The 57671-nt window shown below is 32.5% G+C and carries 39 protein-coding genes (2 of these 39 running past the window's edge); 8 read left to right on the plus strand and 31 right to left on the minus strand.

The features are described 5' to 3' along the window. Both ACN0TY_RS10630 and ACN0TY_RS10635 read right to left on the minus strand, forming a co-directional pair. Positions 1-2696, minus strand: partial view of a SusC/RagA family TonB-linked outer membrane protein gene (locus ACN0TY_RS10630; protein WP_417444469.1) — the 5' portion only. The gene continues 409 nt to the left of window position 1, outside the view; 2696 of the gene's 3105 nt are visible here — the first part of the coding sequence; its start codon is at positions 2694-2696; its stop codon lies beyond the left edge, outside the window. A 477-nt stretch (positions 2697-3173) separates the two neighbouring features. Further along, complete coding sequence (locus ACN0TY_RS10635) at positions 3174-5777, minus strand: alkaline phosphatase D family protein (protein ID WP_417444470.1); 2604 nt, start codon at positions 5775-5777, stop codon at positions 3174-3176. Positions 5778-6012: 235 nt separating this feature from the next. Here ACN0TY_RS10635 and agaR point away from each other — a divergent pair, with 235 nt between their 5' ends. Continuing rightward, on the plus strand, positions 6013-6777 hold the full coding sequence (gene agaR / locus ACN0TY_RS10640) for a transcriptional repressor AgaR (protein WP_236959594.1): 765 nt from the start codon (positions 6013-6015) through the stop codon (positions 6775-6777). Positions 6778-6925: 148 nt separating this feature from the next. On the opposite strand, the gene ACN0TY_RS10645 is transcribed toward agaR, so the two are convergent. From ACN0TY_RS10645 to ACN0TY_RS10660, 4 genes are all read right to left on the minus strand, one after another. Continuing rightward, positions 6926-8035: an MBL fold metallo-hydrolase gene (locus ACN0TY_RS10645; RefSeq protein ID WP_417444471.1), complete on the minus strand. Its 1110-nt coding sequence runs from the start codon at positions 8033-8035 to the stop codon at positions 6926-6928. Positions 8036-8268: 233 nt separating this feature from the next. Then, the gene (locus ACN0TY_RS10650; RefSeq protein ID WP_417444472.1) at positions 8269-8748 is read right to left on the minus strand and encodes a DUF4381 domain-containing protein; all 480 of its coding nucleotides are present in this window, start codon (positions 8746-8748) and stop codon (positions 8269-8271) included. A 211-nt stretch (positions 8749-8959) separates the two neighbouring features. Further along, positions 8960-9091 carry a hypothetical protein gene (locus ACN0TY_RS10655; RefSeq protein ID WP_417444473.1) on the minus strand — a complete coding sequence of 44 codons (132 nt, stop codon included), beginning with the start codon at positions 9089-9091 and terminating at the stop codon, positions 8960-8962. A 233-nt stretch (positions 9092-9324) separates the two neighbouring features. Then, the gene (locus tag ACN0TY_RS10660) at positions 9325-10560 is read right to left on the minus strand and encodes an ABC transporter permease (protein ID WP_417444474.1); all 1236 of its coding nucleotides are present in this window, start codon (positions 10558-10560) and stop codon (positions 9325-9327) included. Between the two features lie 3 nt (positions 10561-10563). On the opposite strand from ACN0TY_RS10660, the gene ACN0TY_RS10665 reads away from it, so the two are divergent. Next, positions 10564-11796, plus strand: coding sequence for an exo-beta-N-acetylmuramidase NamZ domain-containing protein (locus tag ACN0TY_RS10665; RefSeq protein WP_417444475.1), 1233 nt, complete (start codon positions 10564-10566; stop codon positions 11794-11796). Positions 11797-11846: 50 nt separating this feature from the next. Here the strand turns inward: ACN0TY_RS10665 and ACN0TY_RS10670 are convergent, their stop codons facing one another. Then, positions 11847-12341: a YkgJ family cysteine cluster protein gene (locus tag ACN0TY_RS10670; RefSeq protein WP_417444476.1), complete on the minus strand. Its 495-nt coding sequence runs from the start codon at positions 12339-12341 to the stop codon at positions 11847-11849. Between the two features lie 113 nt (positions 12342-12454). Between ACN0TY_RS10670 and ACN0TY_RS10675 the strand changes: the two genes are divergently transcribed. Next, on the plus strand, positions 12455-13162 hold the full coding sequence (locus tag ACN0TY_RS10675; protein ID WP_417444477.1) for a class I SAM-dependent methyltransferase: 708 nt from the start codon (positions 12455-12457) through the stop codon (positions 13160-13162). 39 nt (positions 13163-13201) lie between these two features. Here the strand turns inward: ACN0TY_RS10675 and ACN0TY_RS10680 are convergent, their stop codons facing one another. Continuing rightward, positions 13202-13834 (minus strand): 7-carboxy-7-deazaguanine synthase QueE, encoded by a 633-nt coding sequence (locus ACN0TY_RS10680; RefSeq protein WP_417444478.1) that lies wholly within the window; start codon positions 13832-13834, stop codon positions 13202-13204. Between the two features lie 214 nt (positions 13835-14048). Here ACN0TY_RS10680 and ACN0TY_RS10685 point away from each other — a divergent pair, with 214 nt between their 5' ends. Continuing rightward, positions 14049-15563, plus strand: coding sequence for a helicase HerA-like domain-containing protein (locus ACN0TY_RS10685; protein ID WP_417444479.1), 1515 nt, complete (start codon positions 14049-14051; stop codon positions 15561-15563). Between the two features lie 458 nt (positions 15564-16021). Here the strand turns inward: ACN0TY_RS10685 and ACN0TY_RS10690 are convergent, their stop codons facing one another. The 8 genes from ACN0TY_RS10690 to ACN0TY_RS10725 form a co-directional block, all read right to left on the minus strand. After that, positions 16022-16849, minus strand: a complete 828-nt coding sequence (locus ACN0TY_RS10690) for a mechanosensitive ion channel family protein (RefSeq protein ID WP_417444480.1) — start codon at positions 16847-16849, stop codon at positions 16022-16024. Further along, entirely contained in the window at positions 16842-17018 is a 177-nt protein-coding gene (locus tag ACN0TY_RS10695) for a hypothetical protein (RefSeq protein ID WP_417444481.1), read from the minus strand. The genes ACN0TY_RS10690 and ACN0TY_RS10695 overlap by 8 nt, the downstream gene beginning before the upstream one ends. A gap of 2 nt (positions 17019-17020) precedes the next feature. Next, the gene (locus tag ACN0TY_RS10700; protein WP_417444482.1) at positions 17021-17593 is read right to left on the minus strand and encodes an RNA polymerase sigma factor; all 573 of its coding nucleotides are present in this window, start codon (positions 17591-17593) and stop codon (positions 17021-17023) included. Positions 17594-17687: 94 nt separating this feature from the next. Continuing rightward, positions 17688-18173: an SRPBCC family protein gene (locus ACN0TY_RS10705; RefSeq protein WP_417444483.1), complete on the minus strand. Its 486-nt coding sequence runs from the start codon at positions 18171-18173 to the stop codon at positions 17688-17690. Beyond that, entirely contained in the window at positions 18163-18861 is a 699-nt protein-coding gene (locus tag ACN0TY_RS10710; RefSeq protein ID WP_417444484.1) for a lycopene cyclase domain-containing protein, read from the minus strand. Before ACN0TY_RS10710 ends, ACN0TY_RS10705 begins: the two co-directional genes overlap by 11 nt. Next, a complete protein-coding gene (locus tag ACN0TY_RS10715) occupies positions 18861-19310 on the minus strand; it encodes a sterol desaturase family protein (RefSeq protein WP_236959610.1) in 450 nt (149 codons plus the stop codon). The genes ACN0TY_RS10710 and ACN0TY_RS10715 overlap by 1 nt, the downstream gene beginning before the upstream one ends. Next, positions 19307-20158 carry a phytoene/squalene synthase family protein gene (locus tag ACN0TY_RS10720; protein ID WP_236959611.1) on the minus strand — a complete coding sequence of 284 codons (852 nt, stop codon included), beginning with the start codon at positions 20156-20158 and terminating at the stop codon, positions 19307-19309. Before ACN0TY_RS10720 ends, ACN0TY_RS10715 begins: the two co-directional genes overlap by 4 nt. Beyond that, positions 20155-21618 carry a phytoene desaturase family protein gene (locus ACN0TY_RS10725; RefSeq protein WP_417444485.1) on the minus strand — a complete coding sequence of 488 codons (1464 nt, stop codon included), beginning with the start codon at positions 21616-21618 and terminating at the stop codon, positions 20155-20157. The genes ACN0TY_RS10720 and ACN0TY_RS10725 overlap by 4 nt, the downstream gene beginning before the upstream one ends. 460 nt (positions 21619-22078) lie before the next feature. Between ACN0TY_RS10725 and ACN0TY_RS10730 the strand changes: the two genes are divergently transcribed. Both ACN0TY_RS10730 and ACN0TY_RS10735 read left to right on the plus strand, forming a co-directional pair. Beyond that, positions 22079-23062, plus strand: a complete 984-nt coding sequence (locus ACN0TY_RS10730; RefSeq protein ID WP_236959613.1) for a serine hydrolase — start codon at positions 22079-22081, stop codon at positions 23060-23062. Positions 23063-23074: 12 nt separating this feature from the next. Then, entirely contained in the window at positions 23075-25927 is a 2853-nt protein-coding gene (locus ACN0TY_RS10735) for an Npt1/Npt2 family nucleotide transporter (protein ID WP_417444486.1), read from the plus strand. A gap of 4 nt (positions 25928-25931) precedes the next feature. Here the strand turns inward: ACN0TY_RS10735 and ACN0TY_RS10740 are convergent, their stop codons facing one another. The 3 genes from ACN0TY_RS10740 to ACN0TY_RS10750 all read right to left on the minus strand — a co-directional run bounded on the left by ACN0TY_RS10740 (position 25932) and on the right by ACN0TY_RS10750 (position 31463). After that, positions 25932-27203: a serine hydrolase gene (locus ACN0TY_RS10740; RefSeq protein ID WP_417444487.1), complete on the minus strand. Its 1272-nt coding sequence runs from the start codon at positions 27201-27203 to the stop codon at positions 25932-25934. Positions 27204-27205: 2 nt separating this feature from the next. After that, positions 27206-30112 carry a PEP/pyruvate-binding domain-containing protein gene (locus tag ACN0TY_RS10745; protein ID WP_417444488.1) on the minus strand — a complete coding sequence of 969 codons (2907 nt, stop codon included), beginning with the start codon at positions 30110-30112 and terminating at the stop codon, positions 27206-27208. A 316-nt stretch (positions 30113-30428) separates the two neighbouring features. Continuing rightward, a complete protein-coding gene (locus tag ACN0TY_RS10750; protein WP_417444489.1) occupies positions 30429-31463 on the minus strand; it encodes a LacI family DNA-binding transcriptional regulator in 1035 nt (344 codons plus the stop codon). A 188-nt stretch (positions 31464-31651) separates the two neighbouring features. Here ACN0TY_RS10750 and ACN0TY_RS10755 point away from each other — a divergent pair, with 188 nt between their 5' ends. Continuing rightward, a complete protein-coding gene (locus tag ACN0TY_RS10755; RefSeq protein WP_417444490.1) occupies positions 31652-33250 on the plus strand; it encodes a sulfatase in 1599 nt (532 codons plus the stop codon). A 168-nt stretch (positions 33251-33418) separates the two neighbouring features. Here ACN0TY_RS10755 and ACN0TY_RS10760 read toward each other — a convergent pair whose 3' ends face one another. The 5 genes from ACN0TY_RS10760 to ACN0TY_RS10780 all read right to left on the minus strand — a co-directional run bounded on the left by ACN0TY_RS10760 (position 33419) and on the right by ACN0TY_RS10780 (position 44205). After that, complete coding sequence (locus ACN0TY_RS10760; RefSeq protein WP_417444491.1) at positions 33419-34867, minus strand: sulfatase-like hydrolase/transferase; 1449 nt, start codon at positions 34865-34867, stop codon at positions 33419-33421. 18 nt (positions 34868-34885) lie between these two features. Beyond that, positions 34886-36043, minus strand: coding sequence for a glycoside hydrolase family 43 protein (locus tag ACN0TY_RS10765; protein ID WP_417444492.1), 1158 nt, complete (start codon positions 36041-36043; stop codon positions 34886-34888). 17 nt (positions 36044-36060) lie between these two features. Then, a complete protein-coding gene (locus ACN0TY_RS10770; RefSeq protein ID WP_417444493.1) occupies positions 36061-39267 on the minus strand; it encodes a glycoside hydrolase family 2 TIM barrel-domain containing protein in 3207 nt (1068 codons plus the stop codon). A gap of 402 nt (positions 39268-39669) precedes the next feature. Beyond that, the gene (locus ACN0TY_RS10775; RefSeq protein WP_417444494.1) at positions 39670-41145 is read right to left on the minus strand and encodes a RagB/SusD family nutrient uptake outer membrane protein; all 1476 of its coding nucleotides are present in this window, start codon (positions 41143-41145) and stop codon (positions 39670-39672) included. 9 nt (positions 41146-41154) lie between these two features. Next, complete coding sequence (locus tag ACN0TY_RS10780) at positions 41155-44205, minus strand: SusC/RagA family TonB-linked outer membrane protein (protein ID WP_417444495.1); 3051 nt, start codon at positions 44203-44205, stop codon at positions 41155-41157. Between the two features lie 234 nt (positions 44206-44439). Here ACN0TY_RS10780 and ACN0TY_RS10785 point away from each other — a divergent pair, with 234 nt between their 5' ends. Beyond that, complete coding sequence (locus ACN0TY_RS10785) at positions 44440-48519, plus strand: hybrid sensor histidine kinase/response regulator transcription factor (RefSeq protein ID WP_417444496.1); 4080 nt, start codon at positions 44440-44442, stop codon at positions 48517-48519. Between the two features lie 291 nt (positions 48520-48810). Here ACN0TY_RS10785 and ACN0TY_RS10790 read toward each other — a convergent pair whose 3' ends face one another. The 7 genes from ACN0TY_RS10790 to ACN0TY_RS10820 all read right to left on the minus strand — a co-directional run. Next, on the minus strand, positions 48811-49224 hold the full coding sequence (locus tag ACN0TY_RS10790) for a GDSL-type esterase/lipase family protein (RefSeq protein WP_417444527.1): 414 nt from the start codon (positions 49222-49224) through the stop codon (positions 48811-48813). Positions 49225-49489: 265 nt separating this feature from the next. Next, complete coding sequence (locus tag ACN0TY_RS10795; protein WP_417444497.1) at positions 49490-49648, minus strand: hypothetical protein; 159 nt, start codon at positions 49646-49648, stop codon at positions 49490-49492. Position 49649: 1 nt separating this feature from the next. Beyond that, complete coding sequence (locus ACN0TY_RS10800; RefSeq protein ID WP_417444498.1) at positions 49650-51122, minus strand: glycoside hydrolase family 31 protein; 1473 nt, start codon at positions 51120-51122, stop codon at positions 49650-49652. Then, positions 51070-51270: a hypothetical protein gene (locus ACN0TY_RS10805; protein ID WP_417444499.1), complete on the minus strand. Its 201-nt coding sequence runs from the start codon at positions 51268-51270 to the stop codon at positions 51070-51072. Before ACN0TY_RS10805 ends, ACN0TY_RS10800 begins: the two co-directional genes overlap by 53 nt. A gap of 194 nt (positions 51271-51464) precedes the next feature. Beyond that, positions 51465-53918, minus strand: coding sequence for a beta-galactosidase (locus ACN0TY_RS10810; protein ID WP_417444500.1), 2454 nt, complete (start codon positions 53916-53918; stop codon positions 51465-51467). 39 nt (positions 53919-53957) lie between these two features. Then, positions 53958-56786 (minus strand): sugar-binding domain-containing protein, encoded by a 2829-nt coding sequence (locus tag ACN0TY_RS10815; RefSeq protein WP_417444501.1) that lies wholly within the window; start codon positions 56784-56786, stop codon positions 53958-53960. Positions 56787-56797: 11 nt separating this feature from the next. Continuing rightward, a protein-coding gene (locus ACN0TY_RS10820; RefSeq protein ID WP_417444502.1) for a sulfatase crosses the window boundary here: on the minus strand, positions 56798-57671 show its 3' portion. Its footprint extends 1130 nt past the window's final position; the window shows 874 of its 2004 coding nt (coding positions 1131-2004); its start codon lies off the right edge, out of view — the gene reads right to left on this strand; the stop codon is at positions 56798-56800.

Raw genomic sequence — 57671 nt, forward strand, 5'->3', positions numbered from 1 at the left:
GTAACAATATTTACATCAAATTGTGAAGCTCCTTGAAGCAAGGCACTAAATGAAAAGTTTTTATACTGAAGACCTATATTAGCTGCATAAGTAACGTTAGGACGACTATTTCTTCCAATAACATCTTGATCTCTATAATCAATTACTCCATCTTCATTTATATCCTTATATCTAATATCTCCTGGGCGTAAGGTTACATTACCCTGTTGATCTTGATCGTAGGCTAAATTGTCAATCTCATCTTGATTCATAAACATCCCATCTGAAATATACCCAGTTCTCCTATCTGTATAATTCCCCGTTCGTTGATAAATTCTGACATCATCTGGATCTGTATATTCCTCTTCTTCAAAGTGTGTATACTTTGTTCTTGAATATCCGAAACTAGGCGCGATATTAAGACGTACATTTCCAATAGTACTTCTATGCGTAAGCAATACTTCAAAACCTTTTGTCTGCGTACTATTTAAATTTACTAATGGCAATGCTGCTCCAAATGTATCTGGTAAAGCAACTAATGGAGTTGTTAAGATCCCACTTTTATCTCTAAGAAAAACATCTGCTTCAATTCCTAACTTTCCATTCCAAAAAGTAGCATCAACACCAATATTATATAGTTTTATATCTTCCCAAGTAACTTCATTATTTGGAAGTCCTAATGTTACTACCTGTCTTTTAACCTCATCTCCAATTAAGAAGTTTCCATTTACAATATTATAACCAGGCAAGAACTCATAACCAGAAATATTTCTATCATCTCCAATATTGGTATATGAAAGTCTTAATTTCAAATTATTCACTACATTAGAATCTCTCAAAAAGTTCTCTTTTGAAATCACCCAAGAACCTAAAACACTAGGAAAGAATCCCCATCTTGTATCAGGTGCAAAGTATGCATTAGCATCATAACGCCCCGTTACACTAAAATTATATTTATTATTAAAGCTATAATTAACTCTTCCAACATAACTCATTCTTCCACTCTCAGATTGACTTCCACCGTTATCTTTATTAATATCACTTCCTGTATTTAAAATCGGAATGTTTTCTGAAATCAATTCTTGTCTAGTTGCTGATAATATTTCTGACTCTACAGAACGTCCTTCAGCTAAAAACAAACCAGAAACTTTATGTTTTTCATTAAAAGTTCTATCATATTCTACAGACAATTGAGGACTAATAATATCACTATTATAAGCTTCTTGAGATAATCTATTTTGGCCTTGGTTAGATGTTGACCAATATAAATACTCATCATCTTCTTCCTCATAAGAATACAAATCATAAGGCAGTGCAAATGTCTTAGTCGTATAGGTTCTTCTAATTATATTCATAACCCCCTTTAACTTAAGACCAGGAACTGCCTTTACACGATATTCCCCCTCCAATCTAAATGTCGTTACTCTGTTATCATAATTATAAGTTCCATCTAAATCTTTATCAGAAATTGCCAACGGATTTCTCTCCAAAAACCCAGAGTATGCAGCTCCATAAGAAGGATCTGGCAAATACGGATTCCATATTGGCTGAGCTGTAAGTAATTCAGTATAAATATCGTTAACTGCATTATTAGCGTTAGTCGTAGCTCCAGATGCAGCTCTATCAGTTAATTCATTTCTATATGAAATATCCATTGCTACTCCAAACTGCTCTGACAGCTCTACATCAACGTTAGAACGAATATTATAACGCTTAAAATCAAAATCACGAGTAGAAAATATACTTTCTTGCTCTAAATATCCTACAGAAGTAAAGTACTTTACATTCTCACTCCCTCCACTCACATTTAGATTGTGCTGAAACATTGGAGCTCCGTTTTGATACAACTCATCTGCCCAGTTATAACTCTCATATCCTGGCGCTCCATTTCTATAGTTCTCTAAATCTTCTTCCGAAAATTCTGGCGTAGTTTGGGTATTAACAGCCTGTTCTCTTTTTAATTCCACATATTGAGCTGCATTTACTGTTTTTTGATAAGCAGATACATTTGTAAAACTTGTAGTTCCTGTATAGGTTATACTTGGCTTTTGACGCGTACCTCGCTTAGTAGTTACCAATAACACTCCGTTACCTGCACGCGCTCCATAAATTGCAGCAGAGGCATCTTTTAAAACTGTTATGGACTCGATATTGTTAGGATCTAAATTTCCCATAGTGGTCTGCACCCCATCTACAATTACTAAAGGATCCCCAAAACCTCTTATACTAATACTAGCATCATCTCCCCCTGGTAAAGAAGACGACTGTTGCGTAATAACACCTGCAACTCTACCTGTTATTAACTGTGTTGTATTCGAAGCTGGAACTTTAGTTAATTCTTCACTTTTAATAGTTGAAATTGCCCCAGAAACATTTTCCTTTTTCTGAGTTCCGTAACCAACTACAACAACTTCGTCTAGCTGGGCTACATCTTCTTTCATAACAACATTAACAACATCTTGAGATCCTACAACTTTCTCTTGACTCAAGAAACCCATAAAACTAAATACTATAACAGCATCAGTATTATGTGTTGTAATCTCATAATTCCCGTCAAAATCCGTAGCAACCCCCATCGAAGTACCCTTGATTAGGACGCTCACTCCTGGAACAGGAACCCCCGATCCATCTACTACATTTCCTTTAACTACCTTTTCTTGTGCAAAAAGAAAAGTTGTAGTCAATAGTAGTACAAAAAAAAGCAATGATTTTTTCATAAATTAATAGTTTGATTGAGTAATTGTAATACTTACCCTTGGTTAATTGTAATACTTACCTTTAAAAAGGTCTCGCTAAACTATTAAAATATTGTTAAAAACAAAAACATAAAAGCATTTTTTCTTTCGTTTCGCTCACATTCAATCGATTGTTATCTTAAAAACGCAAATAACAACAAGATAAAGGGATTAAATACTTTCATTTGCAGTTTATTTACTTTGTTTTGATGTATTTATTCGACTTACGTTTCTATTAACATTTTAACGAGATTTACAGTTCATCACAATGTTCATATTTTCAAACCTTCAAATGCCTCATAATTAACATATAAACACAAAACGCTCACAAACCCTTATACAGCATAATTTCACTCTAACGCATAAAAAAACCAGCAAATTGCTTTACTGGTTTTCTTTGATAATAAATCAATATTAAATCACAATAAAATACTCTACTTTAATAATAGTAAACAGCTATTACACCTTAACAATCTCTTGATTAATCTTCTTTGCTTCAAAACTATATGAAGATTCTTTACTTGTGTTTTCAAATAAAAGTATAACTTCGTGATTCCCTTCATTAAATGTCTTTAATTGGAATGAAGTAGACTTAGGTCTTATTGCATAAACTAACTCTTTATCTTTATACAATTTAACTACAGGAACTTCATTTATAGTATCAATATTAAAAGTAGGTAAAAGAAACTCTTCTTTCTTAGTATAGTTATCCTCTTGAGTAATACCAAAAGGCCAACCATTATATTGCTGACTTCTGTCTTTTTTAATATCTGTATATCTAGGCCAACATTCTGTAGTAATCTCCCTCGTTGACTTATTAAAAGTTACCAATCCAAAACCAGTAGCTCTATCATGCAAAACAGCTGGCTCATGATGCGTTTGAAATGGGTTCCCTACTCCTAAAACAGTCATTTTATTACCAAAACCATCAATATGGTCTCCTATGTAAGCTGGATTTTGGAGTGTATGTTGAGAAGCATTCTTAACTGGAGGCCAAAACCTTCTTGGCCATATGTTATTTAAAGCTGGTCCTGCAAAAACATAACTACCATCACCGTGCTCCTCTACTCCATATTTTATAAAACTACCCAAATGCTGATCTCCAGCTATATGAAAAGCAAATCCTTTTCTGATAATTTCTACAGCCTTATCTCTTTTATTTGCAGGCCATCCATTAGAATCCATATCTGCCGTAAAATCGTCTCCTAAAACGTACTCCCCTCTATTAGGAATATTTAGTTTTGGAACAACTTCATCTGTTTTAGCTTCTTTAGGTAATGTAGCAACTGTAGCAAAGTTTGTTTGAGATAATACTACTTTCATCTGGATATCTCCTTTCCAATCTTCAACCCAAGACTCCAGAAAGTCTTCCTGACGTTTTCCTAATAATTCAGCATCTAAATCTCTGTGCTTTTTTATGTCGAAATTTTCATTTCTTATCCATCCATTCCAAATATCAGCTTCCTTTGGCAAAACATGCATCGGTGCAGATTTGAACTTTCTATCTTCAAGAATAGCAAAACTTAACCCTGCATATTTCCAATGCGTATAATAAACTCCAATCCCTCTTTTAACAGGTGTTGGGTCATATGGATCTGGCAAGTGACTCGTTTGTGTAAATTGAATCATATTAAGCCATTCTGGAGACATTTTATATCCTCCTGAATCTTGTGCTGAAGCTCCATACCCTTCACTAGTATCTGCTGCTTCTCCGCCTTCTCCCCAAACATTTCCATGATACACATCATGGTCATCTGGAATTATCGCACAAGGTTTATGTCTAAATAATTCTCTATATGACCAACCAAACAGCAACCATTTTCTTAAATATTCAATACAGAGCTCATCAAATTCACCTTCGAATTGAACTCCATAACCACCAGTACCTTCATAAAATTGATCTCCTAAAAACAGGATAATATCAGGATCTAGATAAGACACGTTATCGCATACATCTTGGTCTGGAAATCCATAATGAAAATTACAACTAAAAACTCCAGCCTTTATTTCCTCCTCATCTAATGGCTCTTTAGCTATGGTACCATCATAAAAATAATGATGCATTTCATTTTTTAATGGCAACTCCGCTAATAATCTATAAGGAACATCTTCTGTTTCTTCCCATTCTTTTATGACAAAATTTACAGCTCTCCCTGAGTTAGTATTCTCACGAGTTTCAATCGTTTGCCATTTCCCTTCTTTATATAGCTGAAGTGATACTTTATGATTTGGCACTTCTTCAAAAGGAGTTAATTGAGCTGTTAACTTCAATTTATTTGCATGCAGTGTATATTGAGCAAAACAAATTGGACCATATAATTGATCTTCTTTATGATTTAATCCTGAAGAGCTAATCTTCCATTCTGAAAATGCTGCTATTTTTTCATGAACTACTTTTTTAGAAGGTGCATGAGCAATCAATGAAAAGTTACCCGTAACAGCTTCCATCGAAACATTTACCTTCCTATTTGTAACATCCTCTCCATTTCCATCAACTAATGTTACTGCCAACTCATATGCACCATCTTTATAACGCGCCTTTAAGCTTAAACCAAATGAATTTGGAATAATACTTAGACCTGTATCATATAACTCCTTTCCTATTTTTAATTTCCCATTACCTGTAACTCCGATATCAGTTCCTTTTCCAAAAACGGATGCAGATCGATAATCATCAAACTTCCCTTTTACACCTATTGAGAAACCGACATACGCATCAGAATTACCTTTTATATTATCGTTTAAGACATCTATAGAAGCACTTACTTCAAAATTATCTTTGTTATCACTTTTTTGGATTGTAAGTAAATTTAAATTCCTATTTACACTAGAAACCTTACAAACAGCCTTCCCATCTTCAATTATCCAGTCTTGCATTCGGTTACCCCAGTATTCTGGCCCCACCCACTTCATATCATGCCAGTTATGCCAATTACTTTCAAAACTCACACGTTCTATATTTCCAAAAAAATCTAAAACTCCTCCATTAAATGGCCTGGCCATACCAATGGCTGGTAAAATAGTTCCTAATGAAAATGTTTTTAAGTAATTTCTTCTATTCATAACAAATTATATTAAATGAGGTTACTAATATAAAAAACATATTTCAAAAGAAACATAATGTAATATCAATATATTTCGATTTGTTTCTTTTATAACTAAACAGTTGACTCTAATGAAGATTATATGCCTCACTTGCTTATTTTTTAAAAAAATAAACTATAAAGAAATTAAGTTTTAATTCATACTGAATAAATATTTCCTATTTTTGATAAGAAGACATAATATTTTTAAAGCAGTGAAGAAAACAGCAGTTAGAAGATCTTTAATTCTAAAAGAATTAGATGAACACGGACAAGTTAGTGTAAACGACCTCAGTAAAGCCCTTGGCGTAAGTGAAGTTACCATTAGAAATGACCTTGATAGATTAGAAAAAAATAAACTATTGATTCGTGCCCATGGAGGCGCTTTCAAAACTAGTAATATCGCATTAACTGTTAGCGAAAAGAAAAAAATAAATCTTGATATTAAAAGACTCATCGGAAAAAAAGCTGTTAGCTTAATAGGTGACGATGAAAGTATCATTCTAGATTCTGGAACAACAACTTTCGAGATTTCAAACAATCTAGCAGAAGCTAATAATTTGACTGTTATTAGTAATGCTCTTGATATAGTTAATAACCTTTCTCAGTATAAAAACTTACAGGTTTTCATGCCTGGTGGTTATTTAAAAGAATTCTCTATGTCTTTGGTTGGACCTATGGCAGAGAGAAACTTAAGACAATTATATTGCAATAAATTATTTTTAGGAGTGGATGCAATTAAGCCAAGTCTTGGAGTATTTACGCATCACGTGGAAGAAGCCTACCTAAACCAAATAATGATAGACATTTCTGATGAAGTTATTGTGGTTGCAGATTCTTCTAAATTTAAAAGAAGTGGCCTGGCATTTATCTCTAATTTTGATAAAATTAATAAGATTATAACTGATTCTAATATCAGTGAAAACCATCTTCGTGAATTAGAAAATCACAATGTTGAAGTTATTTTAGCTGATAAATAGCTATTTAACTAAATCACTTCCCTTATACAAATATTAGTATTCTCAATATTATTATGTAATAGAATATTTTAAAAATATAAAAGGCAGATTCTGTATATTAAATACAAATCTGCCTTTATTATATTGTATTTTCAATTATCAAGGGACTTTAGTTATCTCTCCACCAAAAGGAATCTTTCACTTCTTCATCAGAAATATAAATTGGTGCTCCAATTTCTGGAACTCTAATTTTAAGATCTAATTCCTCCGCTTTTTTAACCATACGTTCTACAGGATCCCTCCAATCGTGTAAAGCTAATTTAAAAGCACCCCAATGTATTGGCATAGCTATTTTGGTGTTTACATCTAATCCTGCTTGCACGGTTTCCTCAGGAAACATATGTATATCTGGCCACATCTCATTATACTGACCACACTCTAACATAGCAAAGTCAAACGGTCCGTATTTCTCTCCTATCTTTTTAAAATGATCTCCATAACCGCTATCACCACTAAAGAAAATATTAGTCTCGTTATTCTTAATAACCCAAGAACTCCATAGCGTACTTTGACCATCTGTAACCTTTCTTCCTGAAAAATGCTGAGCAGGAGTACAGACAAAATTTAAATCTTCGTAAACAACTTCATCCCACCAATCCAACTCCTTAATACGATCCTTATCAACTCCCCATGCCTCTAAATGAGCTCCAACTCCAAGTGGAACATAAAACATTTTTACCTTATCTTTTAATAATTTTATCGATCCATAATCAAGATGATCATAATGATCATGAGAAATCAAAACAACATCTATTTGTGGAATCTTTTCAATTTCAATAGGCAACTGACTATTAAACCTCTTATCTCCTAACCAAGAATATGGCGCCGCAACTTCCCCAAACATCGGGTCTATCAAAATAGAGTGTTTCTTCGTTTGCAGTAAAAACGCAGAATGTCCAAACCAAAATAAACGAGAACTCCCTTTATAATCAGCTACATCAATAGAATCGATTTTTTCATACGCTAACGCCTTCTCTGGTCTTCCATTTGAAACTTTAGTGAATAAAAACTTTCTTGCTATATTCAATGTTCCGAAAAAACCATTACTCTTAGGAACATCTTTCTTATTCACAAATTTACCTTTTCTATAATTCTCAGACACACTATAAGCATCTTGTCTTTCTTTTGATATATTTCCGCCAAAATCTGGAGTGAAATGAACCATCAGCATGTAAATAACTACTATCGCAGCTATAAAAGCTACTACACCTATAATCATTCGCTTTAAAAATTTAAAAATAGATTTCAATACAACCTTACATATTAATTCAATCCTCTTAATGAGGAAGGGTAGCGAAATTAATCTATCCCATAATAAAAAACAATATTATTATGCTAGTACTACATGTTTAATTACACAGTAGATAACTTATTTTTTGTGAAGACTATAACCTAGATTTAGACAATAATCAGAGATTTATAAAGTAAGTTAAAGAAGAATAGATTTAATTTTTAGACATGTGTTTTTATCCATTTTTTTGAATTCATTAAAATCTGCTGTCTAACATGAGCATCTAATTTTTCATTTCTTTGAACAGAGTTCTGAATTTCACTTTCAAAAGAAATAAAAACCACTCCCTTTCCAGTTTTTTCTAAAAACTCTAACCATGGCTTTCCATATAAGCTACCTACTTCTTCTCTGCCAAAAGATTGCAATGCTACCATTTTCAATATAATTAAGACTTCACTAGCAGAAGTCGCTTCAGATAATTTCTGAATCGCATCTCTACGGTATGAATTTCTGAGATATCTTTTAAATTGAAAATAGAAAAGAATTAGTATCAATAATAAAACTGTTACACCCAATGCTCTCCCCCCCATTGTATCAAAAATAAAAGATACAGGCTTAGCATCATAAACTTCCTGTGCTTGAATATTTTTAAAAGTTTCAGGAATGGAATCTTGAATACTTGTTTTAGGGTATATAATCATTGCTTAGCGTTCAATTTTGTCAAATAAACTATTATTATCTGAAACAATAAAAGGAAGCAAATCTAAAGTAAACTGGATTTTGCACAAACAAGAATTTGATTTTTTTAATAAATAAAAATGCAGTATATAGCCCCAGATTAAACCATAAAAATTTAGAGCATTTGTAGAAAACACCCTAAATCTCTTTTCTAAAAAAGCTAAGCAGCTTTTCTTATCCTAAAATACCGACAAAACTAAATATTACCGATATAAGCACCCATGAGAGCACAGCTATCAATATAAAAACAATTGCCTTTAATGCGTAAATAAGGATTGTAGATTCTTTGTGTAAAGATTGTCCCATAATTATAATTTTAAAGATTACTACTAAAAATTGATTTGGGACATCGTACTCTTATAAATTTACGAAATTTTAAAATAAAAACAGCCTATTTTACTAAAAATCAGATAAATAAAATCATTACGCAATATAAATTAATGTATAGCATATCTAAAAACATACTCCTCTTAAAAAGAAAGCAATAGAAAATGGCAATAAGAAATAAACTTAAGAGTTTTTATTTCTCTTGAAGGAATCTATTCGAACTTAATAGACTTTGCCGGAGATATTTTTGTAATAATATAAGACGGAATTAGCAACATCAAAACACACAAAATCAAAACTCCTACATTCAATATAATAACATGAATTGGATTGATATAAACAGGAACTTTAGAAACATGATATGTAGATGCATCTAATGAGATTAATCCAAATTTCTCTTGAATTAATAGCACTCCTAATCCTATAAGATTTCCCCAAAATAATCCTATTACGATAAGATATGTAGCGTTGTAGAGAAAGATCTTACGTACGCTCCAATTATTACTCCCTAATGCTTTTAGGAGTCCTATCATTTGGGTACGCTCTAAAATAAGAACTAATAATGCCGTAATCATATTAATTCCACCTACGATTATCATGATTCCGATAATAATAGCAATATTAAAATCGAACAATGCTAACCATTCAAAAATAGTATAATACTTTTCTTTAATAGTTTGAGAATCGAGTGTAGAGAGGGTTACTCCATATACTTCTCGCCCCTTTTGGTCTATCTGATCAAAATCGTCAATAAAAACCTCAAAAGCACCAATCTCATCATCCTTCCATTTATTCATCCGTTGGATATGTCTGAGATCAACAAAAATATAATTAGAATCAAAATCTTGGAACCCACTATCATAAATCCCTACAATTTTAAACTTCACTTGGCTTGGGATATCACTCACCTCATCCTTCAGAAAAAAGGACCAAAATTCTGTTCCTACTTTAAATTGTAAACGGTTTGCTAAATATCTAGAGATTAGAATCTCTTCATTTCGCTTTTTAGAATAATCAGGTAAACGACCTTCAACTAAAAAATCTTTAAAAGGCTCCCAGTTATAATCAACCCCTACTCCTTTTGCTATAATTCCTTCAAAAGTATTCTCCGTACGGATAATCCCCCCCTTAGTTGCAACAGCTTGCACATGGTTAATTCCTGCTATATCTTTAAATTCTGGATAGAAATCTTGATGTATAGAAATCGGATTTACAGAAACATCAGAAGTATTATTATCATAATTATAGATCTGAATATGCCCATTAAAAGCAGCTATTTTTTCTCTTATCTTTCGCTGTAACCCTACTCCAGTAGCTATAGCAATGAGCATCATTATCACTCCCAATGCTACTGCAGTGATTGCGATTTTTATTATTGGTGCCGATATACTACTTTTATGCTCTTTACCTTTAATAAGGCGCTTGGCAATAAAATATTCTAAATTCAAACTATGAGATACTTTATAAGTTTCAAAAATACATTTTTATTATTGTTTTTTTTAGTGATTTCCTGTGCGAATGGTCATCAAGAAAAAAAAGAGGCTGTAAATATAGATAAGACCCCAACTAAGGAAGCTAAAATTATAGTGGGAGCAAATAGAACAGACCAATATTTACCACTATTAAAAAACATGAAAGTAGGTATTGTTGCCAATCAAACCTCTGTTATTTTTAAAGATGATGGCACATACACTCATTTAATAGATTCTTTATCGAATTTAAATATTGAAATTAAAAAGATATTTTCTCCTGAACATGGATTCCGTGGTAAAGCTGATGCGGGAGAATTAATAGAGGGTAATAAAGACGCTAAAACAGGTTTAGAAGTGGTTTCTCTATACGGAAAGCATAAAAAACCAGCTGCTACCCAACTTAAAGACCTTGATGTTTTGGTTTTCGACATTCAAGATGTTGGTGTCCGTTTTTATACCTATACCTCAACACTTCATTTAGTGATGGAAGCCTGTGCTGAGAATAATATTCCGTTAATTATTCTAGACAGACCAAACCCCAATGCAAGTTATGTAGATGGCCCTACCTTAGAAGTAGAGCATGCTAGTTTCCTTGGAAAAGTGCCAATTCCACTTGTTTATGGGTTAACTATCGGTGAGTATGGAAAAATGCTTAATGGAGAGAAGTGGCTAGCGAACAAAGTTCAATGTGATATAACGGTTATTCCTGTAAAAAATTACGATCATAATTCTAGTTATCATCTCGCAATTCGCCCTTCTCCGAATTTACCAAACGATCAATCTATATTGTTATATCCAAGCTTAGGCCTTTTTGAAGGAACAAATATTAATGCTGGTCGTGGTACCGAATTTCAGTTTCAACGTTATGGTGCTCCGTGGCTAGATAAAAATGTTCTTACTTTTGAATATACTCCGAAACCCAACTTCGGGTCTAAAGCTCCAAAACATGATGGTGTTGTTTGTTATGGTGAAGACCTGTCTGAAGTTACTCCTCCAAAAGAGGTTTCTATGGAATGGGTTATAAAAGCATACCAAAACAGTAACGATAAGTCTAAATTCTTTAAAACTGCTGGCTTCACACTCCATGCAGGAAATGAAACACTTCAAAAACAAATCGAAGCAGGAAAAAGTAATGATGAAATAATAGCTTCTTGGAAAACCGATTTAGAGAGCTTCAAGAAAATCAGAAAAAAATATATGATTTACGATTGATTGAATACAAGATTTATTTTTGAATTATACATTTCAAAATTATTTGTTTGCTACTTTGGCAAACGTGATTTCATAGCCTCTACAATGTTATAAACAGCAGGGCATATTGAAGTATTTTTGATAGTCAGATTACTTATTTGTTGAAATTTCTTCCTATCGGTATGTGGGTATTCCCTACAAGCTTTAGGGCGCACATCATAAATTAAACAATAATTATCAGCTCCTAAAAAAGTACACGGAACTTCTTGCAAAACGTAATCGTTATCCTCATCGATTCTTAAATAGGAATCTATAAACTGCTGTGGTTTTTGCTTAAAATGTTTAGAAATACGCTCAATATCTGCATTAGTAAATAATGGTCCGGTAGTTTTGCAGCAATTTGCACATGCTAAACAGTCTGTTTTTTCAAACTCAGCATCATGTAGGTCTTGCATTACATAGTCTAGATCTTTTGGCGGCTTCTTTTTAAGCTTCGCGAAATACTTCTTGTTTTCACTTTGCTTATCTTTTGCCAGTTGCGGTAATTGTCTTAAAAACTCATCCATAAAATCTAGATTCTTTTCAGAAGCAAAAATACAAAAACATCTTTTATTAGTCTTTCTATTACACTACACTATCCATTAACTTACTACCTTTGTAAAAGCTATATAAGTTACAAATGAAAGATCTCTTCGGAAAAGCAATACTCGATTATTATCACGAAAATCTATCGGAAGATATATTAACAGAAACTTCCATCTCTGATGAGGACATTCTTCCTATCTCTTATTTATTTAGAAGTTATAAAGACATGCCCCCTTTAGAAAGAGAAGCTTTAAAGAAAAGTTTTGGAAACGTGCTAGATATAGGCTGTGGTGCAGGAAGCCATTCACTATACTTACAAGAAATAAAAAAGCTTTCTGTGACTGCTATAGATATTTCTGAAGGCGCTATTAAAATCGCTAAAGAAAGAGGTGTCAAAAATGTTATCCAAAAGGATATTTTTCAACTAAAAGAAAAGAAATACGATACTATTTTGATGCTGATGAATGGAACTGGAATTTTTGGAACTTATAAAAGTGTTCCAGAAAAGCTAAAACATTTAAAAAGTTTACTTTCTGAAAAAGGACAAATTCTAATCGATTCTTCTGATATTATCTATATGTTCGATGAAGATGAAGATGGTGGGAAATGGGTGCCAATGGACAACGATTACTATGGCGAACTCACCTATACTCTTAAATATAAAGGTGAAACAGAAACTACTACTTGGCTCTATTTAGACTTTAGCACCTTATCCCTTTTCTGTGAAATGGTAGGCCTAAAATGCGAGCAAATAGCTGCAGGTGATAACTACGACTACTTAGCAAAAATCACAATCGCATAAAAAATATCTTAAAAAATAAAAAGAGATACTACGCGCCCTTTATGGAATGTTTAGGTATTTATGAGTCTGTAGAGATACTTTCCATTTAGGATTTTTCATTACATACTCTACAATTTCAGGAATAATGGTATCACGCTTACTCCATTCTGGTTGCAGGTATAAAATGCAATCTTTATTAACTTTTGCTGCTTGCTCTTCAGCAAACTTAAAGTCATTTTTATTATAAACAATACACTTCAACTCATGTGCTTTCTCATACACTTCAGCTGTTGGCAGTTTCAACTTTTTTGGAGATAAACAAATCCAATCCCAAGTACCAGTTAGCTCATAAGCCCCAGAAGTTTCTATGTGGATTTTCAATCCCTTCTCTTTCAACTTAGAGGTAATATAGGTCATATCCCAAGTTAGAGGTTCCCCTCCAGTAATTACAATTGTATCAGAATATTTAGCAGCATTCTCAACAATGGTTTCCACAGCAGTCGGGGGATGCGTATCTGCATTCCAACTTTCTTTCACATCACACCAATGGCAACCTACATCACAACCTCCTATTCTTATAAAATAAGCTGCTGTTCCTTTATGAAATCCCTCTCCTTGTATCGTGTAAAACTCCTCCATTAATGGAAGCATTTCTCCTGCATTTACCTTCGCTAAAATTGCTTCTTTTGTCATGCTGCAAAGATACGGTTTCCTTTTATATTTTTTAAGCTCCTTAGTTATGAAGTTATATTGTTTCTCATTTTAGAAAAAAATAGCTTATCCTACTAAATAATCATTCGTTACAGAAATTAACTTTTCATACAATCATACATAAGTAAGTTATTAGAAAATATCCCTTTCAACTTAATAAAGTTTAGACTATTTTAGTAGCAAAGAATTTAAGTTTATGAGCAATAAAGAAGCTTTTTTTAAGCATATAACAGAAGGAAATACTACCAAAGGAGATTATATTAATATGGGAGCCGCAATGTTAGATGGCGAACCGATACAAGAAGCCTATGTAAAAATCCCTCTTAAAACTTTAAATCGTCATGGACTTATTGCCGGAGCCACAGGGACTGGAAAAACTAAAACCCTTCAGATTCTAGCAGAAAACCTGTCTGAAAAAGGAATTCCTGTTTTATTAATGGACTTAAAAGGGGATTTGAGCGGACTAGCACAACCTGGTGACAAGAATGCTAAAATTGACGAGCGTCATGCTAAAATTGGTTTTCCGTATCAAGCTAAAAAATTCCCAATTGATATTCTTACACTCTCAGAGCAAAAAGGTGTGAAACTAAGGGCTACTGTTTCAGAGTTTGGACCTATTTTATTGTCGCGAATTTTAGATCTTACCGATACACAGCAAGGAATTGTAGCTGTACTTTTTAAATATTGCGATGATAATAAATTACCACTCCTAGACTTAAAAGATTTCAAAAAAATATTACAATATGCTACTTCTGAAGGCAAAGAAGAATTTAAGGAATCTTACGGAAGAATTTCAACTTCTTCTACGGGAGCTATCTTAAGAAAGATTATAGAACTAGAACAGCAAGGAGCCGATTTATTTTTTGGAGAAAAATCTTTTGATGTTGACGATTTGGTTCGAATTGATGAAAACGGACAAGGTTTTATAAATATCATTAGACTAACAGATATTCAAGACAAGCCTAAGCTCTTTTCTACCTTTATGCTAAGCTTGCTAGCAGAAGTATATTCTACTTTCCCTGAACAAGGAGATAGCGACAGACCAGAATTAGTCATTTTTATAGATGAAGCTCACCTAATATTTAACGAAGCTTCCTCTGCTCTAACAAATCAAATAGAGAGCATTGTAAAATTGATTCGTTCAAAAGGAATTGGTCTTTATTTTGTTACTCAAAATCCAACCGATGTACCGGATGCTGTATTATCTCAGCTAGGTCTTAAGATACAACATGCATTACGTGCTTTTACTGCTAAAGACAGAAAAGCTATAAAGTTAACTGCCGAGAACTATCCTATTTCTGAATTTTATAATACTGCGGAAGTGCTTACATCGTTAGGGATTGGAGAAGCTTTAATCTCTGCTTTAGATGAAAAAGGACGACCTACTCCACTTTCTGCAACCATGCTTAGAGCACCCATGAGTAGAATGGACATACTTACTGACTCAGAAATAGAAGATGTCTTGAACAATTCTAAACTCATTAATAAATACAATGAAGTAATTGATAGAGATAGCGCTTACGAGATTCTAAATCGTAAAATAGAAAAGTCTCAAACAGAAGAAGCCCAAGAAAAAGCAAAGGAGGCTCAAAAAAAGGTTTCTAAAAGTACTACTAGAAAAAGTAGCGCTATGAACCCTATTCTTAAAGTACTTACTAGTGCTAATTTTATTAGAGGTGTTATGGGTATTTTAAACAAAGCGATGCGATAGTAAACACTATAATTATAGCTTTTGAATAGCTACAATAATAATATTATGGTATGCTAAATATAGTACATAAAAAAACGGGACTTAATAAATTAAGCCCCGTTTCAATTTTTTAGAAAAATGTGGTTTCAATACACTTCCCCAAAGTGCAACATCTTATTAAAAATCTTTCTTTACCACTGCATTTTTCAATTTCATATAGCTCTCTTTAGACTTTTTATAGTCATACCAACTAATTAAACCCAATAAAATTAAACCTGGCAAAAATAAAAGCTGAATAAGTAAAAAAAACATTTCCATAAATGATGTCTATTAATTGTGTGTTATCCTAAAAAAGTTCCCTCAAACTTCTCTTGTATTAATTTAGACACATCATTTTCTAATAGGTCACATCTTTTTTTATATTTTTTTAAAACTATTTAATAAAAACGAATCTAATAAACTGATAAACATAGGTTTAATTAGTCTAAAATTTCTATTTTTTTATTTACAATTAATTTTATTGGCACCACTATCTTCTTATTATCATCACTTTTTATTACCATAGATATATTATTTATAGAAAGGACTACGCCCTCTACATCATCAAACCTAATACGTTTACCTATGGCAAAATTCTTTCTAGAATAAAAACCTAATAACAATCTAAAAATCACCTCTCGAGAACCGAGTCCTAATGCTATTGCAAAGGCTGCTAAAAATGCACCTATAATTAGGAAAAAGTTTTTAGTGATTATTTCTGTATCTACTCCTGCTTGATTTAAAGCCATTACAGATACCACTACAAAAACTAAATAAAAAACAATCATACTTATTGCCTTTGATCCGTTCATGTCGAAAGCTTTCAATCCAGATTGGATTGTCTTTCTCAGAAGAATGGCACCATAAATTCCCACAAAGAATATCAATACAGCACTGAATATCTTTGGAAGGTATTCAACTAATTTCCCTACTTCATTAGAAACAATGGTAAGTCCTAATATATCTGAACCTACAATAATTAAAATCAATATTAAAAACCATTTTATAAAGGCTAAAATTATCTTTGTTGGCTTTATTTTGATGCTAGAACCGAATAAAGGATTTTTATCATTTGCATTTTCAAAAAGAGAATCTATTTTAGTAAACTTAAGAGATTTCTTTACTATAAATAATATAAACTTCAGCAAAAGCCAGCTTATAACTATATAAAAAATAGTTCCTAAAATAATTGGCAACACATCTACAAAGTCACTATATAGGTTGCTTAGTATTTCAAAATTTAGGTTTGCTTGTATAATTTTATTCATCTTTATCTTTTAAATTTAAAATGTCAGTCAATGTATCTGGATACTTTATCATAAATAGATCTGCAATATCTAGCGATAATTTAATTATATCAACATCTTCCATTACCTTCCCTTTTACAGATTCTGGTAATTTCTCGTTGTTTATTATTTTTTTGAAAGGATTATCCATTACTACAGGTTGTTATATATTTCAATTAAACGTCCTTTAGCTCTATTCAATCGCATTTTAACTGCGCTGGCACCTATCTCTAATAAATCTTGAATATCTTTAATCGACAAATCATCTTGATAACGCATCAACAAGATCATTTTATCATTTGGCTCCATCTCTTTAAGGGCCAGATTTAGGTTGTCAGACTTCATTTGATAAATGTTTTGGTCATCAATTTCTTCATAATTTTCGGTATTGGTTGGTATTTCATCAGTTAAAATGAATTTTTCATTCCTCTTATTCATATTACGTTGCACATAATTAACACAGAAATTATAGGTAAAAGAATATAACCATGTAGAAAACTTAGCATTTCCTTTATAGGTTTTAAGCTTTAAAAATAAATGAATAAATATATCGTGAGTTAGATCCTGTGCCTCCTCTGAAGCATGTGTAAAACTGAGGCATTTGTTATATACAACATGTGAATACCTATCGTATAAAATGGCAAATAAATGCGTGTTATTTGTAGCTACAATCTTAGCTACGAGCGTCTCATCATCTATATTATCGTCTACTTGTGATCGATCCAAAATAATATATCGTTTAAGCTCATAGTTGGGTTTTACTCATTTAGACACAAAAACTAGAAAATGGTCACATTTTTATTTACAAATCAACGTGTATTCATTTTCTAAAAATAGCATCTGTAGCTGTTTCCCTAAAGTTAAAAATTTTTTTAATACGATTTCCTATTATTTTACCGGCTACTAATCTTCCTAAAAACCCTAATGGCAATTTATAAGACACAATATCATTCATTGCTGTTTTTCCGTCGGGAGTACTTTTAAAATGATGTTCATGATGCCACATAACATATGGACCAAAACGTTGCTCGTCTATAAAAATCTTCTGATTTTCAACGTGTGTTATTTCCGTAACCCAGTTTGAGCGAACAAAAGGAAGGATTTTAATAGAATAAGTAATTATCTGCCCTGCATACGCTTCTTCAGATGGTGAAGAAGTTATCTTAAAATCCATATCCTTTGGAGTAAGTTCATTTAAGTTTTTAGGCTTTGAAAAATAATCCCAAACTGTTTCGATTTCTGAATTTAAAATTTGAGAAGTTTTCAATTGATAAATTCCAGACTGATATGTAAGCTTAAGACTCATTGTTAGTTCTTTTAAAATATTCAAACAATAAAACACTTCCGTAGAGCAGAGAAAAACAATAAAAGAAATCCTCGACAGGAATAGTACCAACTCTAATTCCTAAATTCTCCATATCGTTATAATACACAATTGGCTCATCTGTAAAAGATCCTGTAAGCCATGAATTAACAATATAAAAAGGAATTAGAATTATTAAAAAAGACAGTAGATATCTTCTTAAAACACTGTAATTTCTTATAATTTGAAGGAACATTAACAAGCTAAACAGTCCAAAGCTACATAGCGTATAAATCTTATTGTAATTTGTAATGGCTACAGAAACTGCAACTAAAAATAGTAATGCGCTTATATATTTAACTGTTTTAGCGCCTAGTCTCGGTGAAGGAAAAAAGTACAGTAATGAATAGTGAATAAAATTACTTGCGTATGGAATTAATAAAAAGAAAAGCCACTCTTCTATTGGGAGGTGAAAAATATCTATTCCTACTAAATAACGATCGTTAAAACCCCAAACATCCTCAATAGTGAAGTAAATATCCCAGCCTACAAAGAAGACTCCTACAAGAATAATAGCTGCAAAATAAGGCTTCCAATATTGAATAAAATGAAGGCGTTTACGCTCAAAACTATAAAGAAAAGGTATTAAGAAACTAAAAACATCCAATAATAAATAAAGATACTTTTCCACTACATTTTAAAATATTTCTTAGGGACAAAAAGCATTCCGAAGCATTCTCCATCTTCTTTCCCCAAATGTTTATGATGTATTTTGTGCGCCTTTCTCAACCCTTTTAAATACTTATTATTTGTTCTTTTAAACCATTTAAAACGCTGGTGTATTAGCACATCATGGACCAAGAAATAGGCTATTCCGTAGAAGAGAATTCCAAGACCTATAAAAAATAGTATATTAATCCCATCCATTGTTCCAAAGTAAAACAACGCTATACAGGGGATTGCAAAAATCACAAAAAAGAAATCGTTTCTCTCAAAAGTATGAGGATACCCAGGTTGGTGATGATCATCATGAAAATACCACATAAAGCCATGCATTACATATTTATGTGTAAGCCATGTTACCCCTTCCATCAGGCAAAAAACAAGTATCGTTACTAATGGATAAATTATGAAATTCATATCTGTATTTTTAAGCTTTTCTGAATATAAATTCTAGAAAATAACATTACTTTTTCAAAATTATTCACTCGGATTCTCTTTTTAAATAGTAATTCCGAGTCAGTTTTTTTGATCTTCTTAAAGAGACTAGTATAATAAAGATACGCAAGATAGACTGCAAAACGTGAAGACAGCGGGAGTTTTTTTATCCCCTTCATAGCTTCATGAAAATCTTTTTTAATATCTTCTTCTATCTTAATTTTATCTTCTAAAGTAAAGCAATTAAAATCCACATTTGGAAAGTAAGTACGATTTAATTGATGAAAATCTGCACTAATATCTCTCAAGAAATTCACTTTTTGTAAAGCAGCACCAAAACTTTGAGCATATGGTTTTAAAGCTTCATATTCCTTTTCATTTCCTTTAAGAAAAACATTTAAACACATTAAACCAACAACCTCAGCAGATCCATATATATAATTTTTATATTCTTCTGAGTTTAAATCTTTCATCTCCCCTAAATCCATATACATAGATTCTATAAATGCATCAACTAAGTGCTGCGGAATATTATACTCCTTTTGAGTCCTGCAAAAAGCTTGAAGAATAGGATTCAATGAAATCCCCTGATTGTAGGCTAAATGATAATCTTCTACAAATCTGTCTAATAAAATTTTACGATCATGCTCATAGAAAGTATCTACAATCTCATCTGCAAAACGTACAAAACCATAGATATTATATATGTTTTCGCGAATTTCTGGAGTCAAATAAATTATAGACCTCGAGAAAGATGTACTGTACTTTTTTGTCACCATTTTACTGGTTTCAGCACATACATTTTGATATAGCTTGTAGTTGGTTGTCATAGGTTTTGTTTTAAAATATAATCACTAACAATTTTTCCAGAAATAAGAGCTGGAGGGACTCCCGGCCCAGGAACGGTTAATTGTCCTGTGTAAAATAGGTTGTTTACTTTTTTATTTCTTATTCCAGGTCTCAATATAGACGTTTGTAATAGTGTATTTGCGAGTCCGTAAGCATTCCCTTTACAGGAATGATACCTAGTTTTAAAATCATTAACTCCAAAAGATTTCTTAAATACGATTCTATCTTTTAAAGTTACACCTGTACACTTTTCTATGCGTTTCATTATTAAATCAAAATAACGATCGTGCATCTGCTCATTGTCATCTATATCAACAGCTACTGGAATAAGAAAAAATGCTGTCGACATTCCTTTTGGTGCTAGGGATTTATCCGTTTTAGATGGAAAGTTAGCATAAAAAAGCGGAGCTCCTGGCAAGCACTTTTTATCATAAATTTCTTCGGCATGCAGTTTAAAATCAGTATCGAAAAATAAATTATGATGCTCTAATTCTTCAGCATCTCCCGTAAATCCTACATAATACAAAAAAGCAGAAGGAGCAAAAGTTTTCTTATCCCAATATTCCTCCTTGAAGTTGCGTAATTCTGAAGATAACAGCGTTTCTGTATGTGCATAATCTGCACCAGAAACAACTATATCCACATTATAATCTTTAAGATTCGTTTTAACTGATTTTACATTACCATTCTCAGCTTTAATCGCTATTACCTCTTCATTAACCCGATAATTTACTCCAAGAGACTTTCCTAAGCTTACCATTCCTTTCACGATTTCATTCATTCCTCCTTCAGGATACCATGTGCCCCCTCCAAAATCTGCATAATTCATAAAGTTATAGAAAGCAGGAGTTTTTTCTGGCTTAGCTCCTAAAAAGAGTACAGGAAATTCAAGTATACTTTGTAGTTTTTTATTCTTAGTAATTTTTTTTACTTCTGAAGAGATGTTAGTAACAAAAAGATTCAGCCGAGAAACAGTCTCTGAAGTAACAAGTTCCAAAATAGAAATCCCTGGTTTGTAGACTAATTCCTGCATAGCCACATCATAATTCTTCTTAGCCTCTTTTATAAACTTTTCTAATTTCTTACCACTTCCTGGATCTGTCTCTTCAAATGTATTTATAATAGTATCAAGTTTATCTGCAATAGTTACAAAATCATTCTCTCCGAAATAAACATTGTATGCAGGAGATAACTTTTTCAATTGATAATAATCAGAAACTTCCTTATCAAAGTCATTAAAAAAACGCTCGAAAATATCTGGCATCCAATACCAAGAAGGTCCCATATCAAACTTAAAACCATCTTCTTCCAAAACAGAAGCCCTTCCCCCTATTTGCTCATTTTTTTCTAATACAGTTACATTCTTGCCTGACTTTTGTAAATAACATGCAGCTGCTAATGAGGAAAATCCTGAACCTATAATTATTACATTATTCCCCATACCAATCAAAGTAGATTTTATAATTCGTTCTAAACTTTAGCAAATCTAATAATTTTGTTTAATTATATAATCATAAAGTTAAACAAAAAATATCAGACATTCCTAATCTCTACTAAATAACCATGAATTATTCGAGAGATCACTGAATTAAGCTTGTTAATAATCCATTAATTAAATTAACACTCCTCATAAATTTATGAAAAAAGGGAATCGCTTCTATTCATTTAACCATAAAAAGACTACAATTACGTATAATAATACACTTAATATGAAAAGGAAATAAGGACACACGGTATAAGTAGCAAAAAGAATTATAAATAAGAATTTTCAGACAATTAAAATATTTTTTCAAAAAACTATATAATTATTTGCATATTAGAGCGTTAAATATTCAAAAAATAAAGCATTGATTCAAAAAAATGATTACTATTGCACACATTTATAACAACTTAATTCTAAGATGATGAAGCTTGATAGAATAAAGTATGGAGCCATTTGCGCTACATTGGTGTTTTTTGTACTGATTGGATACAGTACACATGCCAAAAACAATAACCTTACTAACAATTTACTAAAGAAGTTTTCTAGAGATACTATTACTAATAGTTATAAGCCTAAAAACATTTCGCTGCCATTAAATGAGTATGCAACGAAACCTTTAAAAAACTATTTTAATAAGGATCTTCAGAAATCATTATTAAGAGAAGTTTCAAAAAACACTAAGTGGAAACAACTTATTGATGCTAAGAAAATGTCTATCGGTGTTGTAGATCTTACAGATGCTACCAATCCAAGATTTGCAAGTATTAATGGTGATAATATGATGTATGCGGCTAGTCTACCTAAGATTGCAATATTATTAGCTGTTGAAGATGCTCTTGAGAAAGGAGAATTAAGACATACTCCTGAAATAGAAAAGGACATGCGCTTAATGATTAGCAAGTCGAACAACCAAGCGGCTACAAGACTCATTGATAAAGTAGGATATAAAAAAATTGAAGAAGTTTTAACATGCGACCAATATCACCTTTATGAAAAGCAAAATGGTGGCGGATTATGGGTTGGTAAAAGATATGCTGCTGGCGGTGCTACAAATAGAGAGCCTATTAAAAATTTAAGTCATGCAGCAACTGCAGACCAAGTATGTAGGTTCTATTTTAATTTAGCAAATGGAGAGTTAGTTTCAAAAGAACGCTCAGAACATATGCTTGCCATGCTTAAAGACCCAGAATTACATCATAAATTTGTAAATACATTAATGAAAATAGACCCTAATTCGGTTTTATATCGCAAATCTGGAACTTGGAAAAACTGGCATGCAGATTCTGTTTTAGTTTGGGGTGAGAAAAGAAAATATATTTTAGTAGCTTTGATAGAAGATGCCAATGGAGAACAAATTATGAGAAATTTGGTGCTCCCTGTTGAAAAAACAATCAAACAATAATAAAATTCATTAATGCTATTTGGAGAAAAATTAAGATTATCTCTTTTAAAAATATTTGATATACAAGAAGATGAGCTGCGTAAAACACTTTTATTGCAGCTCAATATTTTTCTTATAATAACTACGCTTCTTATTGTTAAGCCTACTATTAGTTCCCTATTCTTAACAGAACTAACTGCAGAGGCACTTCCACAAGCATATATCCTTACTGCTATTTCTGCTATCATCGGATATTACTTCTATGATAAATGGCTAGAAGTATGCACTTTAAATAAAATTATCACGAGAACGCTTATTGGGTGTATTCTATCCCTGATAATATTTGGCTTTGCCTTCACTTTTAAAGTTGCGCATGGCAACTTTATGTTTATCCCATATATTTGGGTAGCCATATATGGACTTTTAACAGCTTCACAGTTCTGGATTTTAGCTAATCTTGTTTATAATGTACGTGAAGCAAAAAGAGTTTTTGGTTTTATTGGAGCTGGAGCTATTGCTGGAGGTATTTTTGGAGGATATCTTACCTCCGTTCTTACTTATTTTATAAGCTCTGAAAACATTTTATTCGTAGCAGCCATAGTACTATCAGGTTGCATTCCAATAACAAGATATATGTGGAATAATGAGGTCGATAAAACGCACCACGTTCCTATGTCTAAAAGAATTGAACATAAAGGAGCGTCTCCATTAAAACTTATTTGGAACTCTAAGCTACTTACCTATATTTCTTGTGTCGTAGGAATAAGTGTAATCGTAGCCAAATTAGTAGATTTCCAGTATAATGATTTTGCTCTTAAAACATTTGACGACCCAGAGAAACTTACTTCATTTTTTGGATTTTGGTTCTCTACGCTGAGTGTAATCTCGCTCCTTATTCAACTTTTCTTTACCAAAAAAATTGTTGGGACATTTGGCGTCGCTAATTCGTTACTATGGCTTCCAACAGGAATTTTAATCGGTTCCATACTCTTACTATTATTTCCAGTTTTAGCAGTTATAATTTTTATAAAAATAGTAGATGGTAGCTTAAAACAATCGGTAAATAAAGCTGCAATGGAATTACTTGTAATCCCAATCCCAATAGATATAAAAAAGAAAACAAAGACTTATATAGATGTAGTTATAGACAGCATCGCTACGGGTATTGCAGGCTTTGTTCTTATTTTTTTAATTCACGGTTTAGATCTTACCACCACACATGTTAGTTTTATTACTATAATACTAATTACGCTTTGGATATTTTTTATTCTGAAGGTAAAAAAAGCATATATAGTAGCATTTAAAAACTTACTTACTACGCCAAACTCAAAGGCAAAAAAACACCATCATTACGAAGAAATGCCTATTTCTTCCATCGTAGATACAATAAAAAGGGTGTTTAAAACTGGTTCAGAAGGGCAGATTTTGCATATGCTAAATAGAACGAAAGAGGTTAATGACGAAAGGTTTTTCTATGATATTGAGAAGCTGCTGGAGCATGAATCTTCTAGTGTAAGAGCACTAGCAATAGAAAACTTATATTCATTAAGGACTAAAGATTTATCCTCTAAAATTAAGGAATTTGTATTCGATGAAGATCCTGAAGTTCAGATTGATGCTTTTAGATATCTTTTAAGAAACTTCAAAGAGAAAACAGCATATTTCATTAAAGATCAACTTGAGAGTGATAATAATGATATAGTAAATGCTGTCATGATTGCTTTATCAATAGAATTAAATAATAAAAAGAAACTTATTAGTATCTGTGGATTATATGAACATTTAGACAATGACATCTCCATTTTAGAGACCTTAAAAGGGGAGGATGAGAAAAATAAAATTATAACTATTTTAGAAGTTATTGGGAATCTAAAAATCGAGAGATACTATTCGTTAATTCATAAATACCTTAAGAGTAAGGATCAAGACATTCTTATTGCTGCCATTAATAACGCTGCTAAAACAAAGAAAACAATATTCCTTGATGATATTATCGAGCAACTTTCAGAGAAAAGTATAAGGAAAACAGCTTTAGATGCTATTAATAGCTACGGAAAAAATATTATAAGCGAATTGGAAAATAAAATTATAAATGAAGCTATCGAAGACCATGAAGATGCTATCTTTATACCAATGGCCATAGAACATTTTAATTCCCAAAGTGCTATAAACTCTTTAATAACAATTGTTGAAAAAGGGGAATATTCTATCACCATTGAAGCTATAGAATCGTTACGAAGACTAAAAAATGACAACCCAAAACTTAAAATAAAAGATCGTTTTATAGTTGAAAAAATACTTCAAGAATGTTATATCTATGAAAGCATGCTTTCTTCTTTACATTCTCAGATTATTATTAAATATAAAGATGTTAATGAAAACCATAAAGAAGAAAAGGAAGCCAGAAATGGGCTCATTCGGATATTAGAACAAAGATTAGATAGGCAATTACACAGGATTTTTGGGTTTTTAGGGATAAAGTATCCTCCTTCAGACATTGATTCAGTATTACAAATTATTCTAAATGGCCCTGAAGAACAACGTGCTAATGCCATAGAGTTTCTTGATAGCATGTTGGATATTCAACTAAAAAAAGAGCTAATCCCTATTGCTGAATCTGCACTTGTTGATAATGAAATTTCTAACGAGCTTATAAAAAAGCTAAATCTTAAAATATATAGTGAAGTTGAATGCTATAAACTCCTACTAGAAAGAAATGATACTAAATTAAAACATGCTGTTATCTACCTTATTGAAAAAACTAATAATAAGAATTTTATTCCCTTATTGGAAATGGCATTAAAGGACAAAAATATTTCAATTAGAAATCAAGCTTTTCAGGTTATAGAATACCTTTCTTCACAGGAGACTATCCTAAACCGTTAAAATATTACTCTGTTTCTTTATCCTCTGTATGCATTAATTTATCGATTCTCGTTGCCAATGTAAGGTGATCCCAAGCGGAGTTTTTACCCAAGACATTAGACATAAGACACACAGCATATCTTGTACCATCTGGATGTTCTACAATTGCTACAGAGTTCATATAATTAAATACCGTCCCTGCATATTTCCCACAACCATCTTCAGACTCCTCTTGCCCCCTACAGCTATAAAAGCTTCCAGATTTAAAAAAAACAGCTGCTTTATCTAATCGAGTAGATGCAGCATAACGAATCCTTCTATCTGTAAGATATAAGATTCTTTTCATCTCTAGACTCGACTCTTTATCTACAATTTCTCCTTTTTCTAAAGCAATAACAAATTTTATTAAACCGATAGGAGTACCTATACTTCCTCCCATCCCAGGAATATAATTACCAGCCCCAGAAGTAAAAAACTTACCAAGACGCCATTCGTCCTCAGAAATACCAAGCTCTCTTAATGGATTATTAACCATATTAATAGCCATTTCTGATAAGTCTGAACGAGGAACACTTTTAAAATACTCTTCTCCTTCTTCATATGTAAGCGCTGGATAATCTTTTCCGAAGATACACATCAAAAAAGCTTCTCTCCATACTACACTTGCAGCCCCATTATTACTAACAGAAACCATATTATCTAACCATTCATAAAGAGAAAACACATCTGATGCTCTTACGGTTCTTTTAGTATATTTTTCCGTCTCTAAATCATAAAAAGGAACCGTATGATGATCGCTTAAAGCCCATGGTCCCGCTTTTATCATTTTAGTTTTAAGCAATGCTCTCCTAGCTTCAAAGTCATCTGGATAAATCTTAGCTAACTGTGTGAAAAATGATGCCAACACCACTAATTTACCAACACTTCCTGGTTGATACCCTACTGATTCTCTATGCTTAGCAAAACGTACTGGCTTATTATCACTCATATCCAAAATTGTCAATGAATAATTTTTATTAAGTCCTCTAAACAATCCATCTACCTCATCTTGTAAAACTGGATCTACAGATGGCAAACTATCAAAATCATTCATCAACGGATTGGCAAGTCTCAATTTTATAGAGTCTAAAGGCCTTAATGCCCCTTCTGGAAGCTTTAAGTTTTTCACATCTCCACTTTTAACACGCTCTAAATATGCTAGACGTCTAATTCCCGTTAATTCGTAACCATCTATAGGATAGTAACTATCAAAACTAAAACATATAATTATTAGAGAAAATATAATTGTCTTTTTCATTGTTAAAGCTTTATGTTAAGTGGTATTGATTTACTGGTATCTACTTTTGGAGTAATCGATTCCAAATATGTGGAACTCTTTGCATTTTTATTTTCTACGTACGGACGGACTTGAAACAACCATAATTTATCATTCTCAAAGCCTAGTTCTACATCATATGGACCTTCCATTCCTTTGGCCGTCATTGTTTGAATAAGCTCTTTACTAAAATCTTGAAGCTGACTCATATTCTTTCTATTTAGGATAGGCTTCTCAAATGTACTTAGTTTAGTAACCGTTCCTCCAGTTTTAGATAGTGCTTTATAAGAAGGCTCCCTAGCTGGTGATATCAACTTATAAGTACCATTATTCCTAATACTCCAAGCTTCTGCAGCTTGACCATCTACAGCGCCTCCAACACCTCTACTAAAAGCTACTGTAATTTCATCATTACGATTGGAAGTGACTCCTTTTGTAATCATTACTCCAGAATAATCATTATTAACTCCAGGAATTGCAACGATAGACGGGTAGACATTCTCTGGGTTATTTAATATTTTTTGACGCCATTTAAAACTACGTTCTGTATAAGGTGATGCCCAAACAGTTTTAATACCTTGAATTATTTCATCTTTTGGAGCCACATTAAACAAAGTCAAATTAAGCCCAGCACCAGTAAAATTCTTTAAGTCCTCCATATTGGTATCACTACGTAAGAACACAGGCACCTCTCCAATCTCACCGTTTAGAATATTACTAAATGAATCCTCTAAATCCTCTACAAAAGCAGGAAGTAACGGCATCTCTAAAATAAGTGCTCTGAGTTTCGCTAATTCTGCCAATTCAAATTTCTCTATCTCATCAGAAGAAGCACCGTTTTCTTTCATTTTGTCAGCCTTCGCAAAAACACTAGTCAGATATTCCCAATAAGAAACCTCACCCCCAGGAATCGTTTGCTTCATATGCTCAAAGAATATTCCAAATGGAATCACAAAACCTTCAACAACTTCATCAGGGAAATTCTGTTTCAACTGACCTAAATTAGCAGCTTTTGGTCCACAATAAATTCCTGAAGATGCAGAATTAACATCACGGAGGTTTAAAATAGAGGTTTGTTCTAAATTTATCTTATCTAAAGGCACAGTTACCATATCAACATTTCTAACAGCACCAGCACTAAAAAGCTTGTGTTCTTCTGGCGTCATTTCGGCTTCTGGTTTAATAATTACGGTTCCTTTATTAGAAACTGCATAAAATATATTTTCACCATTATGTTCTTTTAACGCTAAAAAATTGTCATTAGAAATAGCAGCATTTGGTATCCCTAAATTCCTTGCCAATAATTGTAAATGAGAAACTAAATTTCCTTCAGAAACAGTTAAAAGACCTGCTACCGGTTTTAAATCTGACGGAGGACGCTCAAAAACATATATATTCTTAGCATCTACATCCAAACCTTCCGCATTACCATCTACAACAACAAGTTTTCCAAAAGCATATCCAGGATTTATACCATGAATGTGACTCTGATTAGACAAGCTAAACACACGATTATTTAAAGAAGATTCGTTCGAAATAAATGTTCCGAGTTTTCCAATAGCATTTCCAAGAGGAAGCGCAACAGAACCTCTTATTTTATCGTCTAAGAAACCATGCACCAAGGGTTCAAAATTTTGATACACCCCAACTACATCATCATAAACAGCTTTATTAATACTTGTTCCCCACTCTAACTGCTTTCTAGCTGCTACTAGAAAATCATCTAGTTCTTGTAATGTCAATGAATCATTTTGAGTTTTCTGAATACTTCCTGCTATTTGCTCCCATTCCCAAATTTCTGTATATCCAGAAGCTGCAGCAGCAGTAGATAAATAACATATTTTATCTATTAAAGAATCTAAGTTTTCATTAGAGTAATCGTCAAGTTTCTTAATGATTATATTTTCTAACTTAAGAGATAAGTCCATTAAAGCTAAACGTCCTATTGCAGAATCTTCATTAGTAATCTCATTTCTTATGTACCACATTAAATCAGATGCTCCCTCTATATTTTCTTCCGCAGTACCATTTTCGTTTGCTTCAATAAAATTAGTAACCGTAGTTTTTATTTCAGCATTTGTAACTGTTTCCAAGTAAGAGCTCAATGCACTTATTTTTACCGGTGCAAAGTACTTATTCATAGTTTTTATGAGCTCATTAAATTCTTTCTTTAATGAAGGAGTTAATTTTGTATCGTTATCTTTTTTAAAAGCTTCCACTTTTGCAATATCCGTTCGCTGTGGCTGTCCATGAATTTTAATTCTTAAATCCATGAAAGGTTCATATTCTTCTGCAATCACTTTAGATTGGCTTCTCATCAATTGAGCTACATTATCATCACCAGCATGAGGAATATCTTTAATAGCCTGACGTACCATATAAAAGTGTTTCTCAAGAACCTCTTCATCCTTCAGCAACCATATAAAAAAGTCTTTTCCCCAAGCTTCTTCATCCTCAACTTGTAAAGCGCCTCTGTAATATTGAGCCCTTCTATTAATCCAACCATCATCAATAGATTTCAGGTATTTTTCTAATTGGTATTGTTTCATTCTAGAATGATAGTTCTCTTGATCCCAAAATTTATCAAAGTTTGTAGTGGAAAGAATTTGTCCTAAATAAACATGACTTGTTTCGCTAAGTGCAATCACTTCCTCCTTATAACGAGCACGCTGTACACCACCAACATCATCTCCACAAGGCTCCTTTGGCATATTAAAAGTACCATCATCACAAAACCAACGCAAATCTCTATAAGGTCCTCGGATATCTTTTTTGTACTTCTGTATATATTCTCGAATTTGGTTATTGTCTACATCAAAAGAGTTGACTTCTTGAGAAAAAGAAGGGATTACATAGACTATAATCAAAGCAATTAAAAGAAAGTATCTCATGAAAAATTTAAATGATTGATAAACAACGAATTTAGATAAATTATGGTTGTAATCAGAATCTACACATCAAAACTTCTTAACAAAATCATAAAATTTAAAAACATGTATCACAATACTACACAACACAGTATAGCCCTGTATAAAATAAAGGATCTTGGAAATTTAACATTTTAAAATTAGAAAAGTTAATAAGATAATATGGATACCGACTTCTAATTATCCTATAACAATAGTAAATTAAAAGCTACTTTATAAAATAATTAATATGACTTACCATAGTTTTTTTTCTCATGATTAAGGAAGTACTTATAGACTCTTATTTTGAATTTCTACGCACAGAGGATTCCCTAACTTTTAATGACGATTTTAATGTAATTCTTTCAAAATCATCAAAAGCTTTTTTCTTATTAATAAGACTCAATATTAAAGACATAGCATTATTTGCCATTTCCTGCATAGGTTGAGATATAGCTGTAATTGAGGGACTATATGTTTCGAAAAGCTCATTATCATCAAAAGTTATAATTCCAACCTTTTCAATTAAGCCAGGATAATCTTTCTTAATCACTTTAAGTCCCGCCAGCGTTAAATAATTAGTTGCAAATAGAAAAGCATCAATAGAAGGGTGCTGCTTCATAAACTTTCTGATATAAACTTCACTATTTCCCCTTGTAGTCTCCTCAAAAGGAATTTCTAATGATAAGTTTGGAATCCCTTGCTGTTTTGCAACACTTACATAACCTAACAACCTATCTTCCATTTGAGATTGGATAGCATCAATAGTAATGTATGCTATATTTTTAAATCCGTTTTCTATAAAATGATTTACAGCAACCTCCGTTGCTTCTTTATTATTAGTTAGTACATAATTAGCTTCCAAAGAAGAGAAATACCTATCTAAAATAACTACAGGAATATTATCCAAAAGTAAGCTCTTAACGGTGCCTTCTAGTTCAGGAGAAGGAACTATTATAAAACCATCCACTTGCCTATCTCTAAAAAGGTTTATCAATTCTATAGACTTCCCATCATCATTATCATTACTACAAAAAAGTACTTTATATCCTTTCTGATATGCAATATCTTCCACGAGTCTCGCTAATAAGGCAAAAAATGGGTTGGAAATATCTTCCACCATAAAAACCAATATTTTTGATTTTCCAGTACGTAAGCTCTGTGCTATTTGATTAGGTGAATAATTAACTTTCCTTGCATATTCTAACACCTTTTTTGTCAACTCTTTGGAAATATGTTTTTCTTCAGCTTTGCCATTTAAGACAAAAGAAACTGTAGTAACAGATATATTGAGATGAGCCGCTATATCTTTAATAGACACTCTTTTTTTTCTCATTTTTAATTATAATTATTTAAATAACATTAACAAGTCAAGAACACTAATATATAAATTTTATTCATATTAATAGAGCCCGCATACTCAATCAGAAATAATTCGTAATATATTTAATTTTTGAAATCCTTTGTTCGTAAAATAAAAACTTTTAATATTGAATACCCTAACCAATCAAAATACTTTTTTTCATGATAAAAAAAATTTCGGTAATTTTATATTATTTAGTAATAACAGTCATTTCAGCAGCTTGTAGCAACTCCAAAAAAGACAACAATACTACAGACTCAGAGCAAAAAAAACCTAATATTTTATTTATCCTTTCAGACGATCACACTTCTCAAGCATGGGGAATCTACGGTGGTATCTTAGAAGATTACGTGAAAAATGATAATATTAAACGCCTCGCTGATGAAGGTGTTGTTTTGAATAATGCTTTCTGTACCAATTCTATTTGCTCCCCTAGCCGCGCAAGTATTCTCACTGGTCAATATAGCCAAATAAATCAAGTTTATACACTCAGAGAACCTCTACCTAAAGGGCATCCTAATATCGCTAGAGAACTAACAAATAACGGATACCAAACAGCTATTATTGGTAAATGGCATTTAGACAAACAACCAGAAGGATTTGATTATTTTAATGTCCTTCCTGGGCAAGGAAAATATTGGGATCCAGTTTTAAAAACCAAAGAGACTTGGACGGATGGAGCTGATGGTTCTAAAGGAAAAAAATATAAAGGTTTCTCTACTGATGTTATTACAGACCTCACTATAAATCATTTAAAAGAGCGAGACCCTGAGAAACCATTCTTTATGTTTTGTAGCTTTAAAGCCACTCATGAGCCTTTTGACTATCCTGAAAGATTTAATAACTTATACACAGATCAAGAAATTCCTGAACCAGCTTCTTTACTTGACTTCGGAAAAGGCAACGGAGGAAGAACTTTCTTAGGACAAAAGCTGGAAAAATTAGGAAACAGATGGCATCAAGCGACTGTAGATCCTGAAAATTTTTGGACTTCTTATCCTGGACTTCCATACCCTTTAGAAGGATTAGATAGCGTGGAAACTCGAAAGAAAATATATCAGAAATTTGTAAAAGACTATATGAGAAGTGGCGCTGCTATCGATGATAATATTGGAAAACTATTAGATTATCTTGAAGCAGAAGGACTAGCAGAAAATACAGTTGTAATTTACACTGCAGATCAAGGTTATTTCTTGGGAGAACATGGCTTTTTTGACAAACGCCTTATATATGAAGAGTCTCTTCAGATGCCTTTTGTAATTAGATATCCTAAAGAACTCGAAGGTGGAAAACGTATAGATGATATTATTTTAAACATCGATTTCTCTGCTCTAATTGCTGATTATGCAGGAATTGAAAAACCCGAATTTATCCAAGGAACAAGTTTTAGAAACAACCTAAAAGGGAAAACTCCAAAAGACTGGAGAAAAGAGATGTACTACAGGTATTGGTTACATACTCCAGACAGGCCTTCACATTTCGGAATCAGAAATAGCCGCTATAAACTTGCTTTCTTTTACGGACAAGGACTAAAGAAGTCTGGAACCTCTGAAAAAAGTACAACTCCAGAATGGGAATTTTATGATCTTAAAAAAGACCCTAAAGAACTTCATAATGCTATTAATGACAAAGAATATACATCTATAATTGAAGAGATGAAAAAAGAATTAATTAAACTCAGAGAAGAATATAAAGATACTGATGAGAACGAACCTATAATGAAGCCTATACTTGAAGAACAAGGCTTAACAGCAAAATAGAAATGTTTTTCTATTTCTAAAAAGTCGATACTATCCCGCGAAGTATTTAAGATTTTAAGTTAAAAAAGCAACTAGGATTACAACCCTTGTTACTTTTTTAACTTAATCATTTTATCAGATGACAGTATCCAAAATTTTGAGTAAACAATAATTTACGGAATAAAGACATCAATGGCGCTCATTCGCAGGCCTTTCCTTAAAACCATTATCCCATATACTTTTATAATTTACCTCTTTATTCTCCATAAGTTGCTTATGAATATGGTACGTAACATCCATCCATTCTTTCCCTTCACTCCATAAAGGTGACATTAAACCGATTTTCCAATTATTGTAAACACCTAAGAGTTTTTTAAACTTATCTGGATCAATTTTTGATAAATCTTTTGTTTCTCCTATATCATCAGATAGGTTGTACATAACAGATCCATAATCATCCAAATTAATAATTTTATAATCTCCTACCCTAGCAGCGGAATTCTCTAATTTTTTCCAAAAAAGTTGATCGTGTGGATCCCCATACTTTTCATTTTTAAGAAATGGGAGTAAGTTTATTCCATCTAGATCAAGATCTTTTGGTTTTTCGATATTAGCTGCAGCAAGCGAGGTTACAAAAATATCTAATGAAGAAGTAAGTCCGTCAAAAGATTCACCCTTGCTTAATACTTTAGGCCAACTGATAACAAAAGGAACTCGATGACCACCTTCAAATTCATTTCCTTTCCACCCTTTAAGTCGTCCCGCTTTAGACTGATTATTATGAGCTCCTCCATTGTCGCTTAAAAAGTAAATTAGCGTATTTTCTAATTCTCCTAGTGCTTCTAATTTGCTCACCAATTTCCCTACATTTTCATCTAATGACCAAGTCATTGCTGCCAATTCTTTACGTGGATGATTTTTGAATTTCTCTAAATCTTCCTTTTTGGCATGCATTGGTGTATGAACAGCGTTATAAGATAAATACATGAAAAATGGTTTATCTCCACTCTCTTCCACATATTTAACTGATTGATCACCCAAAATGTCTGTCATATACCCATCGAAAACAACTCGATCTCCATTATGTTGTAACATAACATCTTTACTTGGATTTTCTATAGGAAAGTAAGAGCGACTTCCTGCTAAAAAACCGTAAAATTCATTAAATCCTCTTTGATTAGGATGATCAGAATTATCTCCTCCTAAATGCCATTTCCCTAAAGCATAGGTGTTATAACCATTCTCTTTAAAAACATCTGCAATTGTCTCTACATCATCACTCAAGCCTAAACCACCTGTTCCATTAGCTTCAAAACCAAAACGTTGTTGGTACTTCCCCGTAATTAGTCCGGCTCTAGAGGGAGCACAAACCGTGGAGCTAACGTGAGCATCGGTGAATTTAACTCCTCTATTAGCTATTTTATCAATATTAGGAGTCTTTAAATCTTCGCTTCCCATAAATCCAAAATCTATATAACCCGCATCGTCTGCAAGGATTACAATTATATTAGGACTCACTTCAATACTTTCTTTGTTGATATTAATAGCCGACTGCTCTTTTTCCTTTCTAACAGTTCCGTTACACGAAGCTATAAGAGCTAAGCTAGGCAAAAAACATTTAATCCACTTATTGTTCATATTATTTACTTTATAACTTTAATTAAAGAAATCTAAATCCCACTCAGAGTACCATTTTATAATTGGCTTTTCATTTTCAAATTCTATAGGTAACCATAAATACCTACCATCAATCGGGTTGTTAGGGGTCCATCGATCTGCCATGAAAATAAAATCTCCATCTTTATTAGGTGCTGGAAGAATATGTGTGCTCTGACTTTTAAATGTAGTTTTAACTTGCTCTTCAGTTCCCCTAACTGGATTTCCAAGAGACTCCCACGGGCCGAACATACTATTTGCTACTGCAGACCTTGCTGGATTAGGGTCCCATCCTGTTAAGCCCGAAGTGATCATATAATATTTATCAGCTTTCTTAAAAATTGCTGGAGCTTCGTTATTCCCTCCAGGAAAAACTCTAACATATTCCTTTGAAAGCGAATGATAATCGTCTGATAATTTAGAAATTAATAACGTACCATTTTCTTCTGATGCAGTAATATGATACGCTGTTCCGCCTTCATCCTTATAGAGCGTCATATCTCTAGACATTTGCCCCACTTCAAAATCTCTTAAAAAATATACGCCATGCTTAGAACGCTCTTCCCATTTCAGGTCTTTATCTTCTGCATAACTAGCCGCTTGCTCTCTTTGTGCTTTTGAGAAATTTTTTGGCCATACACCTGGGTGTAATCTAAAACTATTTAGGTACTTGTATGGTCCAGTAATCTTATTAGAAACTGCAACACCTGTAAGCGCTGCATCATATCCTTTTCCCTTTAACTCATGATGAAACCACATCACATATTCGTCAGTTTTACTATTATAAATTACTTTAGGGCGTTCTATAACACTTCCCTTTTGTAGCATAGAAGTCGTGTCATTTTCAACTTTTAAGGCTACTCCCTCATTTTTCCAGTTGTATAAATCTTCAGAAGAATAAACCCGTACTCCTACCATTGATTTATTGCCTTCACTCCCAGCTATTTTATGCTCTCCAAACCAATAATAAGTATCATCAACTAATAAAATTCCACCTCCATGTGCATTTATATGAACCCCATCTGTGTCTTCCCATAATTCTCCTGGTTTGAAACTCTTATATCTTTCTTGCCCAAAAGAAACCGTTACACATATTAGAAAAATCAGAATTTCTAAAAATTTCTTCTTTGTAGCGTTACTTCTATATATAATATTCATCTTAAATAGCATTTTATTTATTTTAACGGCGTGATATAATATGTATACTCAATAGTTTTTGCTGGAATTTGATATTTTTCATGAGGTTGAGTTCCCCAGCTATTATCTCCTCCAACACCCATTTGTGCAGCGTCAATATTAAGATTTACTAATTCTCTTTTCGAAATATCAGACATATGTCTTTGTTGCTTTTCGACTCCAGAATCAAAATCAGAATTATATTGATGATGCACACTAAATCCAATCAATTCAGTTCCATAAACTTTTATCCCATTTCCATTGTTATTGGTAAGGGTGACCCAACGAACATCGGTCTTATAACCATTTTCTTGCGGTCTAGCATAAGCAAAATATAAATCTTCAACTCTAGCATCATATGTACCAACAAAAGCAGCAGTATTTCTATCTTGGTAATTTTCTTGAGGCCCTCTACCGTACCAACTCACATTGTTATATTGATTAGTAAGAATGAAATTATTTCCGAAACGAGGTATATTAGGCAGCTCCTCTTTTACTTCTGAAAGAACATTATCTACCATAATAGTACCAGAAGCTTCTATGGTATATGTAATGGTTATTTTACCAACTTTCTTTGGTAGTTCGAATATGGTTTCTACTAGTACCTCAGCACCTACATCTATTTTATCAGTATTATTTATAACAACCTCTTTCTCTTTAGATTTAACTTTAAATGATATTAAATTTTGATTATCAGAAGCCCCCTTCCAAACGCCAAACTTTATAGGCATTTTAAACCCGTAATCATTATCCGTAGTCGCTCTCCAGAAATTTGGCTGAATACCTTTTATAAGAATATTCCCTTCTCCGTAATCTAGACTCGTAAGCTTTCCTGACTTAACATCAAACTTAACTGCTAACGCACCTGTGCTAAAAGCTATACTATCTTGCTCTTTAGTTGCAGAAATAATAGCATTAGAGTTTTTTATAACTTCAGGAGTATAAGATCCGAAAACAAATTCTTCACTTGCTAATAATTCTCCTATTTTAAGTAAGAGTTGTTCCGAATTAGTTTTAGCATAAATTTGAAGCTGATATTCATTCGAAGCCACCTCTAACTGTGGTAAATCTAGTTTTAAAATCTTAGTACTTTGCGGAGCTACATCAATTGCTGCTACTTTACCTTTAGCTATTGATTCGCCTTCTTTATAAAGCTCCCAACTAAAATTAAATTTGTTTAAATTAGTAAAAAAGTATCCATTGCTAACTTCTAATTGCCCACTGTTAATATTAAAATCTTGAAAAGATATATTTTGATATACTTTTTTTAATTCTATTAGGCCTGGATGAGGCGTTCTATCTGGATTTACGATTCCATTTAAACAAAAATTAGCATCATTCTGAATATTCGCAGCATTAAAATCACCTCCATACCCCCAATAATTATTTCCTTCTTCTGTTTTAGCGAGTATTCCTTGGTCTACCCAATCCCATATAAATCCTCCTTGTAAAACATCGTACGTTTCGATAACATCCCAATAGTCTTGAAAATTCCCTAAGCTATTTCCCATTGCATGGGCATACTCACATAGAATCAAAGGCCTTTTGGGGTCATTTTTAGTATATGCTATCATTGCTGGAATACGCATATACATCGGTGCTTGAATATCTGTGTTTTCATAATGTGTAGCACCTTCATATTGAACAGGTCTAGTAGTATCATTCTCTTTAAGCCAGTCGTAGGTTGCGAAAAAATTCTTTCCATTACCAGCTTCATTTCCTAACGACCATGTAACTATCGATGGGTGATTTTTATCTCTTTCGAACATTCTAATTGTTCTGTCCATATGCATTGCTTTCCACTCTGATCGATACGCAGGGTGAATTTCTTGAGCCTCTTTATTATTATCCAAGCCTTGATTGGTAGTTCCCATACCGTGTGTTTCTATATTTGCTTCATCTACTACATAAAAACCATATCTATCACATAAATCATAAAAGAAAGAATTCTTAGGGTAATGACTACAACGGATTGCATTTACATTATTTTCTTTCATTAATTTTAAATCCTCCATAGTAAGCTCTTCTGTAATAACATGACCAGATGACTCATCGTGATCATGAAGGTTTACTCCTTTTATCAAAACAGGCTCACCATTCACTAGAAATTGATTGTTTTCTATTTTTAAGTTTCTAAAACCTACGCTTACACTTGTAGCTTGTTTTACCGCATCTTCTTCATCTACCAAACTTATAACTGCATTATATAAGTTTGGTGTTTCTGCAGTCCAATGTTTTGCCTCTTTAACAATTCCTCCAAAAGACACCATGCCTTCTCCTGGAGAAATGTTAATTACTTTATCAAAGCTTAGTATCGTTTTATCTTTATCTCTAAGTGCTACTTTTACAGTCTGCTTTTTTGAAAGATTCGTAGTGTTTTTCAATGATATATCTATTGTAAAAGCCCCGTCCTTATAGTTATTTATTAAATTACTTCCTATTTTAAAATCATCTATAGCTACCTTATCTTGGGCAATCAAATATACATCACGCTCAATTCCGCTAAGTCGCCAAAAATCCTGATCTTCCATATAACTAGCATCTGACCAACGTAAAACCTGTATTGCAACTTGATTATCTCCTTCTTTAAGATACTTTGTAATATTATATTCCGCAGGGGTTTTACTTCCTTCATTATATCCTACTTTTTTACCATTTACATATACATACATAGCGCCGCTTACACCCTCAAAATGGAGATATACATCTTTTTCTAGCCATGTATCTTTTACTGTGAAATTGCGTTTATAGCTCCCTACATTATTAAGGTTATGGGGAATAAAAGGAGGATTTTTAGGGAAAACATATTCAACATTGGTATAAATTGGTGTTCCGAAGCCTTTCATTTCCCAATTAGAAGGCACCTGAATAGTATCCCAACCACTTAAATCAAAATCTTCTTTATAGAAATCTGCAGGCCTTGCTTGAACGCTATCTGCATAGTAGAAATTCCAAGTACCGTTAAGGGATTTATAAAAGGGAGATGTTGTCCAACCCTGCTTTTTAATGGCATCTTCAATAGTTGGATAATTATAAAACGTAGCTGTAGGTTTCTCTCTGTTTATTTGAAATATCTCTGGGTTTTCCCACGCTGGATTCTCCCATTTCTCCGCCGTATACGTTGGTTTCACCTCTTGATTATTACAACTTAAGACTAAGAGTACTGAGCAAATAGCCCATACATTCTTAACAGTAAAATTTATCATGTTTCATTAATTTATAGTAGATTCTTTCTTGGTATCGCTGCAGCGGAATAATAAGATATTTATAGATAAATATCCCTTCATAATATTTTCCCTCCACGTTTAAAATCGTTATAATAAGAGCTATTCAGAATAAAAAATTCTTATTTATAAATGAATAGCATATTAAAAGTAGCTCTAATAATACTTCCCTATTCAAGTAACATTTCTATGGATACCGTTTCCAAGAAATAGATACTCAAAATCGTGATATAGATTCAAAGTCGGCTTAAGCAAAAATATCATCTCCTTTGCTTCAATACTAATATTTAAAATATTCTTTGTTTTAGAACCGCCGATTAAGACGATTGTAAAACAAAGAACATTAACTATCAATCTAAATAAAGTATCTTTTCTTATTATGCGCTAGTTGTATCCTGGATTCTGATCCAAATTTGGATTATTATCTATCTGAGCTTGAGGAATTGGATACAAAGTATGGAATGGTTTTGCAGCATAACCCCTTTCTATTGCTTTGGAAATAAATTTCCCATGTCTTATTAAGTCTTCTCGTCTTAGACCTTCGTCATAAAATTCTTTTGCTCTTTCTGATAAAATTAAATCATTCAACCCCTCTTTAGTAGCATAGTCAGATAGTTTAGCTGGTTCTAATGCTGCCCGCTCTCTAATCTGATTAATCAAATCTAAAGAAGTTTGAGTTGGACCATTTATTTCATTTAACGCTTCTGCTTTTGACAAAATAATATCAGCTAGACGAATAATAGGTATATCATTTCCATGACCTACTCCTAAGGCATCCGGATCTGGCTCATATTTAAAGCTCCTTACATTATTTAAGGCATTTCCAACTTCATCTCTATTATATAAAGTTACATTACCATTGTTTGGATTTGTATACTTTGCTAAAAATGGTTCACGACGAGTATCACTCTCTTCAAAAGACTCGTAAAAATCAGTATAAACTCTATACTGAGCACCGTAATAACCCCAATTTGATTGCCTGACATACTCAGGAGGAAAAGCATGTGCCATATAAAAATTCGTCTGATTACTACCTACCAAACATTCTGTCATAAATATATACTCCTTATTGTTTTTTCCATTAACGGAAAACATTTTAGGATAATCGTTATAAAGTTCATATCCCATGCTTAGCACTTGATTTGAAGCATCTACTGCTTTTTCCCATTCCTTATTATTTAGATAAAACTTTACTAATAATGCATATGCACTACCCCTATTAGCTTTACTCGCAATTGCTCCTGATTCAAGTTTTTGTGCTGCAAATAATAAATCTGCTTCAACATAATCTCTATACTCTTCTTCTGTTGCTCTTGGGGTTTCTTTACCTATTCTTTCAATTTCATCTAAACTAGCACCTACAGGTATTTCTATAATAGGTGTTGGTCCAAATAGCCCATGAAGTATGTAATAAGAATATGCCCTCAAGAATCTTGCCTCTGCATTTATAGCTTCAATTGTTTCTAATTCTACATTCTCAAGATCAACAGTTACATTTAATACACTATTTGCTCTCGATATAGCTGTATAATATTTTGAATACTCATTATCTATATATTGTATTGAAGGGTTCAATTCAAATCTCTGAATAGGTAAAACACTTCGTTCTAAACCTCCATCTGACTCAAAAGAAATATCTGTATTAAACTCATTTAATATTTGGTAATAGTTTCTCGCAGCGAAACCAGATGTTTGCGTTTGTGCATATACACCTGTCAACAAAGCATCTACACCTCCTTGATCTTGCAAAAAAGAGTTTGGATCGTACTGGGTGTAAACTTCTTCCTCTAGAAAATCTGAACACCCAAAAAAGGTAAATAAACTTAACCCTATAGCTATTTTTGTTATATATTTTTTCATTCCGTATTTTTAAAATTTAATATCTAAACCTAATCTAAAAACTCTACTAGAAGGATAACTGTTATATGATCTTGCGCTAACACTACCTCCTGATACACTCGCCTCTGGATCATAACCTTCAAAATCTGTCCATGTAACTAAATTGTCACCTGCTATAAATAATTTAAGACTTGATATAAAGCTATTATTTAAAAGAACTTGATATGCAAGTGTCACATTTTTTAAACGAACGTAAGATGCATCCACAACAGTTAAATTATTCACTGCATATCCTCCTGCATATAAACTGTAATCTTCTCCAGATGGTATCAAGGTTGTTGTATTATCTGGAGTCCAACGATCATCATAATACTTTGAAATTGTATTAGTTGTAGTGTTTACAGGATAGATAGACTCTGCTATATCATTAGAAAAAGTATCTACATCTTCTACTCCATAAATAAATACATCTAAGGTAAAATTATGAAAGCCGAATGTATTCCTTACACCATAACTGAATTTAGGAAATGGATTTCCTATAATAGCTCTATCGTCAGCATTAATAGTACCATCTCCGTTAACATCTTTAAACTTAGGCATACCTGGTTTATAACCTTCAGTAGGCGTTGGTGTATTTGCTATATCATCTCCTTCTTGAAAAAGTCCCTCAATAGTATATCCGTAATAAGAAAACATAGGACTTCCCTCCTCTATTATATAATATCCTGTTATAAAGTTACCAGCATTCCCTCCTATTATCTGCTCTGTAAAATCTGGTAATTCTAATGTTTCATTTTTTAAATAAGAAAGATTTAGAGTTGTATTCCAGTTAAAGTTCTCTTTAACGAAGTTTTTAGTACTCAAACTAAAATCAATACCCGTATTAAGAACTTCCCCTATATTAGTTCTAACGGATCCAAAACCTACGGTAGACGGTAGTGGTTTATTAAAAAGTTGGTCTGCAGTAACTCTATAAAAATAATCTATAGACCCTGATATTCTATTATTTAAGAAACCATAATCAAAACCTATATTTGTTTCTGATGTAGTTTCCCAAGTAAGGTCTGGATTTGGTAATCTTGCAGGAACGACACCTTGTACAACACTACCTCCAAATACAGAGTTACCACCTGGCACAAGTGTTTGTCGAGTTTCAAAGTTATTAATTCCTTGATTTCCCAACTCTCCATACCCAACTCTAATTTTTAATTGATTTATCCAATCTGTATTCTCCATAAACTTTTCTTGATCTATTCTCCATCCTACAGAAGCTGATGGGAAAAATGCATATTTATTATCTTCAGCAAAACGTGAAGAACCATCTACTCTAAAAGATGCCGTTAAAAGATAGCGGTTATCAAAACTATAAGTCATTCTTCCCAGAAATCCATTCAACTGATTTACAGTTCTAGAACTCGATAAATTATCTCCTTCATCACCATCTCCACTTTGTAAGCTATTCGAGCCTAGTACATCCGAAATAAAACCTCGAACATTACCTCCAAAACCTTTATTATCAAACTTTTCCCATGTTGCTCCTCCTAAAACAGAAAAATCATGCTTTTCAGAAAATGTGTTTTCATATTTTAATAAGGTCTCCACTAACCAATGTCTAGACTCTCCAGTAGATATGGAGGCGATTCCTCCATTTGCGAGTCCTCCATTCGATAATCTATTACTGTATACATCTCTTCTGCTATTATTCGATTCTGCTCCTAAACGCAAAGTTGCTGTCAGGTTATCCACTATCTCATAATCTGTATTGAAGGTAGCATAAAACCTTCTTCGTACATTTTCATCATCTCTTCCATATATAAACGCTAGAGGATTATCTTGAGCTGTTGGAATCACATCGTAAAATCTCCCCGTTTCAGCATCAATTCCTGTAGGGACTATTGGTGTTGCTCTAATCGCACTCGTTATAAGCCCCCCATCAGCACCCTGACTATATGCAGAATTTATTGTCTCCTCTGTATAATTTATTCCAAAACTCATTTTCAAGTCCTCTAAAGGTTCAGACTCAATATTCGTCCTTATATTATATTTCTGTGTTCCTGTATTGTCAATTACTCCATCTTGATCAAAATAATTAAGACCTACATAATAACTCCCAGTTTTAGTTCCTCCTGAAGCTGATAATTGATGATTGTTAACAAAAGCCGTTCTAAAAATTTCATCCTGCCAATTGGTACTAACGTCAGTGCCTAAAATATCTTCTTCTGAATAAGCTAATTCATCTCCTCTAAACTCTAGCCTCTGATTAACCATTTTTTTATAATCGGTTGCATCGAGAACATCTATTGTTTTTGGAACATCTTGAATACCTGTATAAGTGCTATAACTGAAAATAGCTTTTCCCTCCTTACCTTTTTTGGTAGTAATTAAGATTACTCCGTTCGCTGCTCTAGTACCATATATTGCTGCTGCAGATGCATCTTTCAATACCTCAATACTTTCAATATCTCCTGGGCTTAAATCATTAGGGCTAATTCCTGGTAAACCATCTACAACATATAACACACCATTACTACTATTAATAGAACCTGCACCCCTAATCCTTACAACAGGTGCATCTCCTGGGGCAGAGCTAGCAGAAGTAACCGAGACCCCAGATGCAGTACCTTTCAATAAATCACTTGCATTACTATTAACACCTGGAGAAAAATCTTCTTCTTTTACTGTGGCAATAGCACCTGTTAAATCCCCTTTCTTTTGAGTACCATATCCAACAACAACAACTTCATCTAATTGATTTAAATCTTCTTCTAGTACTACATTAAAACTTGTTTGTCCATTAATAGCAATCTCTTTTTTAGTAAATCCTAAATATGTAAAGACAAGTATTGGTTCATTATTATTAGAGGAAATACTAAAATTTCCATCAAAATCAGTAGCAACACCATTCGATGTTCCTTTCTCTATTACATTAACTCCTGGTAAGGGAGTTCCAACTGCATCTTTTACAATTCCCGTTATGTTTACAGATTGTCCATAAATAGGTATAAAACCACACAGGAAAAAGAATATTAATAAAATTCTCTTTTTAAAAAAGAGCAACTTTAACTTTGGTGAATTAATCATAAGTTAATAATTAAGTTAGTTATGTTTTTTTTAGAATAATCAATTAATCACTCTATAAGAGTGGTTTAACTAGATCTTGATTTTCAAAATTGAAGAATTTATGATTAACATTCAGGGTGTAAATTGACAAAAAAAGGGGCCTAAATAGGTCAAATATCAAATTTAAGAGCCTAATTAATAGCATTGTAATAATTTTTGAATTAATTTGCCATATATATCGTAACCTCCTAATTAATGAGATTCCCTACACTACTACTCCTAATATTTCACTTAATTTTTGTTCAAATAGGCTACAATCAAAATTTAAACTCTAATCCAAATACCATTAACGAAAGATTAAAATTTCACTTATTTGATATAGAATCTGGCTTGTCAAATAATGTGATATATGATATCGAACAAGATTCATTAGGATTTATATGGATTGCTACTTCTGATGGATTAAATAGATATGATGGTAAGGAGTTTAAAAAGTTTAGAAAAAATGATTCAAATCTTATAAGTTTTAATACCATCTACCAGCTTAAGCTTAATGAAAATGGAAATTTATTTCTCGCTACAGACAATGGACTTGTATCTTATGATCAAAAAAAAGAAAGTTTTGAATTTATAAATAACAGTAGCAACTGTTTTGATTTTGATCAAAAAGGGAACCCTTTAATAGGAGCCTATAAGAATGGAATTCATATTTTTAAAAATGGCGAAAGTAAAATAGCCCTGCGTAAAGAAAAGGACAACTCAGAGTCGATTTCTTCTAACAATGTTATATCCCTTAAGATGCAAAGTGATTCCGTTTTGTGGGCAGGTACTCGAAACGATGGTATAAATAAAATCAATTATAAAACTAAAAAAGTAATAAACTCCCCCCTAACTAAAAAGTTAGCTTCACTAAAAACAATAAATTGTATTTATGAAGACCAGCATAATAACATCTGGATAGGATCCAAACAAGGGATTGATATTATAACGAAAGAAGGAGAGGTTATAAAAATTAATAAAGGAGATACATTTAATAATGGATTAAGCGATAATGAGGTATTATCTTTTCAGGAAGATAACAATCATCAAATGTGGATTGGTACCCGAAATGGGGGATTAAACATCCTAAATGTATCAGATTTTTTTGAAAAAAAATCTAATACATTTATCAGAAAATTTCTACCTAGAGAAGATGGTTCTAGTATTTATAATAGAACCATCTCTTCTTTAAAATTAGATCGCGACGGGGGGATGTGGATTGGTACGAGTACAGGTTTAAATTATGTAAATACTCAGGGAGACCCAGTACAATTATTACAAAAGAAAACTGCAGACAAAGAAAGTCTGAGTAATGATAGGATTGGTGCTATTGCCGAAAGTTACAATGGTAAAATATGGATTGGTACCGATGGTGGTGGGTTAGATTTATTTGACCCCAATACTGGAAAGTATAAGCATTTTAATCATGATGAGAATAATAAAAATAGCTTAAGTAATAATTACATATTATCTCTTTGCGAAGACAGTAATAAACGCCTTTGGGTAGGAACTTATCAAGATGGAATCAATCTTTTAAATCCGATAACAGGTACTTTTAAACATTATTTATCAGGTACTAGAGAACAAGGGAGTGACGTAAGGAGAATCTTCGAAGATAACAGCGGCAATATTTGGGCAGGGACAAACAGGGGTGGATTGTATAAATATGATGAAAATCTCGACCAATTTATATATATAAAAAAGCTTGGAAAAATTGACATCAGAGATATCGAAGAAGATAAAGATGGTGCACTTTGGTTAGCTACACATGGTAATGGAATCCTAAAATATAGCCAAAGAAATAATTTAGTAACAAGCTATAATAAAGGAAATAGTAAGCTAGCTAGCGATGTGATTTTTAGTATTGAAATCTTATCCGACGGAGATATCTTGGCAGGAACAGCATATAATGGTTTAGTTAGAATAAACAGAAATGGCAACGGATTAAATTTTACAGAACTGGACGGTTTGAGTAACAATAGTATAAATAGTATTGTTATTGAGAATCAAAAAACAGCTTGGTTGGGGACTTTAAAAGGAATAAGTCGCTACAATTTAAAAAATCATCAAATCGACAATCTTAACATGTTTGACAATGTTAAGAATAACGATTTTATCTTAGGTGCAGGTTTAATCACTAAAAATGGACGTTTATATTTTGGTGGAAATAAAGGACTAAATACGTTCATCCCTTCAGAATTGTTTAAATCCAATTCAAAATATACTATTGTATTAGAAGGTTTAAATATATTTAATAAACCTATCACTGTTGAACAAAAAGATGAAAAAGCAATCCTAAATGAGTCTATAGCTTTTAAAAAACATATTTATTTAAATCATGATAAAAGTCAATTTTCAATTGACTTCTCAATCTTGAAATATCCAATTTCTTCTAACATCACATATTCTTATATTTTGGAAGGTTATCAAGATCATTGGGTAAACCTAAAAAATGCACATACATTAAATTTAAACAATATACCACCGGGGCATTACACTCTTAAGATTAAAGGAAAAACAGGACTTAACAATGAGATAGTCAAAGAATTACTCATAACCATTAATCCTCCTTTTTGGAAAACTACACCGGCTTACTTACTATACTTTTTAATTCTTGCAGGTATATGTTGGAGCGTATTCAGGTATTATCATGAACGCATTAAATTACAAAACCTGCTGCTATTTGAGAAAAAACAAAGACAACTTGAAAATGACTTAAATATTGAAAGAATCCAATTTTTCACAAGTTTTTCTCACGAACTAAAAACACCGCTTACTTTAATAATGAATCCAATCCAGGATTTACTATTTAATGTTAAGAATCCTAAGAATTTAGAAAATGTGAAATTAATCCATAAAAACTCTAATTACTTATATAAATCAATCCATAAACTATTAGAATTTAGGAAGTCAGAAATAGGCCATAATCAACTTCATATTCACAAATATAATATCTATAATTGTATCTCGACTATTATAGGTTATTATACGCCACTAACAAAATCACGGGAAATCACGCTAATCTTCAAATCTGATAATGGAGATTTAAAAGCATGGATTGATATAGAAAAGATTGAAATTATTGTTCATAATCTTATTTCAAACGCTCTAAAACACTGCGAAGCTGATGATCAAATCACCATTAGCTTAAATACAGATAAGCAAAACTTTTACATTAAAGTCGAAGACTCTGGAAAAGGTATTTCAAAAAAAGATATCCCACTTATATTCGATTGGTTTTATCAATCTGGAAGTAATATCTCTAAAAAAGGTACTGGGGTTGGTTTAGCATTATCCAAAAATTTTGCGCAAATGCATTCGGGTACCATTACTGTTGAAAGCAAACTAAACGTTGGCACGACCTTTATAGTATCCATTCCAAGAGATAAAGAGCTTTTTAAAAATGCCATTATTTGTAAAGAAAGTAGTCCTAATGAGATTGAAAAATCAGAATTATTAATAAATGAAGTTTGGAATCCTGTAACTAACGAAAAAGAAACTAATTTTAAATTTATAGATAGTAAAAATGATGATGAAAAAGAAGTCTTATTATTAATTGACGATAATTTGGACATCCTTAAATATCTACAAAATATTTTTTCTGAACACTATAACCTAATATTTGCAAAAAACGGAAATGAAGGTCTTCAAAAAGCAATTGACCTTGTTCCTAATCTAATAATCTCTGATGTAATGATGCCCAAAAAGTCTGGAATTGACCTTTGTGCTTCATTAAAAGAAAATAATGCTACTTCTCATATTCCTATCATATTACTTACGGCGAAAGATAATGAAGAGAGCATGAATCTTGGATTTAATATTGGAGCTGATGATTATATTACAAAACCGTTTAATTCTAAAATATTAAAATCGAGAGTTAAAAATCTTTTAAATAATAGAATGATTCTAAAGAATCATTTCTCCAATAAATCAAATAAAGTACTATCCGCAAAAGATGAAAAATTAGTTGATAAAGAGCAAGAATTTCTAAATCAATTGAAAGAAACAATTCTAGAGCAACTTAAAAAGGAAGAAATTAGCGTCGATGTTATAGCCAAAAGCATAGGTATGAGTAGGTCATCTCTTTTCAGAAAAATTAAGGCGATTACAGGAATGAATAGTAATGAATACATAAGGCAGGTTAGAATAAGGAAAGCAGCCTATTTAATAGAAAGTGAAGGATTTACCATTTCACAAGCGGCTTATGAGGTAGGTTTTAATAGTACTAAATATTTCCGAAAAATATTTAAACAGGAATTTGATCAGCTCCCATCAGAATTACAGTCTAAGGAATAAAAATTTAACCTAGAAGTAATTTATATATTTACGAAAATACCTTTAGGCATCACAAATTACTTATATTATAGGGGTCAAAACAATAGCAGCTTTAGATTCTTATTTAAGACCCGTTAAATAGGGTTTTAAGAAGGTAGAGAGCTTCTTTGCAACTATGTGATGTGCTGCATCGTTTGGGTGTGTTCCACCCACAAAATCTCTGGGTTTTGTCAACCAACCATTTGTATTTATATAATGTACTTTATTATCTCCAGAAGCTATAAAATTAGCTGCTATTTTTTTGGTAGCCCCCTAATAATATCCAGCGAAAGTTCTCATAATGAATATTTCAGTTTTTGGAAATCTTACACGAATATCTTTTATAAAATTATAATAAGATGTTTGAAAGATTTCTTTTGGTACTTTCAAATTATAATCATTTGTCCCAATATTTATAACAATGATTTTAGGAGTATATGCTCGGAAATTCCATTCTAAATTTACCTCGTTACCCGGCTGTTTCATTAAGAAATACTGTACGCTTTGCCCTCTTCTTGGTGCCCAATCAGCATCATAACGATATCCATCTACCAACGTAATACCAGGGTAAGAAATCTGTGTATGATTGATCCCTAATAATTCTCCTGAAAGCCAAGCATAAGCAGACAGATCTCCTTTGGTTGTATGCTGCCCTGTAGTAATCGAATTGCCTATAAATTCTATGATTTCTTTTTTTTTCCAGCGGAACTGTCTTCGACCCTTCGTCTAAAATCAATCCTTTAAATCTAATCTCATCTTGCGCATAATTCGCAGCGACTGTTAATGTATGTATTCCGGTCTCTAAAGATTTAGGAGTGAGATCTACGATACCATTAGCATTTTTATATTTCACATCTCCTTGCCCATCTATATTAATATAAATATCCACCGGGCTAGAAAGCTTTATTCTAATCGTTGTTCCTGTAAAAGAAACTTCAAAATAAGCACCGCCTCAATAGCTATGAAACTCATTATTATCGCTTTTGTCCCAACGTCCTATATACTGAACGTTACTATCACTTAAAGAGCCATCACCATCTGCCGCATTTATATTATTAACGAAAAAAACAACATATAAAATAAGTAGTAAGTAATATTTAAAATCTCTCATTCTACCCTATTTTTCTAAAAAATGGTATTCTTTCTATAGGGGCATCAATTATTATAGTATTACCTCCTTTATAAACTTTATCATCATCTGCTTTCCATCTTCCTTTAGGCAATACTACTTGTCTTTTATAGGTGCTTTTATGCAATATAGGTGCCACTAATATTGTGTCTCCTAGCATAAATTGATTTTTAATATTTTCAAATCCATCATCTGGAAAAGCTAAAGCCATTGGTTTTACAATAGGCGTTCCGGTTTTAGAAGATATATTTGCTAAACCCAATATTAAATCACCCATTTCAACATGCAATTGCGCAGCCTCCTTACATAATTTTGCATTTTCGGGAGATAAAACTCGCCATGGAGCAGCAGAGAATTGCATCATAGGCATTAAAGCATGAACTTGCGCTGATCTTACAATCAATTCTTGGTCTAGCGTCGATGAGTTTTGAAAAGCAGCTACTTGACCGCCACCTATCATGTCTGGGCAAGTATATGCGTATCCCATTAAACTTTGGGAAGTTATATCTGGAATTAATTTTTGTAAGTCCGACCAGTTATGCCATTTATCTCTTAAGCGATGTGCCAATGGTAAGCCTGCCATTTTCCAAGATGCTCTATATTCGTTTAATGGATAATCTAAACCCATTTGGGCAAAGTATGTCGTATGATCGTTTGGAGTTTTAGCATTTTTAGAAACTACACCTTTCATATAAAAATCAGCATCTCCAGCATCAAATTTAAATCCGTCTACACCATACTCCTCTTGTAAATAATCTAGTTTCCCTTTAAACCATTCTCTTGCTTTAGGGTTACTTAGATCAAGGCAAGCACTCGCCCCATTCCACCAGCGTATAATCGCTGCTTTATCTTTTGTATTAGACCACATTATATCTTGTGTTTCTTGTAGGTCTAGTAACAACATCCCTTCTTTTGCAAGAAAACGAAATTCTTTAGAATCTGGACTTAAAAACGGGCATATCCAAACCATTACTTTAAACCCCATTTCATGTAGCTTATCTATCATAGCCTTAGGGTTTTTAAACTGTCGAGGAGCAAAATCCCAAACACCATAATTTTCTTGCCACGTATCATCTAGCATTATAACACCTGGCTCGTACCCATTATCTATGATACTTTTTGCATAAGCTAAAATATCATCTTCATTTTGATTGTATTGCAACTCAATCCAAGTATTAAATTGAGGTTTTGTAAATAAAGATTCATCTGGTATTTTACCATTAGGAGAAAAAAAATGTTCAACGCAATAATCATATACATCTTTAAGATTTTTCCCCGCTTTACCACTTAATAAATTCCCATCCCGCGTTGTTACAATTATTTCACCCGACTTAAAAGAGTATTTTATTGGTGATTCACTCCAAAACGTATCTCCCTTTACTAGATAATAAGAGAAGTTGCGCCTAATTTTTCTGGTTATTACCCCATAAATCGTAAGATATCTCTGTATCCACATTATAAGGAGTAGCATTCCCGAAAGCACTTAATCCACCCCACCAATATTCACCTTTCTCAATATTTAATTTTAACATATCTGCTTTCTGCGAAAAGACATTACAGTATACAAGAAGTAGTACGCAGCTAAGTATTAGAATTTGTTTCATTTGTAATCTCTTTATATCAACTTATAATTAATAAGTATCTAAGGAAAAAATATTTTGTTACCGAATGGTTATCTCAGAATATTTCTAAAACGTATTTTAAATTAAAAACTAAAATCCATAATATGATGAATAAAAATATTTAAGTTATAGATTTTTCTCCTCCTTCTAAAACTAATTTTGATTTAAAAAATCAATTAAAACTTAATTAGTGCCTTATATTCTGGTATATATTCAACATTTTTAATGTTAATAAAACTATTCTGCTTAGAAAAATCGGGAAGCGATTCTTTATCTAAATCAACCAAAAAAGGAGCATTTTTATATAATGGTCTAAAATAAAAATTCATCGTAGAAGCTCGTTCCAGATTTACAAACGCTCTTAATCCTATAACCCAAGGAAGCCCTTTATAGAACTCATCGGCTACTAATTTATTATTTAAAAAACCCATTCCAGTATCTCCTACATAATCAATTTTCATAAAAACGTTGTGTAAACTCTCTGGAATTCCTCCTTTAAAATTAACAACCAATCTTCTATCAGAAACCACCTCATCAGTAAAAGAAAGTTTTGCTAAGGCTAATTCTACTTTAAAATGAGAAAAAATAGCACTGTTAGAAGCTACAGCTAATTTTGTACCTTTAAGAATTGGGTTATATGAGCTTTTAGGGTACATAAAGAAATCAAACTCATTATTTCCTGTAGAAAAGAATTCAAATATATCCCCCATGGGTAATACTGTAGCTTTCGAAAAAAGTAATACTTTTTGCTTATCAATATCAACAATCCAACTATCTAAAGCCCGTTTTTTAGAAACTACTAACACCCTTGTTTTCGCTTCATTTCCGTTTTCTATTGTAAACTCAAATTCATCTTGCTTATTTGCTTTTATCAACCAACGCTCTGAATTACTTTCAATGTTAATCTTACTTTTGCTTTTAAACTCTATTCCTTCATTATTTTTAAACGAAAATTCTGGAAGTACTCCTTCTGGAGAAAAAAACACATAATAAGATGTGTCATTATTTTTAAATTTTGTTAATAGTTGTGCTGTAGCATAGTTAAGATTAGCTCCATTAACATCTAAATTAAAAGGGAAAATTGCATTCTCATCTGCGGCGATTGAAAAACCATGTTCTTCAGGGAGATTAATAAATTCGTTCCCTTTTTTAAATTTAAATTTTATATCATCCTTCTTTTTAACGAGTGCATGGTCTTGAAAATTATTAATAAAAACAAAGCCTGCACCATCTTTTTCTCGAACTGCGAAGCGCAAATCTTCAAGATTATCGGGTTTTATAGATGTTACATTTTCTGGTAAAATGGTTTGCATTGGGGCAAGCTTATCTCCAAAAGAGTTTATAAATTCATGCAGCAATTTCAAACGATGAAAAGATGGATTTATTTGTCCGTATTCTCCTATAGGTGCCTGAAAATCGTAAGATATTTTAGGATATCCATAAGCTTCGTCATTAAAAAAATTATTTTCCCCTCGAGGTGTAGATCCTCCATGATACATATAGTAACCTATTCCATTTGCACCACTTCCCAAGCAGCGATTAATCAATGCATCTAAACTATTAGCAGGCACTACTGGCCTACGATTATAAGTAGACATTATTCCTCCTCCCAACTCTGCGGCAAAAGCAGGATATTGTGTAGCATTGTAACGAACAGGGCTATAATCTGGAGTTTCATGCATATCATTATATAGATAAAAGGGAGAAAAGTCTCTTTTTTTTGTCCATGTAGGATATGGATATGCCGCTGTAACCGGAAGAGATTCACCAGGAATAATTGCGGCGTTCCCCCATCCAGTAACCGTATAAAGAGGTGTTATTATACCTGCATTATTAGCCAACTTTTTAAGAATTTTTATATGCTCATTTCCTAATTCTGAATACGGATTTTCTTTATTGGATACGCCAACACCTTCTTGTGTAACGTCTCTATCTCTATCGGCACTTGTATAATCTAAAGGCTGCCCAGGGTACGTTAACCCCCAAGGAGCAGCAGAACTCTGATACTCATTTTCAATCTGGGTAGCTATTATTGGTCCGCCATCTTTAAAGTACAATCCTTTTAATTGTCTTCCTATCTCGTTGTATAATTTTTCTACATAAGCAAGATAATTAACATCATTGGACCTTATCGTTAATGGTTTTGCTAACAACCAATCTGGGAGTGCTCCATTACGAATTTCACCGTGCCCAAATGGACCTATTCTAATTATTACTGGCATTTGATGTTTTGCACATAACTGAATAAACTTTCTAACATTAAGATTCTTATCCCATTCAAAAACCCCTTCATTCTCCTCATGAATATTCCAGAAAATATAGGTAGCGATAATATTTATACCTCCAGCTTTCATTTTTTTGATTGCTTCTTCCCAATATGCCTCCTGATATCTTGAAAAATGAATTTCTCCTGTAATTGGAATCGTTGGTTTTCCGTTAATAGAAATATAAAAATTATTTACCTCTATAGATTTACCGTCTTTATTCTTTCCACCGAGTTTTAAATAATCTTTATCAATAACTTTTTCCGGAATATTTAAGTCCAAAAAATGAACCTCAGGATCTTGCCCTTTTTGCCCATAATTAGTAAATGAAATTAAAATGAATATGAAAAAAATAAGATGTCTCATTTGATAGGTTTTTGGATTATCAGAAAGTAAAAAGGTGATTTATTTGTATATATCTGTAGTAGAAAAAGTATTTTTTTTATCCTGAAGTTTAATGTCTTCAAGATCTTTAAACTCAATTTCTTTTGAAGGATTGAATGATTCGCTTTCCATATACTTCAATAAACTATAGCGCAATTGTCTAGCAACTGGTCTATTTTCTATATCTGAAATTAAATCGATTGAAGAAAATATCAATTCCCCTTCACCAACCTTAGCTTCAAATAGGTTTGATAAATTATGGTTCGTAACAAAATTATCAATCACTCTCACTAAAGGAGTTACTTCTATAGCATCGGTTATCACAGATTTAGAGTTAATACATAAATCCCACCATTGCCAATCTGTATAAGAGTCGGTTGGAAACTCATTAAATGCAGTATTGGTATCGTCTACCAATAACCCCATAGTTGCAGGTTGATTCGGAAAATGTACAGGGCTCCAAAATACAGGAACAAAACGTCCTTCAATACCTTTTAGAGTGTTGAAATCTGGATTTAACAATACCTTCTTCCCTTGTTCTAAGGCTAGCTTCGCGGCCTCCATAGATGAAGTTATCACAATATTATTTGATGCCGTCATCACCTTTTTTGGGTATCCCCAAATATGCCAACTATTTTTATATTTAGAATCTTTTAAACCAACAGACACATTCAATTTTTGTGCTTTCTCTGCTTTAATGGCATATTCAATCAAGCCAATATCTTCATTATTTCCTATATGTAAGTTAACATCTTTGATGCTCCCTCTTTTTAATACTTCCCCATTATCATCCGTAATTGTCCATGCTATAACTTCATTTTCTTTAACCTCATAGAAGTTCGCTATCTCTATTTGTGCTTTAAACTGCTCTCCAGTTTCGTAAACTGCTTTTTCAAAACGAATTAAAGGAACCAATTCACTATTAAACTCACTAAACTCCTCAGCAGAAACCACTCCCTTAGATTCCCAAAAAGCATTTAACAGCCCCACTAATGCAGTCCCTTGGCCAGGGAAATCTTGTAATTGAAGTAATTGAAAACCATCGAAACTCGATGTTTTTAATGCCCTTTCTATTTCTTCTTTATATAATATTGTAGCCAGTTTACCTGAAGAATTCGTGAAATCTGCTGCTAAACTCAACATACCCTTTTTTTCTAGGTCATTCTTAATAGCTATAAAATTTAAAGGCTCCAAAACACCTTTATAATTTGGTATCTCGCTTATATCAGGATAAACTGAATACTGTCCAATTTCGTGTGAAATTAAAGGTGTTTTTATATGATCGCTATTCTCGGAATAATCCTTGTTAAAATTTGGATACTGACTATTAAATATACCTTGACCACGAATCCACCCTTTGTCTGTCCATTGCGTGATAAAAAAATCATCTTGTGGCTCTGGTAAAGTACCTGTTGGTTTCTGAAATGAAAAAGCAGTTGTTGCATATAAATGCCTTTTATCTAGCTCTTTTAGATCGGCTACCATCGTGTTTAAATGTTGAATATCCCCTTGAAGTTCATTACCCATCGCCATAAAGATAAAAGACGGATGATTACCATAATCTTCAATTACTTTATAAGCTTCTTCTTTCAAAAACTTAGTAGCTTTCTTATCTTCCCCAAAATGAAGGCTCCAATGAGGAAGTTCCACTTGGAGGTAAAACCCAGCTTCATCGGCAGCTTCAAAAGCAGCTCTTGGTGGGCACCATGAATGAAACCGTAAGTGATTCAATCCATAATTTTTAGCCTGTCCTATCAACTTATCCCAGCCTCCTTTATCTAATGGTGGATGCCCTGTTAATGGAAAAATAGCACATTCTAAGTTCCCTCTTAAAAAAATTCTGTTTCCATTTAAGGTAAGTACTCCGTTGTCTTTTTCTATTTCTCTATACCCAAATTTTGCCGCTGCTGTTCCTGCATTCGTTTTAACCCTTAGCGTATATAACACAGGGTTAAATTCGTCCCATGGGACTAGCGATGTAGGTTTATCTATTAGAAAACTTACTTTATCGTTATCAGTTTTAAAATCAGAAATAGTTTTAGTTACTACATTTTTTCCTGACAAATCTAAGATTTCTACTTTCAAATCCCCCTCTTTTGGTAATAACCCAAAAAAGGTTACTTCTATATTATCCTCCTTTAAATCTGGATATATCTGAAGATTTTTTGGGCTTCCTGTATTCTTTGCTGTTAATGAAATCTTCCCAAGAATACCATTCCATTTTATTTGGGTATGATTCGTATAAGCATGAGCCATATCTTGATTTATAGTATCTGGATATTTATCTCCTTTTACATTAATCGTTGGAAATATATTAGAATTGTCAATTACTACCGTTAATAAATGCTTCCCTGTACTTAATTTTTTCGTTAAATCGTATTGATGTTTCCCTATTAAACTGTTTTTAGAATCTATACGCTCTCCATCTATATATACGGTAGATTTCCAAATAACTCTTTCTAATAAAAGTTCAATACTCTTGTCCTCCCAATTAGATGGAATCTCCACTTCCTTTTGATACCATGCTTTACCAATGTACTGATGCTTTCTAGTTAGATTAGACAACACATAATTATTTAGTGCAGGCTCCAAGGTATTAGGTTTTCCAATACCCGAATCATCTAGGGTTCCAGGAATACTAATAGTTATATCTTCTATTTTATTTTTTGCCCATCCTTCTTTTTCTCCTACGTTTAAAGAGTCTAATTTTAAATTCCACTCTCCCGCTAAAGAAATTGAAGTTTGCACTTCTTTACTACAATTACTAAATAAAAGAAGCAGTAAAAATCCGCAGTAAAAATTAAATAACCCTTTAAATAACAAAGAAATTGTAGTTTTATATTTATCCATCATATTTCATTTTAATTTTGCTTAAAGTCAGAAATCAATCCTTCTAAGTCCATAAAATCTAAACAAGCAGCTTTGACCTTATAATCACAGTCTTGTAAATAAACTGCTTCGATAGAAGTAGTAAAAGCATCTCTATTATTAAAATAAAGGGTATAATTAATTGCTTCTAATGCTAAATTAGGTCTTGGGTCTACGATAAATTTATTTAATCTATTTTCCGCTTCCTTATCTCTATTCTCAGCATAAAGCGTCGCTGCTAAATTAATTTCTACTGGGGCGTAATCATCATTTAGTTTATCTTTTACTTTATTTAATTCAGAAACACTTAAATATTCTTTTACGGAAAACAAACCCACTGAAGCCCAATACCTAACGAACTTATTTTTGCTTTCGAGCTTTTTAAACATTTGATCCTTAATCTCTCCTTTACCAACAAGGTTTGCCGTATCATATATTTCATCTAAAGGAAATTTTTTCTCATCTAACCTGTACTCATATGGTGTTCCTTCTTTAGAAATATTTACCAATTCATATTCAGGAGCAAAATGGATATCTCTTTCTAATAATACCTGCTTTTTAAGCTCTTTTCGCATTTTTAAAGCAATACCATTAAATTCTTCTTTATTTATGAGGTTCTTTGTTTCCCAGGAATCATTTTTTAAATCGTACAGTACTTCTACATGTCTAGCTTTAAACATTTCATTTTGCACCTTATTTAATTTCCCATTCTGATGATCTAATCGCATTTGTTGAGTAATCTCTCCAATTTCTACATATCTAAGATATTTGAGCTCTGGAAAAAAAGGCATGAAGTTTCTAGAATAAACAAATCTCCCATCGGTAATTGTACGCACCATATCAATACCATTGTCTGCACGATCGGAT

Origin of the sequence: Joostella sp., from assembly GCF_048266025.1 — a bacterium.
Taxonomy (GTDB): domain Bacteria; phylum Bacteroidota; class Bacteroidia; order Flavobacteriales; family Flavobacteriaceae; genus Galbibacter; species Galbibacter atrarenae.

What these genes read in the sequence shown, in the direction of transcription:
- ACN0TY_RS10635 (WP_417444470.1), bottom strand. Translation starts at nt 5,777, where the DNA reads ATGAATAGAAGAAATTACTTAAAAACATTTTCATTAGGAACTATTTTA.
- ACN0TY_RS10645 (WP_417444471.1), bottom strand. Translation starts at nt 8,035, where the DNA reads ATGATTATAGGTGTAGTAGCTTTTATAGCTGCGATAGTAGTTATTTAC.
- ACN0TY_RS10650 (WP_417444472.1), bottom strand. Translation starts at nt 8,748, where the DNA reads ATGATTATATACCCTAAAACAAGTATTCAAGATTCCATTCCTGAAACT.
- ACN0TY_RS10655 (WP_417444473.1), bottom strand. Translation starts at nt 9,091, where the DNA reads ATGGGACAATCTTTACACAAAGAATCTACAATCCTTATTTACGCATTA.
- ACN0TY_RS10665 (WP_417444475.1), top strand. Translation starts at nt 10,564, where the DNA reads ATGAGATACTTTATAAGTTTCAAAAATACATTTTTATTATTGTTTTTT.
- ACN0TY_RS10670 (WP_417444476.1), bottom strand. Translation starts at nt 12,341, where the DNA reads ATGGATGAGTTTTTAAGACAATTACCGCAACTGGCAAAAGATAAGCAA.
- ACN0TY_RS10675 (WP_417444477.1), top strand. Translation starts at nt 12,455, where the DNA reads ATGAAAGATCTCTTCGGAAAAGCAATACTCGATTATTATCACGAAAAT.
- ACN0TY_RS10680 (WP_417444478.1), bottom strand. Translation starts at nt 13,834, where the DNA reads ATGACAAAAGAAGCAATTTTAGCGAAGGTAAATGCAGGAGAAATGCTT.
- ACN0TY_RS10685 (WP_417444479.1), top strand. Translation starts at nt 14,049, where the DNA reads ATGAGCAATAAAGAAGCTTTTTTTAAGCATATAACAGAAGGAAATACT.
- ACN0TY_RS10690 (WP_417444480.1), bottom strand. Translation starts at nt 16,849, where the DNA reads ATGAATAAAATTATACAAGCAAACCTAAATTTTGAAATACTAAGCAAC.
- ACN0TY_RS10695 (WP_417444481.1), bottom strand. Translation starts at nt 17,018, where the DNA reads ATGGATAATCCTTTCAAAAAAATAATAAACAACGAGAAATTACCAGAA.
- ACN0TY_RS10705 (WP_417444483.1), bottom strand. Translation starts at nt 18,173, where the DNA reads ATGAGTCTTAAGCTTACATATCAGTCTGGAATTTATCAATTGAAAACT.
- ACN0TY_RS10715 (WP_236959610.1), bottom strand. Translation starts at nt 19,310, where the DNA reads ATGAATTTCATAATTTATCCATTAGTAACGATACTTGTTTTTTGCCTG.
- ACN0TY_RS10720 (WP_236959611.1), bottom strand. Translation starts at nt 20,158, where the DNA reads ATGACAACCAACTACAAGCTATATCAAAATGTATGTGCTGAAACCAGT.
- ACN0TY_RS10725 (WP_417444485.1), bottom strand. Translation starts at nt 21,618, where the DNA reads ATGGGGAATAATGTAATAATTATAGGTTCAGGATTTTCCTCATTAGCA.
- ACN0TY_RS10730 (WP_236959613.1), top strand. Translation starts at nt 22,079, where the DNA reads ATGATGAAGCTTGATAGAATAAAGTATGGAGCCATTTGCGCTACATTG.
- ACN0TY_RS10735 (WP_417444486.1), top strand. Translation starts at nt 23,075, where the DNA reads ATGCTATTTGGAGAAAAATTAAGATTATCTCTTTTAAAAATATTTGAT.
- ACN0TY_RS10740 (WP_417444487.1), bottom strand. Translation starts at nt 27,203, where the DNA reads ATGAAAAAGACAATTATATTTTCTCTAATAATTATATGTTTTAGTTTT.
- ACN0TY_RS10745 (WP_417444488.1), bottom strand. Translation starts at nt 30,112, where the DNA reads ATGAGATACTTTCTTTTAATTGCTTTGATTATAGTCTATGTAATCCCT.
- ACN0TY_RS10750 (WP_417444489.1), bottom strand. Translation starts at nt 31,463, where the DNA reads ATGAGAAAAAAAAGAGTGTCTATTAAAGATATAGCGGCTCATCTCAAT.
- ACN0TY_RS10755 (WP_417444490.1), top strand. Translation starts at nt 31,652, where the DNA reads ATGATAAAAAAAATTTCGGTAATTTTATATTATTTAGTAATAACAGTC.
- ACN0TY_RS10760 (WP_417444491.1), bottom strand. Translation starts at nt 34,867, where the DNA reads ATGAACAATAAGTGGATTAAATGTTTTTTGCCTAGCTTAGCTCTTATA.
- ACN0TY_RS10765 (WP_417444492.1), bottom strand. Translation starts at nt 36,043, where the DNA reads ATGAATATTATATATAGAAGTAACGCTACAAAGAAGAAATTTTTAGAA.
- ACN0TY_RS10770 (WP_417444493.1), bottom strand. Translation starts at nt 39,267, where the DNA reads ATGATAAATTTTACTGTTAAGAATGTATGGGCTATTTGCTCAGTACTC.
- ACN0TY_RS10775 (WP_417444494.1), bottom strand. Translation starts at nt 41,145, where the DNA reads ATGAAAAAATATATAACAAAAATAGCTATAGGGTTAAGTTTATTTACC.
- ACN0TY_RS10780 (WP_417444495.1), bottom strand. Translation starts at nt 44,205, where the DNA reads ATGATTAATTCACCAAAGTTAAAGTTGCTCTTTTTTAAAAAGAGAATT.
- ACN0TY_RS10785 (WP_417444496.1), top strand. Translation starts at nt 44,440, where the DNA reads ATGAGATTCCCTACACTACTACTCCTAATATTTCACTTAATTTTTGTT.
- ACN0TY_RS10795 (WP_417444497.1), bottom strand. Translation starts at nt 49,648, where the DNA reads ATGAGAGATTTTAAATATTACTTACTACTTATTTTATATGTTGTTTTT.
- ACN0TY_RS10800 (WP_417444498.1), bottom strand. Translation starts at nt 51,122, where the DNA reads ATGTGGATACAGAGATATCTTACGATTTATGGGGTAATAACCAGAAAA.
- ACN0TY_RS10805 (WP_417444499.1), bottom strand. Translation starts at nt 51,270, where the DNA reads ATGAAACAAATTCTAATACTTAGCTGCGTACTACTTCTTGTATACTGT.
- ACN0TY_RS10810 (WP_417444500.1), bottom strand. Translation starts at nt 53,918, where the DNA reads ATGAGACATCTTATTTTTTTCATATTCATTTTAATTTCATTTACTAAT.
- ACN0TY_RS10815 (WP_417444501.1), bottom strand. Translation starts at nt 56,786, where the DNA reads ATGGATAAATATAAAACTACAATTTCTTTGTTATTTAAAGGGTTATTT.